48 protein-coding genes, 1 pseudogene and 1 riboswitch are annotated in these 57,247 nt (G+C 51.4%); all 49 genes and pseudogenes read left to right on the top strand.

What is annotated here, in order from left to right; genetic code table 11:
• Positions 1–589: N5-glutamine methyltransferase family protein (locus C173_RS01610; protein WP_235191730.1), on the top strand; the 589-nt coding region annotated here is incomplete at its 5' end.
• Between the two features lie 352 nt (positions 590–941).
• A complete protein-coding gene (locus C173_RS01605; protein WP_036721747.1) occupies positions 942–2,135 on the top strand; it encodes an FtsW/RodA/SpoVE family cell cycle protein in 1,194 nt (397 codons plus the stop codon).
• Between the two features lie 286 nt (positions 2,136–2,421).
• Positions 2,422–3,618, top strand: coding sequence for an FtsW/RodA/SpoVE family cell cycle protein (locus tag C173_RS01600; protein WP_036721745.1), 1,197 nt, complete (start codon positions 2,422–2,424; stop codon positions 3,616–3,618).
• A gap of 106 nt (positions 3,619–3,724) precedes the next feature.
• Positions 3,725–4,516 carry a stage II sporulation protein R gene (gene spoIIR, locus C173_RS01595; RefSeq protein ID WP_036721742.1) on the top strand — a complete coding sequence of 264 codons (792 nt, stop codon included), beginning with the start codon at positions 3,725–3,727 and terminating at the stop codon, positions 4,514–4,516.
• A 564-nt stretch (positions 4,517–5,080) separates the two neighbouring features.
• Positions 5,081–6,358: an L-threonylcarbamoyladenylate synthase gene (locus C173_RS01590; protein WP_036721739.1), complete on the top strand. Its 1,278-nt coding sequence runs from the start codon at positions 5,081–5,083 to the stop codon at positions 6,356–6,358.
• A gap of 78 nt (positions 6,359–6,436) precedes the next feature.
• Positions 6,437–6,586, top strand: a complete 150-nt coding sequence (locus tag C173_RS34105) for a hypothetical protein (RefSeq protein WP_155991186.1) — start codon at positions 6,437–6,439, stop codon at positions 6,584–6,586.
• Between the two features lie 138 nt (positions 6,587–6,724).
• Positions 6,725–7,321, top strand: coding sequence for a manganese efflux pump MntP (locus tag C173_RS01585; RefSeq protein ID WP_235191729.1), 597 nt, complete (start codon positions 6,725–6,727; stop codon positions 7,319–7,321).
• Positions 7,322–7,396: 75 nt separating this feature from the next.
• Positions 7,397–7,984, top strand: coding sequence for a low molecular weight protein arginine phosphatase (locus tag C173_RS01580; RefSeq protein ID WP_036721738.1), 588 nt, complete (start codon positions 7,397–7,399; stop codon positions 7,982–7,984).
• Between the two features lie 49 nt (positions 7,985–8,033).
• Positions 8,034–8,117: riboswitch (ZMP/ZTP riboswitch) on the top strand.
• Between the two features lie 137 nt (positions 8,118–8,254).
• Positions 8,255–8,860, top strand: a complete 606-nt coding sequence (locus tag C173_RS01575) for a TIGR01440 family protein (RefSeq protein ID WP_051477754.1) — start codon at positions 8,255–8,257, stop codon at positions 8,858–8,860.
• Between the two features lie 58 nt (positions 8,861–8,918).
• Entirely contained in the window at positions 8,919–10,166 is a 1,248-nt protein-coding gene (gene glyA, locus C173_RS01570; protein WP_036721737.1) for a serine hydroxymethyltransferase, read from the top strand.
• A gap of 421 nt (positions 10,167–10,587) precedes the next feature.
• Positions 10,588–11,217, top strand: a complete 630-nt coding sequence (upp, locus tag C173_RS01565) for a uracil phosphoribosyltransferase (RefSeq protein ID WP_036721735.1) — start codon at positions 10,588–10,590, stop codon at positions 11,215–11,217.
• Between the two features lie 64 nt (positions 11,218–11,281).
• Positions 11,282–12,457 carry a non-hydrolyzing UDP-N-acetylglucosamine 2-epimerase gene (wecB, locus tag C173_RS01560; protein WP_036721732.1) on the top strand — a complete coding sequence of 392 codons (1,176 nt, stop codon included), beginning with the start codon at positions 11,282–11,284 and terminating at the stop codon, positions 12,455–12,457.
• Positions 12,458–12,621: 164 nt separating this feature from the next.
• Positions 12,622–12,855 carry an ATPase F0F1 gene (locus tag C173_RS01555; protein ID WP_051477752.1) on the top strand — a complete coding sequence of 78 codons (234 nt, stop codon included), beginning with the start codon at positions 12,622–12,624 and terminating at the stop codon, positions 12,853–12,855.
• Positions 12,848–13,225, top strand: a complete 378-nt coding sequence (locus C173_RS01550) for an ATP synthase subunit I (protein ID WP_036721730.1) — start codon at positions 12,848–12,850, stop codon at positions 13,223–13,225. Before C173_RS01555 ends, C173_RS01550 begins: the two co-directional genes overlap by 8 nt.
• A 29-nt stretch (positions 13,226–13,254) precedes the next feature.
• The gene (atpB, locus tag C173_RS01545; RefSeq protein ID WP_036699217.1) at positions 13,255–14,022 is read left to right on the top strand and encodes a F0F1 ATP synthase subunit A; all 768 of its coding nucleotides are present in this window, start codon (positions 13,255–13,257) and stop codon (positions 14,020–14,022) included.
• A 104-nt stretch (positions 14,023–14,126) separates the two neighbouring features.
• Complete coding sequence (gene atpE / locus C173_RS01540; RefSeq protein ID WP_036699216.1) at positions 14,127–14,339, top strand: F0F1 ATP synthase subunit C; 213 nt, start codon at positions 14,127–14,129, stop codon at positions 14,337–14,339.
• A 97-nt stretch (positions 14,340–14,436) separates the two neighbouring features.
• Entirely contained in the window at positions 14,437–14,925 is a 489-nt protein-coding gene (gene atpF / locus C173_RS01535) for a F0F1 ATP synthase subunit B (protein WP_036721727.1), read from the top strand.
• A complete protein-coding gene (locus C173_RS01530) occupies positions 14,922–15,473 on the top strand; it encodes a F0F1 ATP synthase subunit delta (protein WP_036721725.1) in 552 nt (183 codons plus the stop codon). Before atpF ends, C173_RS01530 begins: the two co-directional genes overlap by 4 nt.
• Positions 15,474–15,484: 11 nt before the next feature.
• Positions 15,485–16,996 carry a F0F1 ATP synthase subunit alpha gene (atpA, locus tag C173_RS01525; protein WP_036721723.1) on the top strand — a complete coding sequence of 504 codons (1,512 nt, stop codon included), beginning with the start codon at positions 15,485–15,487 and terminating at the stop codon, positions 16,994–16,996.
• Positions 16,997–17,107: 111 nt separating this feature from the next.
• A complete protein-coding gene (gene atpG, locus C173_RS01520) occupies positions 17,108–17,977 on the top strand; it encodes an ATP synthase F1 subunit gamma (protein WP_036721721.1) in 870 nt (289 codons plus the stop codon).
• A gap of 52 nt (positions 17,978–18,029) precedes the next feature.
• Positions 18,030–19,427 (top strand): F0F1 ATP synthase subunit beta, encoded by a 1,398-nt coding sequence (gene atpD / locus C173_RS01515; protein ID WP_036721719.1) that lies wholly within the window; start codon positions 18,030–18,032, stop codon positions 19,425–19,427.
• A 63-nt stretch (positions 19,428–19,490) separates the two neighbouring features.
• A complete protein-coding gene (locus C173_RS01510; protein WP_036699230.1) occupies positions 19,491–19,907 on the top strand; it encodes a F0F1 ATP synthase subunit epsilon in 417 nt (138 codons plus the stop codon).
• A gap of 271 nt (positions 19,908–20,178) precedes the next feature.
• Entirely contained in the window at positions 20,179–20,436 is a 258-nt protein-coding gene (locus C173_RS01505) for a DUF1146 family protein (protein WP_036721718.1), read from the top strand.
• Between the two features lie 197 nt (positions 20,437–20,633).
• Positions 20,634–22,010, top strand: coding sequence for a UDP-N-acetylglucosamine 1-carboxyvinyltransferase (gene murA, locus C173_RS01500; protein ID WP_036699206.1), 1,377 nt, complete (start codon positions 20,634–20,636; stop codon positions 22,008–22,010).
• A 275-nt stretch (positions 22,011–22,285) separates the two neighbouring features.
• Complete coding sequence (spoIID, locus tag C173_RS01495; RefSeq protein WP_036721713.1) at positions 22,286–23,452, top strand: stage II sporulation protein D; 1,167 nt, start codon at positions 22,286–22,288, stop codon at positions 23,450–23,452.
• A 61-nt stretch (positions 23,453–23,513) separates the two neighbouring features.
• Positions 23,514–24,251, top strand: coding sequence for a M23 family metallopeptidase (locus C173_RS01490; RefSeq protein ID WP_036721710.1), 738 nt, complete (start codon positions 23,514–23,516; stop codon positions 24,249–24,251).
• A gap of 220 nt (positions 24,252–24,471) precedes the next feature.
• A complete protein-coding gene (spoIIID, locus tag C173_RS01485; protein WP_019915029.1) occupies positions 24,472–24,759 on the top strand; it encodes a sporulation transcriptional regulator SpoIIID in 288 nt (95 codons plus the stop codon).
• A 127-nt stretch (positions 24,760–24,886) separates the two neighbouring features.
• Positions 24,887–25,885, top strand: a complete 999-nt coding sequence (gene mreB, locus C173_RS01480; protein WP_036699265.1) for a rod shape-determining protein MreB — start codon at positions 24,887–24,889, stop codon at positions 25,883–25,885.
• A gap of 48 nt (positions 25,886–25,933) precedes the next feature.
• The gene (locus C173_RS01475) at positions 25,934–26,812 is read left to right on the top strand and encodes a flagellar hook-basal body protein (RefSeq protein ID WP_036721708.1); all 879 of its coding nucleotides are present in this window, start codon (positions 25,934–25,936) and stop codon (positions 26,810–26,812) included.
• Between the two features lie 71 nt (positions 26,813–26,883).
• Positions 26,884–27,699: a flagellar hook-basal body protein gene (locus C173_RS01470; RefSeq protein WP_036721706.1), complete on the top strand. Its 816-nt coding sequence runs from the start codon at positions 26,884–26,886 to the stop codon at positions 27,697–27,699.
• Positions 27,700–27,708: 9 nt separating this feature from the next.
• The gene (locus tag C173_RS01465) at positions 27,709–27,948 is read left to right on the top strand and encodes a DNA-directed RNA polymerase subunit beta (protein WP_036699259.1); all 240 of its coding nucleotides are present in this window, start codon (positions 27,709–27,711) and stop codon (positions 27,946–27,948) included.
• A 304-nt stretch (positions 27,949–28,252) separates the two neighbouring features.
• A complete protein-coding gene (fabZ, locus tag C173_RS01460) occupies positions 28,253–28,675 on the top strand; it encodes a 3-hydroxyacyl-ACP dehydratase FabZ (RefSeq protein ID WP_036721704.1) in 423 nt (140 codons plus the stop codon).
• A gap of 47 nt (positions 28,676–28,722) precedes the next feature.
• Positions 28,723–30,441: a phospho-sugar mutase gene (locus tag C173_RS01455; RefSeq protein ID WP_036721701.1), complete on the top strand. Its 1,719-nt coding sequence runs from the start codon at positions 28,723–28,725 to the stop codon at positions 30,439–30,441.
• Between the two features lie 147 nt (positions 30,442–30,588).
• Positions 30,589–32,628: a DUF5693 family protein gene (locus C173_RS01450; RefSeq protein ID WP_036721699.1), complete on the top strand. Its 2,040-nt coding sequence runs from the start codon at positions 30,589–30,591 to the stop codon at positions 32,626–32,628.
• Positions 32,601–33,770: a polysaccharide pyruvyl transferase CsaB gene (gene csaB / locus C173_RS01445; RefSeq protein WP_036721697.1), complete on the top strand. Its 1,170-nt coding sequence runs from the start codon at positions 32,601–32,603 to the stop codon at positions 33,768–33,770. The genes C173_RS01450 and csaB overlap by 28 nt, the downstream gene beginning before the upstream one ends.
• Before the next feature lie 7 nt (positions 33,771–33,777).
• Entirely contained in the window at positions 33,778–34,536 is a 759-nt protein-coding gene (locus C173_RS01440; protein ID WP_036721695.1) for a WecB/TagA/CpsF family glycosyltransferase, read from the top strand.
• 113 nt (positions 34,537–34,649) lie between these two features.
• Positions 34,650–35,777: a glycosyltransferase family 4 protein gene (locus C173_RS01435; RefSeq protein WP_036721693.1), complete on the top strand. Its 1,128-nt coding sequence runs from the start codon at positions 34,650–34,652 to the stop codon at positions 35,775–35,777.
• Positions 35,778–35,974: 197 nt separating this feature from the next.
• The gene (locus tag C173_RS01430; protein WP_036721691.1) at positions 35,975–39,898 is read left to right on the top strand and encodes an S-layer homology domain-containing protein; all 3,924 of its coding nucleotides are present in this window, start codon (positions 35,975–35,977) and stop codon (positions 39,896–39,898) included.
• Between the two features lie 126 nt (positions 39,899–40,024).
• On the top strand, positions 40,025–40,366 hold the full coding sequence (locus tag C173_RS01425; protein ID WP_036721689.1) for a hypothetical protein: 342 nt from the start codon (positions 40,025–40,027) through the stop codon (positions 40,364–40,366).
• 589 nt (positions 40,367–40,955) lie between these two features.
• Entirely contained in the window at positions 40,956–43,844 is a 2,889-nt protein-coding gene (locus tag C173_RS32620; RefSeq protein ID WP_051477751.1) for a DUF4469 domain-containing protein, read from the top strand.
• An 86-nt stretch (positions 43,845–43,930) separates the two neighbouring features.
• Entirely contained in the window at positions 43,931–44,500 is a 570-nt protein-coding gene (locus tag C173_RS01415; protein WP_036721688.1) for a hypothetical protein, read from the top strand.
• A 189-nt stretch (positions 44,501–44,689) separates the two neighbouring features.
• Positions 44,690–44,962, top strand: coding sequence for an alpha/beta-type small acid-soluble spore protein (locus C173_RS01410; protein WP_036721686.1), 273 nt, complete (start codon positions 44,690–44,692; stop codon positions 44,960–44,962).
• Between the two features lie 203 nt (positions 44,963–45,165).
• Complete coding sequence (gene metK / locus C173_RS01405) at positions 45,166–46,368, top strand: methionine adenosyltransferase (protein ID WP_036721685.1); 1,203 nt, start codon at positions 45,166–45,168, stop codon at positions 46,366–46,368.
• A gap of 189 nt (positions 46,369–46,557) precedes the next feature.
• The gene (locus C173_RS01400; protein ID WP_036721682.1) at positions 46,558–50,586 is read left to right on the top strand and encodes an Ig-like domain-containing protein; all 4,029 of its coding nucleotides are present in this window, start codon (positions 46,558–46,560) and stop codon (positions 50,584–50,586) included.
• 256 nt (positions 50,587–50,842) lie between these two features.
• Complete coding sequence (locus tag C173_RS01395) at positions 50,843–53,557, top strand: stalk domain-containing protein (protein ID WP_051477753.1); 2,715 nt, start codon at positions 50,843–50,845, stop codon at positions 53,555–53,557.
• Positions 53,558–53,614: 57 nt separating this feature from the next.
• Positions 53,615–54,772, top strand: coding sequence for a sensor histidine kinase (locus C173_RS01390; protein ID WP_036721752.1), 1,158 nt, complete (start codon positions 53,615–53,617; stop codon positions 54,770–54,772).
• A gap of 4 nt (positions 54,773–54,776) precedes the next feature.
• The gene (locus C173_RS01385; RefSeq protein WP_036699238.1) at positions 54,777–55,499 is read left to right on the top strand and encodes a response regulator; all 723 of its coding nucleotides are present in this window, start codon (positions 54,777–54,779) and stop codon (positions 55,497–55,499) included.
• Positions 55,500–55,750: 251 nt separating this feature from the next.
• Complete coding sequence (locus tag C173_RS01380) at positions 55,751–56,194, top strand: hypothetical protein (protein WP_051477750.1); 444 nt, start codon at positions 55,751–55,753, stop codon at positions 56,192–56,194.
• 93 nt (positions 56,195–56,287) lie between these two features.
• Positions 56,288–57,247: pseudogene (locus C173_RS01375) on the top strand (hypothetical protein); the annotation flags it as partial.

Genomic DNA, 57,247 nt, shown 5'->3' with positions numbered 1-57,247 from the left:
GGATGAAGCAGCCGCCCACAGCGGGGCGGGCCGCAACGCAGCCCGCCGGGTGAGCGGCGCGGGCGTAGCCGGCGCCGCACGGCCGCTGACCGCCGTCGATATCGGCGCCGGCAGCGGAGCCATCTCCGTCACGCTGGCGGCGGAAGCGCCGGCGTGGCGGGTCTGCGCCGGCGATATCTCGCCCGGCGCGCTGGCCGTGGCCCGGCGCAATGCGCAGCGGCACGGCACGGCGGTGGACCTGCGGCTCGGCGATCTGCTCGAGCCGTTCGCGGGGCTGGAGACGGATATCCTCGTCTCCAACCCGCCGTACATCCCCGGCGGCGACATCGCCGGGCTGCAGCGCGAGGTGCGCGACCATGAGCCGCGCACGGCACTGGACGGCGGCGGGGACGGGCTGGACCCGTACCGCCGCATGATGGAGCAGCTGCCGCTGCTCCCGGCTCCGCCGCGCCTGGTCGGCTTCGAGCTCGGCCAGGGGCAGGCCGAGCAGGTGGCCGGACTGCTGCGGGCAGCCGGACATTGGGACGAGATCATCATCATCGATGATCTCGCCGGGATTCCCCGGCATGTGCTCGGGATAGCCCGGTGAGGACGGGGAACGGACTGAGAAGACGCTATTTGCTCAAATAACGCGAAATGACCAACTCTTGTGGACTGAGAAGACCTTATTACCTGTAAACAAGCCTGTTTGAGCAACCAACTGAACGAATAGCGTCCTCTCTGTCCGCATAACTTCCGGGAAGGTGCTTTTGCAGCGAATAAGGTCCGCTCAGTCCGCTGGAGGGGAGGCGGCCCGGCTGTTCGTCTGACAGAGTACCCCAAACGATGGAAATTGTATTTAGGCGGTCCCTTCCTTTACAATAGACGTGACGGAACTTCTGCCTGGGCGGCTGCCGGGAGACAAGAACGGGAAGAACCAGTACTGAGTAAGGAGACAGAATATGCTTCAGAAGATTAAGAAGATTGACGGCGTTATCCTGGTGATTCTTGTGCTGCTGATGGTAGTCAGCATTTTCTCCATATACAGTGTGACCCACGGGCGTGAGAGGCTGGACGGGTCGCATATTAAGATGATCAAATTCTATATCGTGGGCTTTGTTGCCTTTATCGGGCTGACGTTCGTGGATTATCGCCTGCTTGTAAAATATGCGTTATATGTGTACATCACGGGGATTGGCATTCTGATCCTGGTCAGCTTCGTGGGTACAGAGCAGAACGGCGCACAGGGATGGATCAAGTTCGGCAACAGCTTCAGTCTTCAGCCGGCGGAGCTGTTCAAGCTGATTTTGATTCTGTTCCTGGCAGCTGTGCTTGTCCGCAAAAATAAAAATAAGCTGCTGTTCTGGCGTGATGTGGTTCCGCTGGGATTATTCAGTCTCATGCCGTTTGTCATCGTAATCAGCCAGAATGACCTGGGGAATGCGCTCTCGTACATCGTTATTCTGATCGGTCTCCTGTGGATCGGCAATATTAAGTTCACCCATGCGCTAATCGGACTGCTGGTTATAGGCGGCTCTGCGGCTGCCGGAATTATGAGCTATATTCATTATCACGATGAAATTAAGGATTTCCTGGTAGATATCAAACGCTCGCACTGGATCGAGCGCTTCGACCCGTGGCTGGTGCCGGATAAGGCCACGGCCAAGGCAATTTATCATACAAAGAACGCCAAAATGGCCATCGCCTCCGGCGGAATGAGCGGGGAAGGCTATATGACGGGCAGCTCGGTGCAGACCGACCGTGTACCGTACACCTATTCGGACTCCATTTTTGTCCAGATTGCGGAGGAATACGGCTTTGTCGGCTCGGCACTGGTGCTGCTGCTGTACTTTATCCTCATTCACCGTATGATACTAATTGCACTGGAGTGCAAGGATAGGGGCGGGCCGTTCCTGATCGTCGGGGTGGTAGCGATGCTGCTGTATCAGATTTTTGAGAATATCGGGGCTTTCCTGGGCCTGATGCCGCTGACCGGGATTACGCTGCCGTTTATCAGCTTCGGGGGAACCTCACTGCTGATCAATATGGCGAGCATAGGGCTTGTCATGAGCGTGCGTCTGCATGGGCAAGAGGTGGAGGAGGATCTGCCGAGTCCTGCGCTGTATTCTTCCCCGGCTTCCGCCAAGAGAAGTTAACTTATTAAGAATAATAAAGCCCGCGCATTTAGGGAAGCGGGATGCTTCAACCATGCCGGAATTCTTCGTTTACGAAGGGTTCCGGTATTTTTTTGCGAATGGACGGGAAATCCGTTTCCACCTGGGCTGACATACTTAGAAGGAGGGCGTAGTGGGTCAGCTATGCAGAAATAGAAAAATTGAATAAAAGCTCCCAATTGAATTACAATGGAAATTAGTGGGTTGAAGCTTGGGCTGGGTGTAGCGGGCGGATTCCTAATCCGGAGAGGTTGAGGGGTATATCCTTATGTTGCAGAGAATCAAAAGAATAGACGGCAGCATTGTGCTTATTTTGATTGTGCTGATGGGGATCTGTATCTTCTCCATTTATAGCGTGACTCACGGAAGAGACGGTCTGGATGGTATGCATATCACCATGTTGAAATATTACGCGCTGGGTTTTATCGCTTTTATTCTGATCACCCTGTTCGATTACCGCCTGCTGGTGCGGTATGGGCTCTACATTTACATCGCCGGGATCGGGATTCTGCTGTCGGTCAGCTTTTTCGGCAAGGTGAAGAATGGCGCCCAGGGCTGGATCGGTATTGGAGATTTAAGCATTCAGCCGGCGGAGCTGTTTAAGCTGATTCTGATTATTTTTCTGACCACCATGCTTGTCCGCAAAAATAAAACCCGGCTCCAGTTCTGGCGCGATGTCGTGCCGCTGGGTCTGATTGCATTCATGCCGTGCGCGCTGGTCATCGTCCAGAATGACCTGGGCAATGCACTCAGTTATATCGTAATCCTGCTTGGCTTGCTATGGATCGGGCGTATCAAATTCTCGCATGCGCTGATCGGTCTAGTTGTCGCGGGCGGAGCGATTCTGGGCTTCATCCTGTGCTATATCAACTATCACGAACAGACGGTTGATTTCATTGAGAAAACGCTGGGCCGGGATCACTTCGTCAGCCGGTTTGATCCTTGGCTCGTGCCTGAGCTGGCGAGCAGCACGGCGAGCTATCAGACGAAAAATGCCCAGACGGCGATTGGCTCCGGGGGCCTTAAGGGAGAAGGCTATTTGCAGGGCAGCTCCGTACAGAGCAACCGTGTGCCATATCTGTATTCGGAATCGATTTTTGTGCAGATTGGGGAAGAATTCGGCTTCCTGGGCGCAGCGGCGCTGCTGATGCTCTTTTTTATCCTGATCCACAGGTTAATCCTGATTGCCTTAGAATGCAGGGACCGTGGCGGGCCGCTCCTGATTGTCGGGATCGTGGCGATGCTGCTATATCAGATTCTGGAGAATATCGGTGCGATGACCGGACTGATGCCGCTGACCGGCATTACCCTGCCGTTCATCAGCTACGGCGGAACCTCGCTGCTGATTAATATGGCCTGTATGGGGATTGCGATGAGCGTAAGGCTCTACGGGCAGGATGTGGAGGATGATCTCCCGCTGCCGCAGCCGGAGGCGAAGGGCAAATCCCTTTTATCCAAAAACTAGGCTGCCGCCTCTCTAGTTTATTAATCATAGATTAATAGGTTTGCAGTCTCTCATTCCTGGACATACTGGGAACATAAGAGGTTCAGAGGGAGAGGGGCTGCGGAAGATGGAGGATTATAAGCTGGAGCGAGGGGATTCCCTGCGGATTACCTTTAAGTATACTGCCATTTTAATTTGTTTTTTTATGATTCTGATGATGGCCTGGGAAGGGCAAAAAAGCGATGCCGCCGTAGCAGAGGTATCCATCCCGCAGGAGTCAATCCGCTTGCGTATTCTGGCGAATTCGGACGGCACCGGGGATCAGCTGGTCAAGCGCCAGATTCGTGACCGGATCGTGGAGCAGATTAATCAGTGGGTGGCCGGGCTGGAAGATCCGCAGAGTCTGGAGCAGGCCCGTGCCCTGATCCGTGATCATCTGCCGGAGCTGAATGAGCTGGTGGGCAGAGAACTGGCGCAGCGCGGGATTGAATACGGCTATCAGGTGGAGCTGGGCACGGTTCCTTTTCCGACCAAAATGTATGGCGGACGGGTCTACCCAGCCGGAGAATACGAGGCCGTCCGGGTCACGCTTGGAGCAGGCAAAGGGCAGAACTGGTGGTGTGTGCTGTTTCCGCCGCTCTGCTTCATCGATGCGGGAACCGGGGATGCTGCGGCTGCAGAACCGGCTGCTGCGAAGGCGGGGGCCAAGGATGCGGCTAAGGTCTCAGCCAAGGCTTCGGAAGACGGTGCGAAGGTGAAGGCGGCGGATGGAACAGCGCAAGGGGCAGTATCCAGTCTCTCGGATTCTGCTAACAAGGCAGAAAGTTCAGGTGATGCTGCTGAGACACCGAAGGTGAAGTTCTTCGTGTGGGAGCTGCTGAAGAATATCTGGAGCTGGATCTGCGGGCTGTTCGCCTGAATGTGCTGGGAAGGATAGTGTAGACGCAGATTGGATTCTACAGTTTTTGCGCCGGATATGGTACGATGATTGCAGAACTTGAGCAGAGGCGGCTCCATCTGAGGGGGCCGTTTTTGAGTGTAGAGGAAACTATAGTTTCCTCCTGTTGTGGACAAGGTGTCTAAAACCGAGCACAATCGGCTGGTACAGGCATATGCGCCAAATGTATGCGAAAAACAGCATACATTGTGCTCACACGCAGGCGCATGGGCCGAATGTATGTGGAAAACAGCATACATTGTGCTGACGCGCAGCGCATGGGCCAAATGTATGTGAAAAACAGCATACATTGTGCTCACACGCAGGCGCATGGGCCAAATGTATGTGGAAAACAGCATACATTGTGCTGACGCGCAGGTAATCCCATTCATCCGGTCGGATGATTTTGTTCAAAGATAAGAATCTATATGCTTCGCGCTATAATTATCCTTATCTTTCTCGCTGAAACGGTACCGTCCTTAAAAAGGACGGCAAAAGCCGTTTTCACTTGCGTAATAATTCAATTTAGAAAGCTAGTGATGATAGATGACAGAAGATCAGCATTCACCGTTCGCGGCCCAGCGCCGCAGCGGTCATATAGAATCCACCCTGTACTGGAGCCTTGCATCCGGCAAGGAGGGAACGGATGGCGGAACGGAGAGTTCTGACGGTTTGCCGGTGAGCACGAGTGACCTGGGCATGATCTCGGAAGCGGCAACGCTGCTGCGGAGCGGGGAGACAGTGGCCTTTCCGACGGAGACGGTGTACGGGCTGGGCGCAGATGCGCGGAACACCGCAGCGGTAGAAGCGGTATTCGCAGCCAAAGGCCGTCCCTCCGATAACCCGCTGATCGTGCATATTGCCCGGCGGGAGGATCTCGGTCACCTGGTGACGGAGGTGCATCCGGTGGCCGAGGCACTGATCGATGCGTTCTGGCCCGGCCCGCTGACGCTGGTGCTGCCGGTCTGTCCAGGCGTCCTCTCGCCGCTGGTGACGGCGGGCCTGGATACGGTTGGCGTGCGCATGCCGGATCATCCGGTGGCGCTTGCGCTGCTGCGCGCGGCGGATTGTCCGGTTGCTGCGCCTAGCGCCAACCGCTCCGGGCGGCCGAGTCCGACGCTGGCCGCCCATGTGCTGGAAGACCTCGCCGGATATATCGGCGGGGTTCTGGACGGCGGCGCGGCCGGGGTCGGCCTGGAGTCGACCGTGGTGCAGGTGCAGCCGGACGGGACGGTAGCCGTGCTCCGTCCCGGGGGCATCACCGCCGAGCAGCTCGCGGCGGTGACCGGCACTGAAGCGGCCGCAGCGGAGCCGGCCGCCGGGGCGGACACGCCTGCCGGTGCATCCGGCGGCGGGTCCGTGCCTGTGCCGCCGGCAGCCGTGCCCGGCGGCGGCGAAGCCGGCGCTGCTGCGCAGGCGGCCGCAGGCAACAGCCCGGCGCCGCGCGCGCCGGGCATGAAGTACACGCACTATGCCCCGCGCGGCGCGCTTGGCATCGTACGCGGCTCCTCCGCGCAGCGCGTGGCGGAGACCGCCGCAGGCCTGCTGCAGGCGGCGCAGCGGGCGGGCGAGATCACGGGCCTGCTCCTCTTCGAGGAGCATAGGGCCCTGTATCCCGCCGACCCGGCCGCCTGCGTAGTGTCTCTCGGCTCGCTGTCCTCGCCGGAGGAGGCCGCCCGCTTCCTGTATGCCGCATTGCGGCGCTTCGATGAAGCGGGGGCCACGTACATTCTGGCCGAGGCCTGCCCGGTCACGGGCCTCGGCGCAGCCATCATGAACCGGCTGATGAAGGCCGCTGGAGAATCAGTGATCGACGCCGGGTAGTCAGTTGCTGTTAGGATGGTATGGACCATGTCCTCCTTCTAAGACTGGAACTTATAAGATTAACGTGGAGGTGCTGATATGAGTGGAAAGGATCAGGAAGCCGGTCAGGACAAACTCAGAGAGCTTGAACGTCAACTGAAGGAACGCGATCGGCAGCTGGCCGAGATGGAGGAAGAGTTGGCCATCCTCAAAAAGGCAAAGGAATACTTCGATAAATTTGGAAAATGAATGTTCGGATACACCTGATATTACGCAACCTGGGTCCCTTCGCCCCCGCCCTGCCATCCACCCCACAGTCATGAATACCATCTTGTCCGCATATCGTTGTTGTACAAGAACTTACGGACTCAGGGTGGAGGGTTATTCATGGGCTGGGACGGAATGTATGGGGGCTGGGGCGGAATACATGGGGGCTGGGGCCAGATAGTAACAGTGGCCATTATGGCAGTTGCGCTGGGGATGGATGCGTTCTCGCTTGGCGTGGGCATCGGGATGAGGGGTATCCGTCTGCTGCATGTGCTGCAGCTTAGCCTGCTGATTGCTTTTTTTCATGTGCTGATGCCGCTGCTGGGCTTGTTCACGGGCAGCTATGTCGGGCATTTGCTGGGACAGGTTACCACCTATGCTGCCGGAGGCCTGCTTGTTCTGCTGGGCGGACATATGGTGTTCAACTCCTTCCGTCAGGACGACGGCGGCAGCAGCCGGCAGATGGATCACCGGACAGTGTGGGGCATGCTGCTGATCTCGCTCAGTGTAAGTGTGGATTCGTTCTCGGTCGGGGTTTCGCTTGGGATGTTTGTGAATAGTATTATTCTAACCGTGCTGGCCTTCGGTGCCTGTGGCGGTGTTATGTCCATTACAGGGCTGCTGCTGGGCAGGCGGGTGAGCCGGGGCCTCGGAGAGTACGGGGAAGCGCTGGGCGGAGCCATTCTCCTGGCGTTTGGCTTGATGTTCATCTTTTGATACAATAACGGCAATACCCATAATTTTTATGCTTGCTTAATACCGAAATTATAATGTTTACCGGAGGTGGAAAGGTTGCTGCATATTTTATTTGTCTGCACAGGTAATACCTGCCGTAGTCCCATGGCCGAAGGGCTTCTGCGGAAGCTTGCGAAGGAGCGGGGCATTCATGTGGAGGTGCGGTCTGCCGGAGTTTCTGCTGTCCCGGGTACTTCCATATCCAGACATGCTGCGGGCATTCTGCAGGATGAAGGGATTCAGGACCGCATCGTATCCTCACAGCTGAACGGGGAGGCAGTGGCTTGGGCCGATCTGATCCTTACCCTGACAGGAGCGCATAAGCGGCACTTGCTGCAATATTTTCCTGACGCTGTTACCAAGACCCATACCCTTAAGGAGTATGTCCAGACGCAGGAATCCGTGAACGCCGATATCCGGGAGCTGGACAGCTTGTATGCAGATGCGGAGCTGAATCTGGCCCTGGGCACCGAGCCGGATGCTGCGGCTATGCAGCGTATGATTGAGATCCGCCAGCGTATCCCCAGCTTCGATATCAGTGATCCGTTCGGCGGCTCGCGTGAAGATTACGAGCTGGCGGCTGCCGAGATCCGTACGGCGCTGTACAGTCTGCTCGATAAGCTTGAATCGCTGAGACGGCTTTGAAGTGGTTGATTTTTTGCTGACTATCCCTTAAGATGTAATAAATATGATCCGGTTCCGGTGTAACTGGCGACAAGTGTGGATGAAACCACGATGGAGCACCTGGAATAAACGGCCGGTCGCCTGGGCAAAAGAGCACATCCGCAGTTCAACCTGCGGACTGCTCTTTTTTGTTTAAAAGTTGCATCTCCATGGAAATCAGAAACGGTTGAAGGGGGCGGTAAGATGGAGGAAGTCCTGAAGCAGAAGTCAGGGGATGACCGCTTATCCGGTATGGCGGCTGCAGAGCAGCAGCTAACGGGCGGCGGGGAGTTTTCTTTGGCCGCAGCCACTGCTGCGGTAACGCGTGAACTTGCAGTAGCGGGCCAGCTCGGTCCGGGGAAGATCCTGGTCGTCGGAGCCAGCACAAGCGAAGTGGCAGGGAAGCGGATTGGGACAGGCGGTGCGCTGGAGGTTGCGCGGCAGCTGCTGGAGGGGATTACGCAGATTGCGGATGAATTTGGTTTTCACCCGGTCTATCAATGCTGCGAGCATTTGAACCGTTCGCTGGTGATGGAACGCGCTCTGCTGGAATCCCTTCGCCTTAGAGAGGTGTCGGCTGTGCCCATTCCAGGAGCCGGAGGCTCCATGGCTGCTGCGGCCTACCAGTCCATGACAGATCCGGTACTGGCAGAGACGATTGAAGCTCATGCCGGTATAGATATCGGGGAGACCCTGATTGGCATGCATCTGCGCCGGATTGCCGTACCTTACCGGCCTAGCCTGCGGTATATCGGGGCTGCCCGGGTAAATGCCGCATGGAGCAGACCGCCGCTGATCGGCGGGGAACGGGCCGTGTACCGCACGCCTGAGACTAGCGGTTCCGTGAATTGTGACTGAAGTGAGAGGTTTTAACTAATACCACATAAATCAGAGTTACAGGGAGGAAATTAGAAACATGGAACAATTGCGTAAAAGTGACCCGGCAGTACTGGAAGCGATGGGCCTCGAACTGAGCCGCCAGCGTGCGAACATTGAACTTATTGCCTCAGAGAATATTGTAAGTGAAGCCGTCATGGAGGCCATGGGCTCCGTGCTTACCAACAAATACGCCGAAGGTTATCCCGGCAAGCGTTACTACGGCGGCTGTGAAGATGTGGATATCGTAGAGAACCTGGCCCGTGACCGTGCCAAGGAGCTGTTCGGTGCAGAGCATGCCAACGTGCAGCCGCATTCCGGCGCACAAGCTAACATGGCTGTATATCTTGCTGCCCTTAGCCCTGGCGATACCGTACTGGGTATGAATCTGGCGCATGGCGGCCATTTGACCCACGGCAGCCCGGTGAATGCCTCCGGAATTCTGTATAACTTCGTGGCTTATGGCGTACAAGAGGATTCCTTCCTGATTGATTATGATGAAGTGCGCAAAGCTGCCTTCAAGCATCGTCCCAAAATGATCGTTGCCGGTGCGAGCGCGTATCCGCGTACGATTGATTTTGCCGCACTCGGTTCGATTGCGAATGATGTGGGCGCTTTGTTCATGGTCGATATGGCTCATATTGCCGGTCTGGTAGCTGCCGGTCTTCACCCGAGTCCGGTTCCTCATGCCCACTTCGTGACTACAACTACGCACAAAACCCTGCGCGGTCCGCGCGGCGGGATGATTCTGTGCAGACAGCCATGGGCTGCCGCGATTGATAAAGCAGTCTTCCCTGGTTCCCAGGGCGGACCTTTGATGCATGTGATTGCGTCCAAAGCCGTATCGTTCGGTGAGGCGCTGCAGCCTTCATTCAAGACTTATGCCGAGAACGTAGTTAAGAATGCCAAGGTACTGGCAGAGACCCTTGTTGGCGAAGGTATTAATATTGTATCCGGCGGAACCGATAACCATCTGATCCTGCTGGATACCCGCAACCTGAACATTACCGGCAAGGTCGCTGAGAAGGTGCTGGATTCCATCGGAATTACAGTCAACAAGAACGCGATTCCGTTTGACCCGACGAGCCCATTCGTAACCAGCGGTATCCGCATCGGCACACCGGCTGTTACTTCACGCGGTATGGATGAGCAGGCTATGGTTACAATCGGCCGGATTATTGCTGCTGTCCTGAAGAATCCGCAGGATGAAGCTAACTTGACTCAGGCGGCCCGTGAGGTAGCCAAGCTGACTGAACAATATCCAATTTACCCTGGATTGCAGTACTAATCAGAGTCCTCTAATAATCGCCTTTGCGTACCCGGTTCCGCCGGAAGTACGCAAAGGCTTTTTATTTGCTGCGTTGCTGTTACATAATGTTCACAAATACCTGCCGGGAAAACGTTTGAATTATACTGAAAGTTACATGAAAGTTCATGGAACTTTCATTAAAAGTAGTGAAAGAACTGTGAATAGTATTAAAAGCGCTCAATCGTACAAACTAAGCTTTGTTTTATATCCAAAGAGGTGGATATATTGACTTAAGCTTCCATGGGCTGGGAGTCTGCAGGAAGCCGGAGGACTCGCGGATCCGTCTATCTGTAGGTGAAAAGCAGTCTTGGTGATGATATAATAGATAGGATTTAGCCACCTGAGAAGCCGAGTGCTTACTTTGGCTATAAATAAGACTTACAATTACCGGAGGGACAACATGGGAAAATTGGTGATTTGCGATCATCCATTGATTCAGCACAAATTGACATTCATTCGCGATGTGCGGACCAACACAAAAGACTTCAGGGAGCATGTCGATGAAGTAGCCACACTTATGGCTTATGAGATTACACGTGATATCCCGCTGGAGACCATTACGGTGCAGACGCCAGTGCAGGAAACGCAGAGCAAGGTGATTTCGGGAAGAATGCTCGGGCTGATTCCGATTCTGCGCGCCGGTCTTGGCATGCTGGAAGGTGTTCTTAAGCTGCTTCCTGCGGCGAAGGTAGGTCATGTAGGTCTGTTCCGTGATCCGGACACCCTGCAGCCGGTGGAGTACTACATTAAGCTTCCTACGGATGTCCAGGAACGTGAGCTGATCGTAATCGATCCTATGCTGGCTACAGGCGGCTCTGCCATTGCGGCGATTACCTCGCTTAAGAACCGCGGCTGCACTCAGATCAAGATGATGAACCTGATTGCTGCCCCGGAAGGTGTTGCGGCTGTACAAGCTGCTCATCCGGATGTGGATATCTATGTTGCAGCGCTTGACGATCATTTGAATGATCACGGATATATCGTTCCGGGCCTCGGAGATGCCGGGGACAGACTGTACGGAACCAAGTAAGAAGCACAGATAATGATAGAACGAACACAATAGACTGCAGCTTTCAGAAAAGAGGGAAGGGCTTATGTCCAAAATTAAAGTAATGACGATTTTCGGAGTGCGCCCCGAAGCAATCAAGATGGCGCCTCTGGTTCTGGAACTGAACAGACACCCTGAGCAGATTGAGTCCATTGTCTGTGTAACTGCGCAGCACCGGGAGCTGCTGGATCAGGTGCTTGAGGTGTTCAAGATTACCCCGGATTATGATCTGGACGTAATGAAGGACCGCCAGACGCTTAATGAGATCACGATCCGGGTGCTCGAAGGCCTGGAGCCGGTGCTCCGCGAAGTGAAGCCGGACCTCGTGCTTGTACATGGCGATACCCTGACCACCTTCCTGGCCAGCTATGCGTCTTTCCTGCAGCAGATTCAGGTTGGGCATGTGGAAGCAGGTCTTCGGACATGGAACAAGCTTTCGCCTTATCCGGAAGAAATGAACCGTCAGCTGACAGGCGTGCTTGCTGATCTGCATTTTGCTCCGACCCATTGGTCAGCGGGCAACCTGAGACACGAGAACAAAAAAGAATCAAGTATTTATATCACAGGCAATACCGTAACCGATGTGTTTCAATATACCGTACAGCCGGACTACCGGCATCCGGTCCTTGATTTTGCTTCAGGAAAAAGACTTATTTTGATGACGGCGCACCGCAGAGAATCTCAAGGCGAACCGCACCGTCATATTTTCCGTGCAGTCAAAAGAATCGCTGATGAATTTGAAGATGTAGCCATTGTGTATCCCGTGCACCCGAGTCCGGCAGTCAAGGAACCGGCGCATGAGATCCTCGGCGGACACCCTAGAATCAAGCTGATTGATCCGCTGGATGTCGTTGACCTGCATAACTTTTATCCGCATACCCACCTGATATTGACCGATTCCGGCGGCCTGCAGGAGGAAGCTCCCTCCTTTGGAGTTCCTGTGCTTGTGCTGCGTGATACAACCGAGCGCCCGGAAGGGATCGAGGCCGGAACACTGGAGCTTGTGGGAACGGACGAGGAGAAGGTGTATCAACGGACACATGCTCTTTTGACCGATCAGAACCTGTATCAGTCGATGAGCCGGGCCGCCAACCCGTATGGAGACGGCAAAGCCTCCGAGAGAATTGTCAATGCGATTTTGCACCATTTCGGAGCCGCTGAAGAACGTCCAGAAGAATTTCACACAATGTTCACAAATGATAAAACAGGGCAAGACAACTAATATACTAACGTTAATAAAAGCAGCATACAGTTAAACTGTACGGTTTATATGGTTTTGGTGTATTTTGCTGTGATTATTTTCATATTTTCATGCGATTTTGGGCAATTTTCTGTGAATTGACAAAGAGTCTGGATATTCAGTAAAATTAGTTGGGATTGTAGCCTATGAAGGAACCAAAGAATGAGCCTGGACTGGGGCGCACGGCTCTAGTACTCGGGGGTGCGGGCAGCTTGCTCGCCGCTTACATTGTAATAGGCTTTTTTGTGGCAAAGTGGCTGCGCAATCTGATGGACGGACCTGCCTTTTGGCTGGCTATCGGAACAATTGCCGGGTTGATTCTCGGAGTTGTGAATGTTGCTTTGCTAATCAAAAATTTTTTGGGGGAGCAAAATGGATAATATGACTCCCGTAATCAATATCGTCACCAGGGTGACAGTAATCATTATGGCAGGATTGGTAATGGGGTGGGCTCTCCATCATGAGACCCGTGCAGTTACTCTGGGAATGACACTCGGCTTACTGGCAGGACTGGTTAACTTCCGTTATCTTGCCCTGAAGGTCAGAAGAGTGACAGAAGCAGTGGCGAAGCAAGGGAAGAGCTCCTTCAGCCTTGGTTTTGCTACAAGAATCAGTTTTGGAATTCTGGTGACCATGTTCTCAGTCAAATACGAACATTTCTCGCTGGAGGCAACGATTATCGGCCTGTTCATCCCCCAGCTTCTGGCTATTCCCGTGGGGATATATCTAGGAATCAAGAATAAGCTGTAGCCATATTAAAGAGAAAGGGGGATGATACTATGCACGAAATGCCTTTAATCTATGTTGGCGGAATACCGATTGACCTGTCTGCTGTGCTAATGCTGGTAATCAGCTCGGTGATAGTGTTCGTACTGGTCATGCTCTCCGTCCGCAACCTGTCGGTTGAGAATCCGTCCAAGCTCCAGAATTTCATGGAATGGGTGGTTGAATTTGTACAGGGACTGATCAGCAGCGCCATGGATCTGAAGAAGGGAAAGCCTTACATATCACTGGGATTGACGCTGATACTGTTTATCTTCGTCTCCAATCTCCTTGGTCTGCCGTTTTCCGTTATTACAGAGGCCGATGGTCCGGTTACAGTCTTCGGACATGTTATCGAAGCAACTAAGAACCTGGCCGATGGCGCGCATGCTGAGATTCTGTGGTACAAATCGCCGACTGCAGACATCAACGTAACCGCAGGACTTGCGATCGTTGTGTTTGTACTCATGAACTACTTAGGCATCAAGCTGAACGGCAAGCATTATTTCAAACATTATATTGAGCCGTTTCCAATTTTCTTGCCGCTGAACATCATTGAGAACCTGGCGAAGCCAGTGGCGCTTGCCATTCGTCTATTCGCTAATATCTTTGCCGGCGAGGTTCTGATTACCGTCATTCTGAAGCTGGGACTGTTCAGTATTCCGTTCCTGGCCATCTGGCAGGGCTTCAGTATCTTTGTCGGGGCGCTTCAGGCCTTTATCTTTACGATTCTGACGATGGTCTACATCGCACAGATGACGATCCACGAGGAAGAAGCGCATTAATAAGCTGCCGTGAGGATAGCGGCAGGTGCCGGAAACCTTCGCGGGAGATTTTATATTATTAACACATTACAAAAAGAACCGAAATTAAAGGAGGATATTTACAAATGGAATTTTTAGCAGCAGCAATCGCGGTTGGTTTGGGCGCACTCGGCGCAGGTCTGGGTAACGGTATGATCGTCAGCAAGACGGTGGAATCTATCGCCCGTCAGCCGGAAGCACGTAACGCACTGCAGACAACAATGTTTATCGGTGTAGGTATCGTGGAAGTTATTCCTTTGGCCGCTACAGTTATCGCGTTCCTGATCATGTTTACTTAATAAACCGTTTTTACGGTTTGGCGGGGAGGGCAAGTGCCATCCGCGCCTTACTTTTGTATATGTCCGCAAGCCGCGGTAACGGAAGGGAGTGACCTCAGTGGATATCATTTGGACAAATATAGTATTTTCTATTGCTGCTTTCGTAATTCTATACTTCCTGCTCAGCAAATTTGCCTTCAGCAAGCTGTTCGGAATTATGGAGAAGCGCCGCGAAATGGTGCTGCAGCAAATGGATGAAGCAGCCAAGACCAGAGAGCAGGCGGTCGCTTATGTAGAAGAGCAGAAGCAAGCCCTGCAGCAGGCACGCCAAGAGGCACAGGCTATCATTCAGCAGTCCCAGGCTACCAGCAACAACCAGGTTGACAAAATTCTTGAGCAGGCTCACGTGGAAGCAAGCCGTCTGAAAGACGAAGCGGTACGTGACATTGAGAACGAGAAGAACAAGGCGGTAGAAGCGCTGCGAAGCGAGCTGGGTACAGCCTCGGTCCGCATTGCCTCGAAGCTGCTTGAGAAGGAAGTTGCAGCTGACGGCGAACAGGAACAGCTTGTTGATCAATACCTCAAAGAGGTAGGAGGCCGATCATGAGCCGCGACACGGTAGTTGCCGGGCGCTATGCCAAAGCCTTGTACAGTGTAGCGGTGGATGAAGGCATTACGCTTCAAGTGGAGGAACAGCTGAAGTTAGTCGTTGAAGTGCTTGATAACGATGCAGAGGTGAAACGGTTTATCCTGGCACCCCGCATCTCGCAATCCGACAAGCTGAATGTGCTGCGCGGAACACTTCAAGGTAAAGTCTCGGAAGCCGTAATGAACACTGTTGAGTTATTGGTAAAGCGGGGCAGAACCGATATTTTCGCAGAGCTGCTGGCTAAGTATATCAAGATTGAAGGGGATGCCCTTGGCATTGGCTACGCTACTGTCTATTCCGCTTATTCCCTGAACCAGGCAGAACAGGACAGTGTTGCGGCTGAATTCAGCCAGCTTACTGGCCGTAAGATTCGTGTAACCAATGTGGTCGATACAAGCCTGCTCGGCGGACTGAAGGTCGTCATCGGCGATACGCTGTATGACGGAAGTCTGGCCGGTAAGCTTACGCGTCTTGAGAAATCCTTTAATGATAAGCAAAGAAGATAGGGGTGAGGATATTGGGCATCAGACCTGAAGAGATCAGCACTTTGATCAAAAGTCAAATTGAGCAATATAAAGCCGATATCGAAGTGGCCGAAATTGGCACCGTCATTCAAGTCGGCGACGGTATCGCCCGTGTCTACGGTCTGGAAAACGCAATGGCAGGGGAACTGCTGGAGTTCTCCAACGGGGTAGTAGGCATGGCGCTTAACCTGGAAGAAAGCAACGTCGGTGTTGTTATTCTGGGTGAATACAAAGAGATCCGCGAAGGCGATCAGGTTAAACGTACCGGTCAGATCATGCAGGTTCCGGTTGGCGAAGCCATGCTGGGCCGCGTAGTGAATGCACTGGGCCAGCCGCTTGACGGCAAGGGACCGATCGCTACTACAGAATTCCGTCCGGTTGAACATAACGCACCGGGGGTTATCGACCGCAAGTCGGTACACGAACCGATGCAGACGGGTCTAAAAGCAATCGATGCCATGGTGCCAATCGGCCGCGGACAACGCGAGCTGATCATTGGTGACCGTCAGACAGGTAAGACTGCGATTGCAATTGATGCGATTATCAACCAGAAGGGCAACGGGATGAAGTGTATCTATGTTGCTATCGGACAAAAACAATCTACTGTAGCACAGGTAGTAGAAACCCTGCGCCGTCATGGCGCGCTGGATTACACTATCGTTGTAACCGCGTCGGCTTCCGAGCCTTCTCCGCTGCTCTATATTGCTCCGTACGCAGGCTGCGCTATGGGCGAATACTTCATGTACAAGGGTGAGCATGTGCTTGTCATTTATGATGACCTGTCCAAGCAGGCTTCGGCTTACCGCGAATTGTCCCTGCTGCTCCGCCGTCCACCGGGCCGTGAAGCCTTCCCTGGTGACGTATTCTATCTGCACTCCCGTCTGCTGGAACGTGCTGCCAAGCTTAGCGATGCGCTTGGTGGTGGTTCATTAACCGCGCTGCCATTCATCGAAACACAGGCTTCTGACGTATCGGCTTACATTCCAACGAACGTAATTTCGATCACAGACGGCCAAATCTTCCTTGAATCGGACTTGTTCAACTCCGGTCAGCGTCCGGCGATCAACGTAGGTATCTCCGTATCCCGTGTAGGGGGCTCCGCACAGATCAAAGCCATGAAGAAGGTCGCCGGTTCCCTGCGTCTGGATCTGGCTCAATACCGTGAGCTTCAAGCCTTCTCCCAGTTCGGCTCCGATCTGGACAAATCAACGCAGGCCCGTCTGAACCGCGGCGCGCGTATGATGGAGATTCTGAAGCAGGGTGTGAACCAGCCGCTTAGCGTTGAACATCAAGTGCTTAGTCTGTACACCGCTGTCAAAGGACATCTGGATGATATTCCTGTCAAGGACGTTAAGCGTTTCGAGAAGGAATTCCTGGCCTTTATCGACAGCAGTGCAACTGAAATCCTGAAATCCATCGCGGATACCAAGGATCTGACAGCAGACAACGAAGCAGCGCTCAAGGATGCCATCGAGAAATTCAAAAGAGGCTTTGCTACAAGCTAATATATAGAGTTTACCGTTTATGCTTACGAAGTTAGCTTTGGTACGCCAAAGCTCAGCTTATGCTTACGAAGTTAGCTTTGATCTACGTCAAAGCTCTAAGGTGGTGAAATCATGGCAAGAAGCATGCGCGATATTAAACGTCAAATTAAGAGCGTTCAGAACACCAGACAGATCACCAAAGCGATGGAGATGGTCGCTGCATCCAAGCTGCGCAAGGCGCAGGAGAAGGCGGAAGCAGCCCGTCCGTATTCAGAGAAGCTGAAAGAGGTCGTCTCGAGTATTGCTGCCGGTACGCAGGATCTCCAGCACCCGATGCTGATCAGCCGGCCTGTCAAAAAAACAGGTTATCTGATCATCACCTCGGACAGAGGTCTTGCCGGCGGCTACAATGCGAATATTCTGCGTAAAGTAACGATGCTGATCGCAGAACGCCATAAGTCCAAGGATGAGTATGCGCTGTTTGTGATCGGGCGCAAAGGCCGTGACTTTTTGCGGCGCCGTGAATATCCCATTGTAGAAGAAATCACCGAGCTGTCCGATACCCCGAAATTTGCCGACATCAAGTCGATTGCCTATTCGGCGGTTAACCAGTTCGAAACAGGCGTCTATGATGAGATCTACATTTGCTACAACCGGTTCGTTAATGCGATCAGCCAGGTTCCGACTGTAGACAGACTTCTGCCTATGGAAGGCGTTGGGGAAGGCGGGCATCACGGAGCATCTGCTGCGTATGAATACGAGCCTTCACCTGCAGGCGTGCTGGAGGTTCTGCTTCCGAAATATGCCGAAACTTTAATCTATGGTGCTCTTCTGAACGGCAAGGCCAGCGAGCTGGGAGCCAAGATGACAGCGATGGGCAGTGCAACGAAGAACGCGTCAAAAATGATCGGAGAACTTAGGCTTACGTACAACCGTGCCCGTCAGGCGGCCATTACGCAAGAAATTACCGAGATCGTGGCTGGTGCGAACGCGCAGTCTTAATATGAGTGGGCTTAAGGTCCATATGTAACAGCTTTCGAGGAGGGAAATGAAGATGAACAAAGGACGCGTTGTGAGCATTATGGGTCCGGTTGTCGATATTGAATTTGAACGCGGCCAGTTGCCCGAGATATTCAACGCCATCAAAATAGTTGCGAGCCTCAGCGATGGCCGCAGCATGGATCTGACTCTTGAAGTTTCCAATCATCTTGGAGATAACCTGGTGCGCTGTATCGCCATGTCCTCTACAGATGGACTGGTTCGCGGGATTGACGCTATTGACCAGGGAGCGCCAATCTCGGTTCCTGTGGGTGAAGCAACACTTGGCCGCGTATTTAACGTACTTGGTAATCCAATCGATAACGGTGCTGAAGTGGTGGCGGCTAGAAACCCGATCCACCGTCTGGCTCCTACCTTTGATGAATTGTCAACTCAGGCAGAGGTTCTGGAGACCGGAATTAAAGTTATCGACTTGCTGGCACCCTATGCCAAGGGTGGTAAAATCGGCCTGTTCGGCGGTGCCGGCGTAGGTAAAACAGTAACCATCCAGGAATTGATCAACAACATCGCACAGGAACACGGCGGGATCTCCGTATTCGCCGGCGTTGGCGAGCGGACACGTGAGGGGAATGACCTCTATCACGAAATGACCGATTCCGGCGTAATCAAGAAAACGGCCATGGTCTTCGGACAAATGAATGAGCCTCCTGGCGCGCGTCTGCGTGTAGCACTGACCGGTCTGACTATGGCGGAATATTTCCGTGATGTGGAAGGCCGCGATACGCTGCTCTTTATCGATAACATCTTCCGCTTCACCCAGGCGGGTTCCGAAGTATCGGCCCTGCTCGGCCGGATGCCATCTGCGGTAGGTTACCAGCCTACGCTGGCTACAGAAATGGGTCAGCTGCAGGAACGGATTACGTCCACGAAGAAAGGCTCTGTTACATCCATCCAGGCGATCTACGTGCCTGCGGATGACTATACTGACCCTGCACCGGCTACGGCATTTGCCCACTTGGATGCAACGACCAACCTGGAGCGTAAAATCTCCGAAAAAGGGATTTTCCCTGCGGTTGACCCGCTGGCTTCCAGCTCGCGGATGCTGGCACCGGAAATCGTCGGCGAAGAGCACTATAACGTGGCACAAGGCGTTAAGCAGCTGCTGCAGCGTTATACCGAGCTTCAGGATATCATTGCCATCCTCGGTATGGATGAGCTGAGTGAAGAGGATAAGGTCATTGTGGCCCGCGCCCGTAAGGTTGAGCGCTTCCTGTCCCAGCCTTTCCACGTAGCAGAGCAGTTCACCGGCTTCAAGGGCAAATATGTGCCGATCAAAGAAACCGTACGCAGCTTCAAGGAAATCCTGGAAGGTAAGCATGATGATCTTCCGGAAGTAGCGTTCCTGTTCGTAGGCACGATTGAAGAAGCCGTGGAAAAAGCGAAAACGTTGTAACCCTAAGCATGCTTATGCTGGGGGATCGGGCTTTATTCTGTAAAGCTTTGAGGAGGAATGGAAGTGAATACCTTTTTGCTCGAAATAGTTACTCCGGAGCATCTGGTCTACTCCAAGCAAGTGAACAGTCTGACGGTACGCGGCGTGAATGGTGAACTGGGGATTCTCCCGGGACATATTCCGCTCGTCACCCCGCTTCAGGTTGCTCCGCTTAGCGTTAAGGCGGACGGCGTTACAGTCTCCATCGCTGTGCATGGCGGTTTCGTTGAAGTGCACAAAGATAAGGTAACGGTGCTGGCTGAAAGTGCTGAGCTGCCCCGGGATATTGATGTGGAGCGCGCTGAAGCGGCTAAGGAGCGGGCTGAGCGCCGCCTTAAGCTGCAAAGCAAGCAGGATGAGATCGATCACCGCCGTGCGGAGCTGGCATTGCAGCGTGCTGTAACGCGGATCAAAGTTTCGACCGGCAAAGGACAACAGTAGCAGATAAGCGGTCAAGCCCTGGGCTTGACTGCTTTTTTTAGAATTTATATGTTTTGGGGCCCCCGCAAAGTACCTGAGTCATCATCGAAGCTAAAGCCCACTTTGTGGGGTAATTTAGCTAGCGCAAATCTAGCAGATTATGAACATATCGTCATCAGATCTGCATATAAAGACCCAATTGTTTAAAATTTCGTAAAAGTACTGGATTCTTTTCCCCTGCACAAGTATGATATAAGAGTCGATTTCCGAGTACCTAACACAGGGGGCTAATATGAACACACGCTTATCCGCTGAGTTGTCGGGTGCGATCGGCACCAGCAATATGATTTCGATGATTATCTCTTTGATCTGCGTTGCATTATCCTGGTGGTCACTTCAGAACCTTAAGCTGGATTTGGTCATAAGATATCCCAAGAGCCCTCAGGGCAGACTGCTGCACCTGCTCTTGGCGATTGTTCTGGGTCACTTCGTGGCCGGGTTCCTGCTTGATTACCTGGGCTGGAGCGGACTTATCGCACGGATGTTTTAACGGCAGCGGCTTTGGTTATATCTGTATAGGCCAACATAGTGAAAAAAGTGTCGAATAATAAGGTTTTATTATGTCAACACTGAAGTTAAGCAAGGAATCTGCACCTAAGACGCAATGGCGGAATATTCAATATCTTAACAGACGAATTTTAACCTCAAAATTAATTTCAGAAATAATGGACGCGGAGGGAAACCGAAATGAGCAAATTTATCGTCCGCGGTGGCAACAGATTGACCGGGAGCGTGAAAGTCAGCGGCGCAAAAAATTCCGTACTACCGATCATAGCCGCCTCTCTATTGGCAGAAGAAGGAGTCAGCGTCATTGTGGACGCACCTCCGTTAGACGATGTAATGACGATTAACAAGGTATTGGAATCTCTGGGTGCAGGTATTACATACCAGAACGATGTGATTGAAGTAGATGCCACTAATATTACTTCCTGTGAAGCACCATATGAATGGGTACGCAAAATGAGGGCTTCTTTCCTGGTTATGGGCCCACTCCTGTCCCGTATGGGGCATACTCGTATTTCTCTGCCTGGCGGTTGTGCCATTGGAACTAGGCCGATTGACCAGCATTTGAAGGGTTTTGAAGCGCTTGGGGCCGAGATTAGTCTGGGCCAGGGCTATATTGATGCGAAAAGTAACGGGAGACTTCGCGGCGCCAAGATTTACCTGGATGTGGCCAGCGTAGGTGCGACCGAAAATATAATGATGGCTGCCGCGCTTGCCGAAGGCACCACAGTGATTGAGAACGCCGCAAAAGAGCCGGAGATTGTTGACCTTGCCAATTACCTGAACGGGATGGGCGGCATTGTACGCGGAGCCGGTACCGGAGTGATCCGGATTGAAGGCGTTGAGCGTATGCACGGCGTAAGACATCATGTCATTCCTGACCGGATCGAAGCTGGAACCTACATGGCGGCAGCGGCGATTACGGGCGGTGATGTGTATGTTGAGGGAGCTATTGCCGACCATCTGGGTCCGGTGATTGCCAAGATGGAGGAAATGGGCGTTACGATTATCCCGGATGAGAACGGAGTCCGTGTCATCAGCGACAAGCCGCTGAAGGCTGTCGATCTCAAGACATTACCTTACCCGGGATTCCCGACAGATATGCAGTCACAGATGATGGCGCTGCTGCTCCGCTCGGAAGGAACCAGCGTAGTGACAGAGACTGTCTTCGAGAACCGGTTCATGCATGTGGATGAATTCCACAACATGAACGCGGAGATCAAGATTGAGGGCCGTTCTGCAATCGTGACCGGCAATGCCAGTCTGGTCGGCGCTAAGGTATGTGCTACGGACCTGCGTGCAGGAGCTGCGCTTATTTTGGCAGGACTTGTGGCGGAAGGCACTACAGAAGTTAGCGGAACGCATCACATTGACCGCGGATATGTGCACCTGGCTGAGAAGCTGTCAGGACTTGGTGCGGACATATGGCGGATTTCCATGGAAGAGTCGGCTGTTCCTGCTGCGAAGGAAGAAGCGCTTAAGCCTGAACCGGCCAGAAGCGAATCCTCCAAAGCCGAAGAGATCAGACCCCGTTTCCAGATTCAGCCGTCTTGGGTATAATAGTTATTCTTAAAAATATGAGGACCAGCCGCTTAGCGGCTGGTCCTTTTTTGAAATATAAGAGTTTATATGTTGCACACGATAAATTATCCTTCTATTTCTCGCTGAAACGGTACCGTCCTTTAAAAGGACGGCAAAGCCGTTTCCACTTGGGAAATTTACCTTATATGTTCCGGGGGATTCCGCAACTCTCTTTCTCTCAAAATCCCGTTCTAGCAGGTGCCGCAAATTCATATCTATAAGAATCACCGGTGCTTACGGAAGGAGCCATAGAGATGAAAGAGTTAATCAACCTGCGGCGCATTCTGAAGCGTCCGCGCAGCGTAGCGCGCGTGCGGCGGCGCGGCGCACACCCGCTGCGGCGGCTGGCCCCCGCCGCCTGGCTGGCAGCGCCCCTGCTGGCGGCGCTGCTGCTGCCGCTGGCTGTTGTCCCGCAGCGCGGGGGACAACGGCCGCCGGCGCCCCCGGCCGTGCCGCAGGCCACGGCCGCTCCGGCGCCGCCGGCAACGGCTGCCGCAGAGGCGCCGCAGCCGGAGGTCTCCGTCTATTTGTCGCGGAGCGGACAAATTGAGACCCTGCCGCTGGAGGAATACGTCAGCGGCGTACTGGCGGCCGAGATGCCGGCCGAATTTGAGCTCGAAGCGCTCAAGGCGCAGGCCGTAGCGGCCCGCACGTTCATTGCCCGCCGTCTGGTCGCCGGCGACCACAGCGGGGTACCCGTTCCCGAAGCGGATGTGAGCGATACGGTAAGCCATCAGGCTTACGTATCCCAGGCCGTGCTGGAACGGGACTGGGCGTCCGGCAGCAAGCGCGCCGGCCTGGCGAAGATCCGCCGCGCGGTCTTGGAGACGCGCGGGACCATCATGACCTATCAGGGGCAGCCGATCACGGCTTCCTTCTTCGCCTCCAGCGGAGGGTATACCGAGAACTCCGAGGAGTACTGGAATGCTGCGGTTCCCTACCTGCGCAGTGTAGCCAGCCCGTGGGAGCTGCAGATCACCCCGAACCTGGCGGTAAGCTACACCTTCAGCAATTCGGAGCTGCGCAGCAAGCTGGGCCTTGGAACCAAGGACCTTCCGGCAGCAGCCAGTCTGGGAGCTTCGGGCAAGGCAGTGCCGGTCTCCGCTCAATCCTCCACCAGCTTGCCAGCGGAGGTGTTGTCGCTGACAGCCGGCCACCGGATCAAACAGATCTCTATCGGTGGGAAGGTGTTTACCGGGCGGAAAGTGAGAGAGAAGCTGGGGCTGCGCTCGAGCCAGTTCACCTGGAAGCGCCAAGCGGGGAAGGTGCAGATCACCACGTATGGTAACGGCCACGGTGTCGGCATGAGCCAGTGGGGGGCGAACGGAATGGCGAAAGAGGGCAAGACCGCGACCCAGATTCTCAAACACTACTACAGCGGGGTCTCTTTTACCGGAATCTCAACTCTCCTGAAAAAATAATCTGCAAGATACGTATAAAAGCGAAGCGCCCGGTAACACTGGTTACTGAGGTGATAACCATATGAATGAACAAGACAAAATCAAATCAACCCATGATGAATCTCTCAAAAACAAGCAGGGAGATTCAGGCGCCAAGCCTTCTTCATGGAGCAGACTGTTATCCAAACGGTGGGTATTCCCGGCAGTCTACACGGCGGCAGCGGCACTTATACTAACCTTGGTGTGGGTCTATCAGGATGCCGGCCAGAAGCCGCTGAATCCCGACAACGCCGCGGTAGTATCCCAAGGTGAGGCCGGCAGCAAAACCGGAGCCGCAAACGGTGATCCCGAAGCCCTGGAAGTTGTCGCATCAGCCGAAAGCCTGGTCTGGCCTGTAGCAAGCCCGAGTGAAGTGGAAGTGGTCAAACCGTACTACGATGAGAACGGCACGGAAGAGAATCATATTGCGGCGATGGTGCAGTACAACAATACCTTTGTCACCAACACCGGAATTGATATTGCCCGTGAGGACAACAAGACGTTTGATGTGAAGGCGGCGCTCAGCGGTGAAGTCACCAGAGTGGAAGATGTTGCTGTACTGGGTAAGGTAATCGAGATTACCTCCCCCGGCGATTTGAAGACGGTCTATCAGAGTCTGGGTGAAACCAAAGTGAAGCAGGGCGACGAAGTGAAGCAGGGCGATACGCTGGCTACAGCGGGACGCAATGAGATGGAGAAGGGTCTTGGCAACCATCTGCACTTTGAAGTGCATGAGGACGGCAAGATTGTGAATCCTTCGGATCTGCTTCCGCAGCGCTAAGCCGAATGATCAGCAGGGGGCGGAAGCCTCCTGTTTTTTTCTACCTGAAATGGACAGTCCGGCAGGTTCTATTCTGGAAATGGGGCCGTGAAATGCAGTGAATTGGGTTGTCCGACAAATAAAATGAGCCTTCCTGAGCTTGTCATGTCCTGAAAGCGCGAATATATAGGCCCGCCCCTCATATAATGTACCAAACTATTCACAGTTGGGAGGCGGGAGCGTGCACGATTACATCAAGGAACGTACCATTAAAATCGGACGCTGCATCGTGGAAACCAGGCACACGGTCCGGACCATAGCCAAGGAATTTGGCGTTTCAAAAAGCACGGTGCACAAAGATTTAACCGAACGGCTGCCGGAAATTAATCCGGATCTGGCTGATCAGGTGAAGCACATTCTCGAATATCACAAGTCCATCCGTCATCTTCGGGGGGGAGAAGCCACAAAAATTAAATATAAGAAAACGACAGGTAAGAAGCGTGAGGTTGCCGTAGCCTCAAAGCCATAAGATTTTCGGATTTTCGCGCCATAATTCAGGTTTAGTCCATTGTACTCACCCCCTAAAGTATGGTATTTTTAAATTTGGTACAATCTTCTTTTCTCATTTAAAATAACACTTTGGGGGCTCTTTCATTATGCTTAGCAAGGATATCGGAATCGATCTCGGCACAGCCAACGTGCTCATTCATGTCAAGGGAAGGGGAGTCGTTCTGGATGAACCTTCCGTGGTCACACTTGAAAGTGATACGAAGCGGGTCCTTGCGGTTGGTGAACAGGCACGCCGGATGGTCGGGCGGACACCTGGAAATATAACGACGATTCGTCCGCTCCGTGACGGTGTAATCGCCGACTTTGCCATTACGGAAATGATGCTCAAATACTTTATTGACAGCGTTGGCGGCCGGACCTGGTATTCACGGCCCCGTATTTTGATTTGTGCTCCCACCAATATTACATCTGTGGAAACGAAGTCCATCCGTGAGGCGGCAGAGCGCAGCGGGGCCAAAGAGGTCTTCATGGAGGAAGAGCCCAAAGCTGCAGCCATTGGCGCAGGAATGGACATTTATCAGCCTAGCGGAAATATGGTCGTCGATATTGGCGGCGGAACGACGGATGTAGCCGTATTGTCTATGGGCGACGTCGTTACCGCCTCTTCCATTAAGATCGCAGGGGACAAGTTCGACGATGCCATTTTAAGATATATTAAACAGAAATATAAGCTACTGATCGGTGAACGCACGGCGGAGGATATCAAAGTGACCATCGGCTCGGTACGTCCGGGCGGTATGAAGGCAGAGATGGACATCCGCGGGCGTGATATGGTGAGCGGATTGCCTCAGACTCTTACCATTTCATCCGGCGAGGTGAAGGAAGCGCTGTGGGACCCGGTTTCGTCGATTGTGGCTGCGGCCAAGTCGGTGCTGGAGCGTACGCCTCCTGAGCTGTCGGCAGATATTATTGACCGTGGAGTGGTGTTGACCGGTGGAGGCGCCCTGCTTAACGGACTGGACGAGCTGCTCTCCGAACAGCTGCATGTTCCGGTCTGGGTGGCTGAAGATCCGATGCACTGCGTCGTCAAGGGCACGGGAATTATGCTGGATCATTTGGACAAGGTGGTTAAGAAAAAGTTCTAGCCTGCCGATAATAAGGGAAACAGCAGATTCCAGGAAGGGACTGACCTCATGCTCAGAGGATTATATACAGCCGCAGCAGGAATGGTGACGCAGCAGCGCAGACATGATACGGCGACGCAGAACTTGGTCAATTTAAATACTACGGGGTACAAGCAGGTCGACAGTGTCAGCCACGCTTTTCCCGAGGTGCTGGTCACCGCGATGAACGGGGGCGCTGCTAAGACTGTCGGACGGATCAATACCGGGGTTTTTGCCGAGCAGTCCGTCTCCCAATACCTGCAGGGCGACCTTATTGAGAGCGGCAAAAGCGTAGACTTTGCGCTGTCTACCGATCTGCAGGTCCCAGACCCGGAGAATCCGGGTACCAATCTTGCTTTTGACGGCTCGGGGAAATATATCAGTCCGGATGGCGAGGTTACTTACCGGCCCCAGGCATTCTTTACGGTTCAAGATAATGAAGGCAATAATTTATATACACGTAACGGAAGCTTTACCGTGTCTCCCACAGGGGAGGTACACAGCTTAGGAGGATTCAAGGTTCTCGATAGTAACGGCAATCCGCTGCAATTGAATGGACCGCAGGATACCCTAAAAGTGGACGGGCAAGGTAATTTGATTGATAATAGGACCGGGCAGCCTTCAGGCACCCGGATCGGAATCAGCGTCGTCACAAGACCGCAGGAGCTGGTGCGTGACGGCAACGGGGTTTTTCATGCTGATGATGCCGAGGCCGCAGACATCCGCTTTTCTAATGGAACGGATATTCTGCAGGTACGCCAGGGCTACCTTGAGAACTCTAATGTGGATGCCACTCAGGTCACTGTGGATATGAACGCCGCTTACCGCGCGTATGAAGCGAATCAGAAAGTGATCCAGTTCTACGACAGCAGCCTGCAGAAGGCCGTGAATGAAGTCGGCCGGGTATAGCCGGGCTGCATGGACCATTACTCATGGTGTAAGCCAGTTTCTTCTTATCAAGCTAGTAGGAGGTTAGACCTGTGAACAACTCGACAATCGGTGCTTCTGTCTCAATGGCCAGTCTGCAGCAGCGGCTGGATATTATAGCGGATAACATTGCCAATATGAATACCAATGGTTATAAGAGCAAGCAAGGCTCGTTCGAGGATGTGCTTACCCGTGTACAGCAGCAATCCAAGGATTATAACCAGCCTGGGCGCAGCATGCCGCTGGGCTTCAATATCGGCTTTGGTGTGCGTGTGCCTACAGTGTCAAGTAATTGGGAGGAAGGCACGCTCCAGGAGACAGGGAAGCCTACGGACTTGGCGCTTCAAGGCAATGGATTGTTCGGCGTTCAGGTGAACGGTGAAACGGCATATACCCGCCAGGGGAATTTCCACTTCACCCCGGATACGGCCAATAAGGATAAGATGATTCTTGTGGACAATACCGGCAATCCTGTGCTGGGTGCTAACGGTACTCCGCTCAGCGTAGGGGCTAATGTAAGTGCTGCTATTGATGAGCGCGGGCAGGTGTGGACCAAGACGGATGAGAAACAGCCGCCTGTCCTGGCAGGCAGCTTAATGATTGTTGAGCCGCTCAGCAAGAGTGCTTTGCAAGCTGTAGATGGTAACTTCTATGTATTGGCTGAGGGCGTAACAGCGCAGCAGGCATTCAAGGCTGCTACAGAGCCTTCGACAGTGGGCGTTCGCTCAGGCTATCTGGAATCCTCTAATGTCGATCTGAGCCGGGAAATGACGGAGATGATGCAGATTCAGCGTACGTATCAGCTTGCTGCCCGGGCGCTGTCCTCCAGTGACCAGATGCTGGGCCTGGCTAATAACATGCGCGCGTGAGGTGAAGGAATGAGTCGTGAGAAGGTTAAGACTGCACAGAAAGCAGAAGAGGAGCAGCAGCAGCCGGTGAAGCGGCGCAGGATTAGGGCCTGGACCATTATCCAGTGGTTCCTGATTCCATTGCTGCTGGTTGCCGCACTTGGCGGCGGGCTGGTCGTAGGGTATGTGATCCTCGGCAAAAAGGAACTAAGTGATGTGCTCCTGTGGAGCACGTGGAAGCATGTATATGATCTGGTGTTCGCACCTTAAAGTGTTATGGCATACCGATATCGGAGGCTCCCTTGTTGTGCAGGGGAGTTTTCTTTTTTATACTGAAAAATGTATAATGATGGCGTGCCCTAAGAGCGCCAAAAAGGGCCCTCTCCGCCATGCTGCCGCGTGCGGTGGAGAAAGCCCCTTATCTTAACCTCCACTGCTGCAGGTGGTGAAGGATAATTATAGTTTTTGCCGAAGCTGTCCATATTTATGCAGAGACGGCGGAGAATAAAACAAAAGTGCTGCTGTAGGCGGAGGTTCATAGACGCGGTTACAACCGAAGGGAGCTTTAATAATCATGATGAATACCAATCAAATTCAAGAAATCATCCCCCACCGGCCCCCATTTCTGCTGGTGGACAAAATTACAGAAATAGAAATGGGCAAACGGGCAGTCGGCATCAAAAATGTAACGGTAAATGAGCCTTTTTTTGCCGGACACTTCCCTGGCTTCCCGGTGATGCCGGGTGTGCTGATTACGGAAGCCTTGGCTCAGGTGGGCGCTGTGGCTATTCTTGGCGTAGAAGCTAACCGGGGCAAAATCGGTTTTCTGGCCGGGCTTGACGGCTTCCGCTTCCGCGGACAGGTTGTTCCCGGCGATACCCTTGTGCTTGAGGTAGAGATTACCCGGCTTAAAGGCAGTATCGGTAAAGGACAAGCCACTGCCAAGGTGGACGGCAAGACGGTAGCGTCCGGGGAGATTATGTTCGCACTCAGCTAGTTCCTGTTATAAACTTATATATTATAGATGGAGAAGGAGAGATTGACATGACTGGATTAAGCCCGAAGGCGCAGGAGACCCTGACACGCTGGCTGCAGGACCCTTCTGTCGACGAGAACACCAAAGAAGAGCTGAAGGCCCTTGCCGGTGAACCTAAGGAACTGGAAGAGCGATTCTATAGAGATCTTGAATTTGGTACAGGCGGTTTGCGCGGAGTCATCGGAGCAGGCAGTAACCGGATGAACCGTTATACAGTCGGCCGGGCTACTCAGGGCTTCGCTGATTACATTCTGGGACAGCATACGGGAGAAGGCAGACCCTCGGTGGTTATCGCCCACGATTCCCGGCGCTTCTCGCCGGAATTCACGCTGGAGGCTGCGCTTGTACTCGCCGGCAACGGAATTGAGACCCACCTGTTCTCTTCCCTGCGTTCTACGCCGCAGTTATCCTTTACCGTCCGTCATTTGAAGGCGTCTGGAGGCATTGTAATCACTGCCAGCCACAATCCCCCTGAATATAACGGATACAAGGTCTACAATGCCCAGGGCGGACAGCTGGTGCCGCATGAAGCGGAGAAGGTTATTGCTAATATTTTGAATGTGGACTCCTTCAACGGAGTGAAGCGCATGTCTCAGGAGGCTGCAGAGAGTGCAGGCCTGCTGCGCTGGCTGGGGGCCGAAGCGGACGAGGCATTTACGGATACGGTTGCTGCGGTAAGTGTCAGCCGTGAAGAGATTGCCTCTTCGCTGGGCCGTGACTTCTCCATTGTCTATACACCGCTGCACGGGACAGGCAATCTTCCGGTCCGCCGTGTACTGGAGAAGATCGGCTTCACTCAGGTACATGTAGTTCCTGAACAGGAACAGCCGGATTCCGAATTCTCTACCGTGAAATCTCCGAATCCGGAGGAACGTGAAGCCTTCACCCTGGCGATGAAGCTGGGCGAAGAGCTGAATGCGGATCTGCTGATCGGTACAGATCCGGATGCTGACCGTATGGGTGCCGTGGTTCGTGACAACGAAGGCGAATTTGTAGTGCTGTCCGGGAATCAGTCCGGCGCGCTCATGATTCATTATTTCCTGAGCCGTTTACAGGAACAAGGGAAGCTGCCGGCTAACGGCGCTGTAGTCAAGACCATTGTAACCAGTGAGATGGGCGCTGCTGTAGCCAGCCATTATGGCGCTACGGTATTCAACACCCTGACCGGATTCAAATATATCGGGGAGAAGATGAACCAGTTCGAGCAGTCGGGCGAGTATACGTATCTGTTCGGATATGAAGAAAGCTACGGCTATCTGGCCGGCAACTATGCCCGTGACAAGGATGCAGTCCTTGCTGCAATGCTGATCGCTGAAGCGGGTGCCTATTACAAGGCCCAGGGCAAGACCCTGTACGATGTGCTGCAAGAGCTGTATGCACAGTTCGGATACTTCCTGGAGAGCCTGGAATCCCGCACGCTGAAGGGCAAGGACGGAGTGGCCCAGATTCAGGGGATCATGAATGACTGGCGGACCAGCCCGCCGCACGAAATCGCCGGGGCATCCGTAACGCAGGTGCTGGACTACTCCATGGGACTGGACGGTCTGCCTAAGGAAAACGTGCTGAAATATCTGCTGTCGGACGGCTCGTGGTTCTGCCTGCGCCCTTCCGGCACGGAACCGAAGATCAAAGTGTATTTTGCCGTGGTGGGTGAATCCCTGGACAACGCCAAGCACAAGGTTGCGGAATTGACCAGTCAGGTTATGGCACGGGTAGACGGGAAATAATAAGCAATAGATAACTTCCCTGCGGAAACGGAGCTGCTCCAGATGGACAGACCTCCGTTTCCGCTTAAATTTGCCGGTGGCAAGAGGGTCGGGTCGGCAGCTGTGATGTAAGGCAATCAGCTTTAAAGTGAAAGAGGAGGTACTTTGGTGCAGCAGAAATGGCAACGCTGGAATATAGCATCACGCAAGTGGTTATGGATCATTATGGTGATAGGACTGATCGGTGCACTTCCGGTCGTATACGACCGTCTACAGACAGAGAAGTCTTCCAAATCGGTTGAGTTTGTCTTTGATTACCGCGATCTGGTTGAGGTTGCGAGCTACCGGGAGAACCCGCAGGATTATATCAACGAGCAGTTAGACCGGCTGAAGGCAGCCGGTGTTCAGAGTATGGCTATCTATGAAAATACATTGGAGGATTTCCGCAAGGCGCGCCGCCTGATGATCTGGGGAGCGTCTGATATCGCCAATCTTACCGATACTGTGATTCCGGAGAATGAGAACTATACATATGTCCTCTTTACCAGTGCGAAGAACAGTGAAATGCTCTCACCGGTTATCCGCGATGCCTTCAGCAGACTGGACATCCGGACGGAAGAATGGAACTACCGCGGCCAGCAGGGGCTGATCATCCAGACGCCGTTGGAGGATGCAACGCTCAAGCCGCTGCAGCCGGACCCGATTACACTGGAAATGCTGCACGGGAAGGGCTTCAACATTGTGCCCCGGCTTGTAGACTCTCTGGCATACAATCAGGATGCCGTGAAGAAGCTGCTGGACCGTTACGCCGAGCTTGGCGTCAAGCGGATTCTTTTTGAAGGAGAGTCTGTCAAAGGGTACTCCGATGATGCGGATACGGGCAGTCTGACCGTCTTCGCCGATCTCCTGAAGCAGCACGGGATGGGAATTGCGGCAATCGAGAATATTAAGGTTCAACAGAAGGGCTTCTCCAAGCTGGCCTATATGCTGGATTACAACGTGGCGCGCCTGTATTCACTCAGTGAGGCGGATTCCAGCCTGAAGACTGAAGTGATCGCAGACCGGTTCGCGCTGGGCACCAAAGACCGCAATATCCGTATGATCTATCTGAATACGATTCCTTCCAGAGACACTAAGAAGGCTGCTATCACAGATACGCTGGATAACCTGATTGAGAGTCTCAGCGGACCTGAGGGTGCGGTAGCCAAGATTGAGGCGAACGGCTTCAAGATTGGACAAGCTACAGCCTTTGATGTGAGCGATTCCTCCTTCCAGCGTTACTTCAAGCTGATTGCGGTAATCGGGGCGGTGGCTATGGTTGCGCTGCTGTTCTCCTACTTCATCCCTTGGCTTACTCTGCCTGTATGGGTGCTTGGACTGGTTGGAAGTGCAGGACTGCTGGTTCTGAAGCCGGCATTATTTGAACAGGCGCTTGCGCTTGCCGTAGCCATAAGTGCTCCTACCCTGGCTATAGTGCTGGCTATCCGCAAAATTAATGAGATGGGCCCTCCTTTACGCGCCAATCCGTTAACCTTTGCCGTAATGAGCCCGCGCCGCCGTCTGACCCATAGTCTCGTCCTGTATGTCAAAACCGCTTTAATCACCTTCAGTGCGGTGCCTTTCGTCATTGCGCTGCTGAATAATATTACCTATGCCCTGGTATTGGAACAGTTCCGCGGGGTAAGTCTGCTGCATTTGGCCCCGATCGGGCTTACTGCACTGTATGTGCTTTTGTACCGTGGAGAGTTTGCCTTTAACAAGACAGGTAAGCTGCTGCGGACGCCGATTACACTCGCTATGGTCATTGCCGCCGGTGTGATCGGTATCGTGGGGATGTATTATTTGAGCCGGACCGGGAATGCCGGAAGTGTAAGTGCACCGGAGAAAATCCTTCGGGTCTTCCTGGAGAATACCGTCGGGGTAAGACCGCGTAACAAGGAATTCCTGCTGGCGCATCCGCTCTTTATCCTCGGCGCATTCTTGGCCTATAAATACCGGAGTGCAGCCTTCATCATGATTATTGCTGTTATTGGGCAGTTGTCTATGGTGGATACCTTTGCTCATATTCATTCACCTGTGCTGATCTCGCTGATCCGCGGACTCCTGGGTCTTGGACTCGGCCTGATCATCGGTATTATCGCTGTTGGGGTATGGCAGATTGCGGAAGGATGTTGGAAACGATGGTCACCACTCCTCAAAAAATTGTAATCTCCGGCTTCTACGGCTTCCGCAACAGCGGAGACGAAGCCGTTCTGCAGTCGATTCTGAATGCTCTGCGCAAGCAGTCCCAGGCCGCCGGAATAACGCTTGCACCTGTGGTCTTATCCATTGATCCGGAGTGGACGGCTGCCACGTACGGGGTGGAATCTGTACACCGGATGAAGCTGGGAGAGGTCCGCAGAGCAATATCAGAAAGTGCGGGCCTGATCAGCGGCGGCGGCAGCCTGCTTCAGGATGTTACAAGCAGCAAGACCATTCCGTATTACCTTGGTATTATCAAGCTGGCCCAGTGGATGGGGAAGCCGGTATTTATCTATTCCCAGGGAATCGGCCCGGTGAACCGCAAGCTGTTTCATCCGCTGATCAAATCGATTTTCCGGAAATGTGCCTATATCTCCGTGCGGGATGAACAGTCCCGCCTGCTGCTTCAGTCTATGGGGCTTATTATTGATAAGGTAGAGGTAGTACCTGACCCGGTTATGGGTCTGGAGTTGCCTAAGGATATGAAGCCGGAACAACATACAGGAGCAGATCCGGTAGCTGGGCATACACATAGCTCCGGGCTGCAAGTTGTGCCCGCTACTGTAGGTGTCTCTGTCCGCTTCTGGGAGCAGTCCCGTAAGGAGCTGGACGCGTTGGCTGAAGGCCTGGTGAAGGCTTCTGCGGAGCAACCGCTCCATGTACGCTTTCTGCCCTTCCATCATTCTGCAGACAATGAGGCTTCCCGCTATGTAATGCAGAAGCTGGGCCGGAATATAGAAGACAATGGGGGATCGGTAACGATCCGTGAGGATGCACTTCATCCGCTGCAGATGCTGCGGGAGGTAAGCCAGTGCCAGGCGCTTATAGGTATGCGGCTGCACAGCCTTATCTATGCTGCGGGACAGCGTGTTCCGCTGATGGGCGTCTCTTATGATCCGAAGATTGATCATTTTCTTGGGCGGGTGGATTGTCAGCCGGTAGGCAAGACAGATACACTGGAGGCAGACAAGGTGGCTGCCGGGCTTCTGGAGCTGCTGAGCTCAGGGGAGCGATGGAAGCAGGAGCGGGAGCCGCTGATTGCCGCGCTCACCCAAGAGGCAGAGGCACCGGCCCGGCGAATTGTCCAATATTTCGGCCGTAAAGGATGAGTGACAAGTGAAAGCAGATAGCGCATTACCGACAGTACCCATTTTTGGCATACGAGTATCCAAGGCGGATATGAAGACCACCGTTTCCTATCTGACAGAGGCGGTTCATAAGCGTGAGCCTCATCAGGTAATTACTGCCAATCCGATTATGGTCATGGCGGCGCTGGAGAATCCATCTTATATGGAAATTATGAAATCAGCAGAGCTGGTTGTCCCTGACGGAACCGGAGTGGTGTGGGCCGCGAATTATTGTCAGGAGCCTGTAGCTGAGCGTGTAGCGGGCTTTGATCTTTTACATGAATTATTGCACCAAGGCGAAAGCTATAACTGGAGAGTATATTTGCTCGGTTCAACCCCTGAGGTGATTCGCGAGACGGCTTCCCGGTTACAAACAAGATATCCCGGTATTGTCATCGCAGGATATCATGACGGGTATTTTGGTCCGGCAGAGGATGAACAAATTGTGGGCGGAATCCTTGAAGCGAAGCCTGACTTGCTCTTTGTTGCCAGAGGAGCGGACAGCCAGGAGCCATGGATCGCCAAATACAAAGCCCGGCTGCAGATCCCGGTGATGATGGGTGTCGGCGGGAGCTTTGATGTGATCTCCGGCAAGAGCCGCCGTGCCCCTGTGGCCTTCCAGAAATTAAGGGCAGAATGGTTATACCGGCTGCTCAAGGAACCTACACGTTACAAAAGAATGCTTGCGCTGCCGAAATTCGCAGTAAAAGTGGTACGAGAGAAAGATAAAGTGACAAAAGACCAGTAAAATGAGGAAATTTACTGAAAAAATCCGTGGTATCGCCTAAAAACAGTATTGGAATTTGTTTTTGGTTCAGCGTATAATTCAATGCGGTAGAGAAATGGAGGTCGACTTTTCACATGTTAATCATATACATCGCCGGATTCGTTGTGTGCATGGGGCTTGCACTGCTTTTGACGCCGTTCGTGAAGAAATTCGCCATTAAGATCGGTGCGACAGATGTGCCAAATGCCCGGAAAGTGCATACGAAGATCATGCCCCGCCTTGGCGGACTCGGCATATTTCTGGCGTTTGTGTTAGGCCTGCTTGCCGTATTACCGATTATTCCGTATGACTTCACTCCCCGGGAGGCTAATTTCATTAAAGCGCTGCTATGCGGCGGAGGCCTGATTGTGTTGATCGGCGGTCTGGATGACCGTTTTGAGCTATCAGCCAAAGTGAAGCTGCTGGGCCAGATTGCTGCTGCCTGTATTGTAGTTTTCGGGTTTGGCATCACGGTAGATTTCGTAAATATTCCTTTTCATAATAGCTATTCTTCCTTAGAGAGCTGGATTGCCATCCCTCTGACGATCTTCTGGATTGTCGGCGTCACGAACGCCGTGAACCTGATCGATGGGCTGGACGGGCTTGCAGCAGGCGTATCCGGTATTGCCATTGCTACGATTGCTGTCATGGCTTTCCTGATGGGGAACACCATGGTTGCCCTGCTCTGTCTGCTGCTTCTGGGCAGCATACTGGGATTCCTGTTCTTCAACTTCCATCCCGCCAAAATCTTCATGGGAGATACGGGCTCGCTGTTCCTGGGCTTCTGCCTGGCACTGCTTGCACTCCTCGGCTTCAAACAGATTGCGGTGGTTTCATTCATCACACCACTCCTGATTATCGGAGTTCCGTTATCGGATACGTTCTTCGCCATCGTCCGGCGCAAGCTGCAGAAGAAGCCGATCTTCGCTCCGGACAAAGGCCATCTCCATCACTGTCTGCGCGAGCTCGGCTTCAGCCACCGCCAGACGGTACTGATCATCTACGGCATTGCCGCATTCTTCGGTATCCTGGCAGTCATCCAGACCTCTGCTTCGCTCTACGAAGCCAACTGGGTTACCTTCGTAGTCATCTGCGTCATGCTCTTCTTCCTGCAGATCGGCGCAGAGATCACCGGCGTCATCAGCAAGACCAAGCGCCCGGTGATTGATTTGTTTTTGAGAATGCGGATGAAGGTTGGGCAAGAGCGGGGCAGTAAGTTATAATTTCTTTTGAATCTGAATACGATTCACAAATTGTTTCATTAAATATCGGTGCGTATCCTTCCATAAGGGTACGCTCTTTTTTTTGTCTTATTGCAGATCTGGATGCCGCTTACAGAAAAGTTGGGCGGAGTCCTTCATATTATGGGCTGCTGGACCGATAAAATAATTATCATCAACAAAAGGGAGAGGTTAATGACATGCAGCGCATGAAAAAAACATTTATCTGGACACTTCTGTTCGCTTTATTGGTATCCTTAGTCCCGCCGGGACTTATGAATATTGCGGCGGCTGCAGATAAGCCGACCAGTTACTTTACACCGGATAATCAAAAGCTTCGGAATACGGTTGATCTGACTTTACTTCCATCATCTTCAGTGCCGTCATTGCAAATTGCCAGAGATAATGTATTGCAGGTGACAGATGCAAGCCTGACAGTTACAGGTACCTTTACAAAGGTAACCAGTTCTACACTCGGAGCAAATGTACAATTATTAAATTGGGATCAGCAGAACAACAAATGGCTGGAAGATCCTACACACGTAACACCGGGAGTGGTCCAACTGGATGTTGACAGCCCCGATAACCGTTTCAGTGCCAATCTGACCTTGTATCCTGGTATGAACCGGATTACATTGACCGGATCGCAAGGCAGCAATGACCGCTCAGAAGCATTTTACGTTCTCTTCGATAAGGTTCCTTATGTGGAGAAGCTTCAGGTTCTTGGAGGATCAGAGAAGCTGAATCTAAATGAAGGCGCACAGTTAGTCGTAGCCAACAAGGAAATCACACTTGAAGGTAAAGCGCAGAATGCCACCAAGGTTACGGTTTCCCTTAATGATGGCACTGCTTCAAGCACATCATTATTGCAGGATGGCACTTTCTTTTCCCAGCGTATGGAGCTTAAGCCTGGGGTGAACAGCCTTAAGCTGGTTGTACAGAATGGTTCTGACACACTCAGCTTTCAATATTCAATTTTCTATTATGATGAGAAGAACCCAATAGTCGCTATGTACTTAGGAGATAGTACCGGTCAAGGGCAGGACCTCTTGTACGGTGATCAGCCAGTGATGACAGAGGATAAAGATACTGCCAGCCTATTTGTCCAGATGATGGTTCCAGACAATGCCGGAGTGCCTTTCAGCGGTTCGGCAGTTGTGAAGCTGGATAGTGCAGTACCCGCTATTGAATATGGGGAAGGATTAACCCTTGGAAGTGGTGGTACTGTAGAGTTAAAAGTAGGCAATGGTGAAATTTTGGTGCCATCTCCAATTAAGGATTCGCCTGCTTATCGGCTGGTAACATTTAAAATCCCTTTGACCTTAACAAAGGATAATGCAACACCTGCCAACCGTTTAGAAAAGCAGACGCACAATCTTTCAGTAGCGTATGGAACCAAGACCGTTAACCGGTCCATTGATTTTCAGTATATGAAGAATAACATTGTAATTACAGATATGAAGTATCTGCCTGGATATAACGGAACAACAGGGACAGTACCTGCCGGAGTAGCGCTGAATGGGGCTAAGGTGGATTCTGGAGAATTCTATATCTTGGTTAAAACCAATACAGCTATGACAACCACTCCTGTAAAGCTGCTTGCAAGCTATTTGCCTTTGTCCACCAGAGTTTTAGCGCCGGAATGGATAAAGGCGGTATCGCCAACAGAACATATCTTTAAAATTACGGATTTCCAGAACGGGAATCAGACCGTCCGGTTCAAGATAGATGGCTCATCCTCAAACAAGGATGTTAATATTTCTTTTGCCTCGAAGAGCTACATTTATGTATCCAACCTTACGGATGGGCAGACTTATGTAATTAACTCCAGCGAGAGCAAAGTATTGAACGTAAAGGGACAATATATCGACTTTAATCTGGGTAGCAGCTACTTCCTGGCTGAAATGTATGTGAATGGGTTGAAAATAAAACCTACAGGAACAGAGAAGTGGCCAAATCCAAGTGATGGTGCTTTTTCTGTAGATTTAAAAATTGATGCAAGTGCAGGCCCTATTGTATTCGGGGAGAACAAAATTGTCCTGACAGGAACAGGGGTAGATGAAAAAGGACAGGTTCGTGAGGTCCGCAAGGAACTGCGTGTCTATATTCTTGATGAGAATGTATCAACCATCAGCAAATTCCAGCCGGCCTTAGGCACAGGAAGACCTACATTCCCGGACGCTAATTTTGGACCAACGGATGTACTGCTCACGAAGCTGTTCAATTTGACACCTGATTTTATTTATAATGATACAAAGTATACAACTAGTCTGAAAACCTATGATTTGGTGCTGCGAGGCAGCGGGGCAGTGAAGCTGAATCTGAACATGGGTACCAAAAATATATTGTCGCTTGATATTCCGGCTAACGCCAGTGCTGCTAATACAGCAAGCCCGGTGTTTGCGGATCAACGTTATACTACCAGCTTTGCCGGCAGTCAGAAGGATTTCGTAATGCGGATTCAGGATCTCACCAATGATACACCGGGAACCTACATCTATACGCTGGAACTGATCAACAGCACGGGTGCCAAGACTAGTCAGAAACTGGAGCTGATCCGGGAGGTCAGTGCTTACCGCATTCTGTCTCCTCAGCCCTCTGTAGGGACTCAGTATGTTGTGAACAAGAACTTTGTTCATTTTGATATTGAGGCTGAGGGAGCTACAAGTGTAGTTATTGACAAAGAGCAGGCCGTTAAGCGAACGGATCTGGGACCGGGCAGGTTCGTTCTGGATTACGTAGGCTTGAAGCCAGATAAGGCAAACAGCATCAAAATTCAAATTGTCAGAGGAAGCAGTACAAGTACAGATACTATCTCAATATTCTATACGGGCACTGTAGCAGTTGATTCGCAATACATGGCGCCTAAGGTAGCGGACAAATACAGTGTATTTAATAAGAAGCTAGAATTGACCTTCCCGAAAGGGACTGTAATGCAAAGTACAGATACACGCAATCTGAAGAAGTTCTATCCTGATACCAAACTTCGCTTCGGTATTGCTGAACCGACAACAGGTGTGGTCGAACGCCGTAACGATTATGGCAATGTCATCGGCTTCCCGGTAACATTTGAAGAGAGCGGAATTCCTAACTGGACCATTCCCGATGAATTCTCACTTCGTTTCAGTTCTCCATATGAGAGCAGTAACTTCGTAAGAATATCCGATGTGTACTGGATTAGCGGAGGCTTGGGCGAATTGGGTACAGTATCGACTGGAGGGTACATTCCTGCAACGAATGGCCTGGCTCCATATTCTGTAGATGGTTTGTTCGGTGATCCGCAGACTCCGGCAGAACGCAAGATCACACCGTCCAAGCGGGGGAAACTAACCCTGGCCTTTGACTCCAATGTCGTTGACGATGCGGGGACCGTTGTAACTGTATTCCAATATAACTCCAACCGTGAATGGGTGAATATTGGTGGTACTGTGGATACCAACAAGCATACAATCAGTGTTCCGTTTGATGAATTTGGTTATTACAAGGTTATGAAAATGAGCCGTGGCTATAACGATATTACGAATCACCAATGGGCCCGGAACATTCTTAATGCCCTGTATTCCAAGGGGATCATGAATAATCTTCGTTTTGAACAGTTTGGCACAGACGATCAGACAACAAGAGGAGAGTTCGCGACCCTGCTTGTTAAGGGCTTGAATCTGCCGCTTAACTACGATAGTAATAAGACCTATTCAGATTTGGTTCCAGGGGCCAGTTCAGTAACCTGGGATTATGAACATATTGAGACAGCATCCAGAGCCGGAATTGTGACTGGACTTACCGATGGGGTATTTGGTCCAGATCAACCGATTACGCGTGAGCAAGCAGCTGTGATGATTGCCAGAGCACTCAAGCTGAAGCTGCCGGTTAATGATCAGAAATTAAAGGATGCAGTAGCCAAGTCCTTCCTGGATTCCGGTAAGATAGAGTCCTATGCATTAGCCGCAGTTCAGGCCGTGTCAAAGGCTAAAATTATGAATGGGGCTGAAGTGACCACTACGGGACAAAAGAAGGCTTCGTACAACTTTAATCCTAAAGCCAATATGACAAGAGCTGAGGCTGGTAAAATAGCTGTGGAGCTTTTGAAGAAAAGCACTACAATTTTCCCTAAAACCCTGAGCTAGGCAGTAACAGTCCCAGAGTAAAAACCTTATTCAGGTTAAATTACCATTCGGACATCTTTGTAATCTGCTCCCATTTGCGTTACAATGTCAAAGAAACCATTTTTACGTGAAAGGTGAAAGCCATCGATGAAACCGATTTTATCAAAAGCACAATTGGATTACACGAAAGCAAAGAATATGTTTGAGAATAGAGCAAAGGTTATGGAAAAGGAAATTGCAGCGAAGCGGGCTCTGCAAGAGATCACTCAGGAGGTAATGGAAGAGCTTGTCCAAGCAACTGGCTTCCATGATGCTTATAATGAACTTGTTATTGCTGAGAATGCTTTGATCGATTGGTCCCATAGCACCATCAAGCATGAGAAGACCTACCGTGAGAACCGCGCGGCGATTGATGCCATGTATGAGAATGTAAATGCAAGCCCTGAGAAGCGCCAGGAGTTAATACAGCTATCGATGAAGATTCGTTAGCCCTGGATATACTGAATTGAAGGTAAGGCTGCTGAGTTGATCTCAGTAGCCTTTCTTTATGTCAATCATTATCCGGGAACGTGTTAACCCTGCTGCAATGTGGGTATATACTTATTAGCTCGAATGTTGGTCAACAAAAAAATCACATTTAGTATGCAATATTTGTTTATGAACTTAGCAAATATTGTTTAATGACGTTTGGAATGCCTCTATGCTATACTGATTCCCGTAGCCACCCAACATTAACAATAGTTAGTAGAACATACATATTGTATCTTCTAGAGTATCGGGGCAGGGATACAGCAGGGCAGAAAAAGTTTTTTTAACCAAAGCGCAACTTTTTTGAAACTATTGCGTTTAAGGTGTAGAGTCACTTGCACAAGGCAATTGCGGAATGCCCTCAAGGCATTGTTCATTGCTAAATGGAAAAATTAGCTTTACGTGACTAGAGGCACATTGTATAATACTTAGGTAGAATTAGGAATCTAGTATTACTATGCCTTGAAGCTGTTTACAAGTTTCTGTGATACCCGTCACAGACATTATTTATACTTAATCTGCTCAACTCGGGAAAGGGGGTGCTCGACAAATGAGTGATATGAGCTACACAACTAAAGAAAAATCCCAGTTTATGAATGTCCAAGGAGGAGAAAAAAAGGTTATGAAGAAAATTTTATCCGTAGCATTATCTACAGCAATGGCATTCTCGATGTTTGCCTCTGTAGCATTTGGTGAAACAGCAAAGGTAACTTCACAACAAGCATTTGATGCTTTAGCAGCAAAGGGTGTTGTTAATGGGTTCCCTGATGGTAAGGCTCATCTTGATAAAGATCTGACTCGCGGAGAATTCGCTAAGATCGTTACTAAATTGTTCGGTCTTACTGAAGTAACTGGCAAGTTGTCTTACAACGATAAAGGTTACAACGCTAAAAACTGGGCTGTTCCTTACATCGAAGCAGTTACTGCAGCAGGATTGATGCAGGGTCAAGATACTGTTAAAGGTATCTTCAACTACAACGGTAAAGTAACAGTTGAAGAAGTAGCTAAAGTATTGGCTATCGCTCTTAAGCTGGAACAACCAACTACAACTGATAACAGTGCATCTGTATGGGCTAAGGGCTATGCGCAAGCAGTTATCAACGCTGGTCTGGTAGAGAAAACTGCCAACTTCAAAGCTAACGCTCTTCGTTCTTTGGTAGTTGAAACAGCTTACTATGCTGACCAAATCGGTAAAGTTCCTACATTGACTGTAGCTTCTGCTGAAGCAGTAAGCCCAACCAAAGTAGTTGTAACTTTCTCTGACAAAACTACTGCAAACGTTGAATTGACAACTGCTCTGGTAGCAGGTGTTGAACAAACAATCAACTTCAAACACCTTGAAAAGGACTATACTGCAAAAGTAACTCTGCAGGCTCCTAAGGTTGTTTCTGTAACAACTCCAAACTCGAAGCAAGTAGTTGTTAAGTTCAATCGCACAATTGACACTGATACTGTAGCTGAATCCAGCAGACTGCTTGATGAAGTTATCAAGATCACTAAGGTTGGCACTAAGGACAATGATGCAGTTAACGCTAATGTGACATTCAATGCCGATAATACTGAGGCTGTAATCACCTTGGCTAACGTTCCAACTATCAAGTTCCTTAAGGGTAACTACAACATCGAAATTAGTGGTGATATTCGCACAACTTCTGCAGAATCCATTCCAGCTTTCCTTCAGACTGTGAATGTTGCTGACACAGTAGCTCCGACTATTGTATCTACAACTGCTGCTGCGAAAACAAACACTAAAGATGTTTATGTTAAATTTAGCGAGCCAGTAAAAACTACGGGTATCGTAGCTTACGTTAACGGTGTATCTGCTCAAGCTACTGCTACTACTGCTACTTATGATGAATTCAAACTGACTGGCGGATCACTGGATAGTGGTAAAACTTATGATGTTTCTCTGCAGAATGTATCTGACTATGCAGGAAATACCATTACACCGAATCCTACAAAAACTACAGTTACAGTTACCTCCGATGTTGCAGCTCCTGTCATTAAGAGCGTAACTCCGGTAAGTGACAGATTTATCGAAGTTGAATTCGATAAAACAGTAGACCGTGCATCTCTGGTAGGTAACGTTCGTTTGCTGAACTCTTCTGGTGAAAGCCAAGGTACTTTCTCTGTTCTAACTTCTGAGAATGGCAAGAAGTTCACTCTGCAATCGCCTAGAATTTCATTCCCATCCAGCAACACTTTCACCGGTTCAGTTGTGTTCGGTGCTAATGTTAAGGACACACTGGGCAACATCCTGGGAACGGCTTCTAACCAAGCCATCACATTCACTAAGGACACAGTGGCTCCAACAGTGACTAATGTAACTTACTCGACAACTACAGCGAACAAAGGTATTGCCTTGAGATTCACTAAGGATGTTGACTATGTTGGTAAGGGTACTGTATACCTGATCAGTGAATCAACTGGTGAATCCATTATTGTTCCAACTACCGGATTCAAGAAAAACAACGAAAAAACTATCGTCCTTCCAGTTCCAGCTTCTGTAGCTGCTGGTAAGTACACTCTGCGTGTACCGGCTGGTTTGGTGAAAGATAAATCTTACAGTGGCAACGAAAATACTGCACAAGTATTGGATGTTACTCTGGGAGCTTCTTCCACTGATGATAAGGGACCAGAATTGTTCCTGCCAACTGCTGGCGCAACACCGATCAAATTCATTGACAGTGTGAAAGTTAGCGGAGACAGCGTTACTAATACTGTATATGGCGAAGCAACCATTACAGTTGATCTGAAGGATCCAAGTGGTCTGAATAGTGCGACTTTGATTGATCCAAACAGCTATACACTGGACGGTAAAGCACTTCCAGCTGGATCATTCCCATCTGTAACTACTCTTGATTCTAATGGTAATACAATTGGATCTACGAAGAATCCTGTATATGCTCGCGTAACTATTAAGATTCCTAGTAGTGCAATTGAGACCACTAAAACTGATTACGAGTTCATCGTAAGCGGAGTTACTGACACTGTTGGTAACGGCATTGATGGTACACAAGCTAAAGCTAAGGGTAAGCTGACTAGCAGAATTAAACCGACCCTTAACACTGCAGCAGTATCTGGAGGAAGCTCCACTGAACTGATCCTTGGATTCTCTAAAGATGTAGTTGGTCTTACCAAAGAGAACCTCACAAGTAACCTGCAGTTCTTTATCAACAATGATGTTGTTGATAACCAGGCTGTTAAGAAAGAACATATCGTTTCGGTTACTGAAATCAAGTACGGTTCTGACAAGGGTAAATGGTCTGTTAAGTTCTCGAAACAAATCATTGATTCTAAAGCAGGTGCCCTTGAGGAGCTTGACCTTAACGCTAATGAAGTTAACAGAATTATTGTTAAAGTCGTTAAAGGCGCTACGTTCACTGATGGTGACGGAAACGTTATTAAAGACGACACTAACGAAATTTACGCTAAGTAATCTCCGATTACCGAAGCAAAGAATAGCCTCTTCGGAGGCTATTCTTTTTTTATAGCCATTTATCCCACTATGAGGAGGAATTACTTTTGAAGACGGCTTGGAAAGTTACGATGTCCGCAGTGCTGCTGGCAGGTGGCCTGTGGGCAGGCTCCATGCTCAACTTAACGGCTGAAGGCGCCGGTGTTGGATCACAGCCAGGAACGGCTGAGGACCCGGTGGTTACTAAGAGCTATGTGGACCAACAGATTCAGAAGGCTTTGCAGGGTGGAACAATTAGTCCACCTACTCAGACTCCGGCTGCTACTGCAACTAATGCACCGGCTGCAACCACAGCTCCAACCAAAGCGCCGGCTTCCGGTTCGGGTGACACAGGCAATACGGGCAATGCCAGCGAAATCGTTGATGTGAAACCTGGACAAACCCTGATTGCCGGGGCGGGTGCTGAATTTATTGTTCGCGCCGGCAAAGCGGTTATTTATTCCCAAGATGCTAATGGAGTAGCTGATTTGACGGATGGTGTCGATTTGGCGAATGGTGTAGCTGCGCCTATGAATCATCTATTATCTTTCCCCCGGGATGGCCGTGGAATTGCTGTACAGGACGGTCAAACGATGAAAATCGTTGTTATGGTCCGTGGAGCATATACTCTGAAATAGCTGCAATCTTTTTTTAAGAACACTTCAATCGACATTTTTCTTTCTATATAAAGAATGCCCTATTTTGGACCTCCATATACACCGGAACTCATTCCCACAGTTGACAAACATTAAGCCGACTCAGGCCTTTGCGATTCGTACACAATACCACCTGTAATCTTAAAAAAAATTCGCAGGAGGTGCTGTAACATGGCACGTACAAATCGCAGTGTGGTACCAGAAAGCCGGGCAATGCTGAAACAAATGCAATATGAAATTGCTTCTGAATTCGGATTATATGGAGCTTCGTACGGCGGAGGGATGGATACGGAGTTTGCTTCTGAGCTGGGGACGATTGGCGGAGCAAGTGTTTCTGGAGGTACTCCATATCTGGGACATCTAAGCTCCAGAGATAATGGATCTGTTGGCGGGGAAATCACAAAGAGGTTGATCAAACAGGCAGAGCAGTCTCTTTTCGCATAACTGGCTTCAATTGACAGCCACCGGTAAATAAGATAATATGACCTTTGAGGAAGGCCGTAGACCTTTTCCATCCGGAAAAGGTTCATTTTTTGAATAAAACAGGCATTGGCCATTATTATTCTACTACTTATATTTGGCCTGTTATCTACTAGGGAGCCCCCTTGAATACAGTGTCAGATCAACAATATGGGAGGTTGTTGTATATGTCGATCAAAGGGCGTCATCTGTTTACTTCTGAGTCCGTAACGGAGGGACACCCCGATAAAATCTGTGATCAGATATCCGACGCGGTACTAGATGCATTTCTTGCTAACGATCCTAATGCCCGTGTAGCTTGTGAGGTAGCTGTAGCAACAGGTCTTGTGCTTGTCATCGGGGAAATTAGCACTAAATCTGAATATGTGGATATTCCGGCAATCGTACGTAATACTATTAAGGAAATTGGCTATACCCGCGCGAAGTTTGGCTTTGATTATAATACTTGTGCGGTTCTTAGCTCGTTGAACGAGCAATCGGCAGACATTGCCCAGGGTGTAAACGCTGCTCTTGAGCATCGGGACCCTGCGTCATTAGCTGAAGAGACTGCTAACATTGGTGCCGGTGACCAAGGTCTGATGTTCGGGTTCGCTACGAATGAGACACCTGAGCTTATGCCGCTTCCGATTGCCCTGTCTCACCGGATTGCCCGGCGTCTGGCGGAAGTCCGTAAAGATGGAACTTTGAAATATCTGCGTCCGGATGGCAAAACCCAGGTTACGATTGAGTACCAGGGCGACAAGCCGGTGCGTGTGGATACTATTGTTGTGTCTACCCAGCATGCAGAAGAAATTACCCTTGAACAAATTCAGGCAGACATCAAAGAGCATGTTATTCTTCCGGTTGTTCCGGCTGAGCTATTGGATGAAGCCACTAAATACTTCATTAATCCTACTGGCCGCTTTGTTATTGGTGGTCCTCAAGGAGATGCCGGTCTGACTGGACGCAAAATCATTGTGGATACATATGGCGGTTATGCCCGTCACGGCGGCGGAGCCTTCTCCGGTAAAGATCCGACCAAAGTGGACCGTTCTGCAGCCTATGCGGCTCGTTATGTAGCGAAGAATCTGGTCGCTGCCGGCCTTGCTGACAAGTGCGAGATTCAATTGGCGTATGCTATCGGTGTTGCTACCCCTGTATCGATCAATGTGGATACATATGGAACGGGCAAGATCAGTGAGGAGAAGCTGGTTCAACTGATCAGCGATAACTTTGATCTTCGTCCGGCGGGAATCATTTCGATGCTGGATCTGCGTAAGCCTATCTATAGACAGACAGCTGCTTATGGACATTTTGGCCGCACAGATGTGGACCTTCCGTGGGAACGCCTGGATAAGGCGGATTTGTTAAAGGCCCAGTCTGGAATCTAAGAAATTAAGAATAAACATGCCCATACAGAAGCCCTCATGAAGAGGGTGATGTGTGGGCATTTTTTTGTGAAAAGAGCAAGCCGATGTGGCCTTAGCCTTCATCTTCTAAACTTTGGAAGCCCTTTAGCCGAAATATAACAGTATACAAATACAAGAAGTGCTGGAAGGGCTGAAAGGGGTTTTTTAAGAATGAGAAAGAAATTAAGAATAGGAACGGCAATTATCATTGCAGGCAATCTGCTGCTTGGTCTGGGCAGTCCGGCTATCGGTATACATACATCAGCGGTATACGCCGCTTCGGAATTCGGAATCAACATGTCTCCTGCGAACGGGTCTGCTTTTGTAAATGTCGGGGCTTCGCTGGGGCTTGGCTTTGACCGCCAGGTGATCCCGCAAGCCGGGAAAATCACCATTACAGATGTAAATACTGAAACGGTATTTACGGAAATTGCAGTCGGGAGTGCAGGACTAATCGGAAACTCGTCAAGCTACGAGATCAAGCTAGGCGCCAGCCTTAAATTTGCTCCCTACAAAACATATAGCGTAAGTGTGCCTAAGGGGCTGTTTAAGGATAGTGCAGGCAATGAATCTGCGGCAACAAGCTGGAAGTTCACGACAGCCCCGGAGGTAAATCCGGCGATTACAGCAAGCAGCATGTCTCCTGCCATCAATTCCAGAGTAGAGGCAGGTAGCTTAACGGAGCTGAGTATTCGCTTATCTGGAGTCCTTACAGCCGGAGGAGGCAGCGTCAGGCTGCTCTCGTCAGCGGATAACGCGGTTATACAAGAATTTGCGATCAGAGATGGAGAACCTGGGGTAGCATTCCAGAGTGCAGATTCCTCGACAACGGTGACGTTGACACTGGCTAATAAGCTTCCGTCCGGCGGGAATTATTATGTCCTTATCGATGCGTATGCATTCAAGGATGCTAATAATACAACCTATCAGGGGATAGCGAGCGGCAGCGGCTGGAGCTTCTCCACGATCGGCACGGGTACTATCTCTGCTTCTACGGCTCCGGCCAATGCATCTTTTGGCGCATCGGTTAGTGGAGCCCTTAGGCTGTACTTCGACCGCCCGATGAGTCCGGCTTCTGGAGTGATCTCGGTCTCTCCAGGTGCAGGGGACCCTAGAACAAGATGGCTGAATGTCAATTCAACGAATGTTACCGGTGGGGGAAGCTCGACAATAACACTGTTGCCAGCCTCCACAGCCTCGCCGCTGTTGAGCGGTACACTATATACAGTGACTATACCGCAGGGGGCTTTTTATGATCAGGATGGTCATCTCTTTCCGGCCTCAGGTCCGTACTCCTGGACGTTCACGACGGCATCACTGACAAGTCTGTCTGTAACCGCGTTAACACCAGCGGACCGCAGTGAGTCAGTAGATATCTCCAAAACGATTGCGGTTAATTTCAACCGGGATGTTATCAATAATAGCACCGTCACGAACGGGGTTGTTCTGTACAAAAGTAATGGTTCTAAAGTGGCGGCGACAGTTCAACAAGGTGCCTCTGCCAAAGAATTCATTATTAAGCCGTCCGCAACACTGGAATCAGATACGATCTATTATATTGATATTGCCAAAGGAGCTTTCACAGATGCCGCAGACCCCAGTGTGCAGTATGAGGGATTAAGCGGTACCAAGTCTTGGAGCTTCCGCACTGTAGCCATAGATAAGACTCCACCATCGCTGACGAGCGCAGTGCTGGAGAACAACCGGACGATCCGCCTGAGGTATAATGAGACGCTTAATGCTTCAGTGGCTCTGCTTGCTTCCAGCTTCGGGGTAACCGTCAATGAGGAAATCCGGAATATTGAGAGTGCCTATATTCAAGGCGACAGTGTATTTGTAGTGATTAGTACAGGCATCGCTGTAGGCCAGAATGTAAAAATCAGCTATACCGGCGGCGTGCGGACGATTCAGGATACGAGCGGGAATGCTGCGCCTACCTTTTCTGGACAGCAGATCACTAATACTATAGAATCGGCGCTCCCTACGCCCAAAGAAGGCAGAATTACTGGCAGAACAGTGACACTGACCTTCAATGATACGCTCAAAACGGTCTCTCCTTATGCGTATGATCAGTTTATGGTAACAACTGACGGGTATTCGCTTGGGGTGAATTCTATCAGCTCCAGCGGCAACACCCTTTATTTAACAGTGGGTTCCGAGGTGGGCAATTCGGAGTCGGTCCGGGTATCCTACTACGCCGGTTCGTATCCGCTGGTTAGCTCTCTAGGGCAGAATATTGCAAACTTCGCTGAGTTTAATATCCGCAATAGTAAGGATAATGTGCCGCCGGTGTTCCAGAATGCGACAGGAGCGGGCAATAAGATCCTTTTGAATTATAACGAAGGTCTGTCTACGATTAATTTACCGATGAATAGCCAGTTCTCTGTACTGGTTGGCGGCAAACCAAACTATGTTACCAATGTATCGGTAAGTGGATCGCAGGCTACATTGACCCTTCAGACTGCTTTGCCAGTTAACGGAACAGTGACGGTATCCTATGTTCCAGGTACTCTTGGACTTAGTGATCTGAATGGTAATCGTGCAGCCTATGTTGATCTTCAGCCAGTGTCTGTAACTTCAGCCACGATAGTATCCGAGATCAGCATAGCTACAGTGAAAGGCAATGAACTTAATGTTACCTTTACCAAGAGCATGCAGTCATCTTCGAAATTGTATGCTAACCAGTTTGGGATTAAGGCTGATGGAAGCAGTATTGATGTTCAGGATTTCAGCTTGTCCGGGACTCTTTTAAAACTGAATCTCTCGCAAGCAGTGACTGCCGGGCAGAAGGTAGAGCTCTCTTACCTGTCTGGTGCGGGGATGATTACAGACACGAATGGGAACTCACTCCCTTCCTTCAGTTCATTATCTGTTCAGAATCTGACTACCGCTGTAGCCGGAAATGGAAGTCGCCCTTCTTACCTCGGAACCCTGCCTGCCAGTGAATTTGGCAAGGAGTATCCGTTACTGAAGAGTGATTCGGCTCTTGGGGTTACAGATCTTTCGGTCTACAAACAAATGGTTAAAAGATATGATCTGAATGCAGAGCGTATGGCTGCCAGTTATGAATATCTGAAGCTTGCAGGTGGGGATGAGTTGGTATTCGAGGTTCCTTCTACAGAGAAGTCAGCCTATGTTACCGTTCCCCTAAAAGCTCTATCGGATGCAGCCGCAAGCAACAAGAATGCAAAACTGATTATCCGGTACGGAGATCATATGTATGGTGTAAAACTAAGCGATATTGATGTGAATTCGCTAATTGCTGGTTTGGGAACAGATATCAATAAGGTCTCACTTGTGCTGCGTATGGAAAGTGTTCCTGGCGGGACGTTCTATTCGTTCGAACAAAAAATCGGAACCCAGGCCATGCGTAACGTTACCGGTCTTATGGATTTACGTCTTACCGGTTCAATTAAAGATAACTATTCCAATGCCAAGGAATTAAATGTAAAAGGGCAATACACTGTTCGCAATGCTGCTGTATTGAACTCCGCCCAAACGATGGCCGCCGGTGTAGATTCGACATACAATGATGCTATTTATTTGCCGGCCCAAATTGCTACAGTGGGCAGTAATAGCGTTGTTAGTGCACGCACGAATGGTAACCAGGTAGTGGGGGTGTTCATTTCCTTGCGTACCTTTGGAGATATGACCTCCCATTGGAGTAAGACTGCTGTAGCAGAGTTAGCCGCCAAAAATATCATCGATAGCAGCTATGGAACTGCGTTTAAGCCTGATCAGCCGATCACCCGTTCTGAGTTCGCTGTGATGCTCAGCCGGGGCTTAGGTTTACAGGCAGTACGCGGTGGAGCTTCCCAGTTCAAGGATGTACGTCCTTTTACACAAACAAGTGACTTCATAGAAGCCGCAGCCAAAGCCGGCATCATCACCGGCAATACGGATGGGACCTTCCGCGCGGAGGATAAAATTACCCGTGAACAGATGGCGATTATGATGGTGAGAGCACTGGAGTACACGGGGCAGCCTGTAACGTTGAGTGCATCGGTAATGGATACGCTTAGCCCGTTCAAGGACCGGGCGAGGATTCTAAGCCAGAGTATCGAATTTGTAGCCAAGGCAGTCAAGGCGGGGATTATTCAGGGAGTCAGCACCACGCAATTCCAGCCGCAGGGTAATGCTACCCGAGGGCAGGCTGCGGTCATGCTGCAGCGGATGCTGAAGACAGCAGGCTATTTGTAAGAGCAAGGGAATTGTATAGTTAAGCAGAGCATCCGGTCTATGGGCCGGGTGCTTTTTTAGCATACCTGGACAGCTCCAGCGTGACCCCGCTCATCCGGTAAAACCTGCTAGTTCTCTCCAATTTTCGCAACTTTTCGAGCTGAATTCAGTCTATTAAAGGTATAGTCTATTACTATGAACTGATATCCAGGTCTTGATAGCGAGGTAGAAGAGTACAAATAGATGGGAGAGTTACACTGAAATGAATGAGCTTTTCATGGGGAAAAAGAGTACTGAGTCAACACGGGGAAGTCAATGGTCGCCTGCTAAAAAATGGATTGCTGCATCCCTGGCGGGTGTAATCTGGATCATGCCGGTTGTCGGGAGTGAAGGTGCAGGATGGCTGGGTGCAGGCACTGCGCCGGTAGCACAAGCAGCAGCGTCCTTCTCGGCGACAAAACTGAGTGAAGAGGTTATCACTTCCGGTGCGATGATGATGAAATATAAGTTTACCACGGTGCGTTCAGGTAAGAGTGCCACAGGACTGGCCAGCGTCATTCGTGTCGATCTGAATAATCCTTATGTCTCTCTGGATGTCATGACCGGCAAAGGCGGGAATCTGACGACACGGCAGAGCACGGGGGGCATGGCGGCGGAAACAGGAGCCGTCGCGGCGGTGAATGGGGATTACTTCAATACCGGCGGAGAAGGTGCTCCGATTGGCGGTCAGGTATCGGGCGGTGTGCTGGTGTCCACTCCTTCACAGCTAAACGGAATGTATGCTTTTGCAGTAACCAAGGACCGTAAACCTATCATTGATGAATATACGTTTGAGGGGATGCTGACCGCAGAGGATGGCTCCCAGTTCCCGCTGTCCGGCATCAACAAAGGGGCCTACAATCCCGAAGGCGGCAGCTCGACTTACAGTCATGCTAATGCCGCTTATATCTACACGGATGCGTGGACAGCGCTGGAGCGGCCTAAGGGCAGCTCTACTACACCGACAGAGGTGCTGGTAGAGAATGATATCATTACCCAGATCTCGCTGGATTCGGCTCTGCCGGTCAAGGTGCCCAAGGGAGCCTATATTCTCCGTACACACGGGCTGGCTGCCGAGTTCGTCAAGGCACATCTGGTTGTAGGACAAAAGATAAACAGTACCTATCTGCTCCGTTCCAAAACCACCCAGCAGGAGCTCGATCCTTCTACGCTGCAGATGATGATCGGGGGGCATACGATTCTGGTCAATAACGGCAAGGCGTCGTCGTTCTCCCGTTCTACAAGCAGCATTGGCGGGTACCGGGCGCGTACAGCGCTGGGCTATTCCCAGGATGGCAGGTACGTATATGTCATTGCAGCTGAGAAGAACAGCAATAGTGCGGGTCTGTCGCTGACAGAGCTGCAATCCTTCATGACGAATATCGGGGTGTGGAAAGGAATTAATCTGGACGGAGGGGGCTCTACAACGATGGTAGACCGCCCGCTGGCTGAAACCTCGACTACGCTTACCTTCAATACCGAATACGGCAAGGAGCAGCGCACAATCGTTAACGGCGTGGGAGTATATACTTCTGCTCCGCAAGGTGAAGTGAAAGGAATCAAGATCAGCGGCAGCTCGGTACTGTTAATCGGGCAAAAGGCCACATACTCCCTGAAGGGCTATGATACGTACTACAATCCGGTGGATGTAGCGGCGGCTAATCCGGCCTGGACCGCAAGCGGCGGGAGTGTGACTGTGAATGCGGGCGAAGCCACGGCCGTCAAGCCGGGAACCGTCAAGCTGAAGGCGACCAGCGGAACAGCGAGTGCGGAGACCGAGGTCACCGTTCTGGGCGGAGAAGACCTGTCCAGCCTGATTGCAGGTACAGCAACTGCACCGCTGCAAGCAGGAGCCACTGTATCGGTTCCGGTTAGCGCGGTGTCGAAGAGCGGGGGAACGATAGCTGTTCCGGCAACCGCACTGAAGTGGGAGTTTATCGGCTTCAAAGGAAGTGTGGGGGACGGCAAGCTTAAAGTGGAGTCAGTCGATCCCGGCGTAACTACCGGATATGCGATTGCCCGCTATGACGGCTTCAGCACGGCGGTTGTCTTGTCTACTGCAGCTGCTACGGCGTGGGAGGATTTCGAGAATGCCAATTATCCGTTCGCGTTCACAACCAATGCGGCAGGGGTTACTGGAACAGCAGCAGTAGTTGCGGGCAGCGCAGAGCGTGCAGGCTCGAAGGTCTTATCGCTTAGCTACGATATGAGTGCAGGCACCGGTAAAATGTACGCATACGCCCAGTTCAACGGTACAAAGGGCAAGGATATTCCGGCGGCGGCAACCTCCATGTCAGTCGATGTGATGGGGGACATGAGCCTGAACTGGATGCGTGCCGAGCTGACAGATGCCAGCGGAAAGACGGCCTATATTGATTTGGCGAAAGTTATCGACTGGAACGGCTGGAAGACGCTTAATATCGATCTGTCCGGCTCAGGGATTAAATTTCCAGCTTCCCTTAAGAGACTTTACGTGGTAAATGTAGAAGAAGGCCAGGATGAACGGGCCAAGACAGGGACAGTGGCATTTGATAATATTTCCTTCGTGATGCCATCGCTCTCCAGTGAGGCGGGACTGCCCAAAGGGACGGCGGCGATGAGCATTGGAGGCAAGGCGATGACGGTTAACGGCACCAAGCGGCCGATTGATGTTGCGCCGATCGTGAAGGACGGCAGTACGTATGTGCCGATAAAATATGTTCTGGACGCGTTCGGCGGCAATGCGGTCTGGGATGCGAAGACTAAGAAGATTATGGTCCTACGGGGCTCTAAGGCGCTGGATCTGACCGTGAATAAGAAGGAGTTCGTATTGAACGGGAAGCGGCAGAGTGCTGAAGTAGCACCGATGATTCTGAATGCCAGGACTTTAGTACCGCTTCGACTCGTGACAGAACAGCTCGGACTCACTGTAAAATGGGAACAGAACACTAAGACCGTAACTATCGAATCGTGATATGTTAATATAAAGGAAAGCCTTTAATACGATTCGATAGAAATGGGGCAAGCATCCGTGGAATTTCAAGCCGATGCGATAGATCGGGTGATTAAAAACACCATCGACGTGATGGAGAGCAGCAAGTATCAGATATTCGAAATATTGCAGGTGGCACGCGATGAGCTTGCTGCACTCAACAAAGAATTGCAGCGGGTCATGGAAGAAACGGATGAAACATTGCAAAAGGTAGACAAGCTGGAGCAGCAGTACCACCGCTCCCGGATCCGGCTGACAGAGGTCAGCCGGGATTTTGTCCGCTATACGGAGAAGGATATCCGGATTGCCTATGAGAAGGCGACGGAGCTGCAGCTGGAGCTGATGATGACCAGGGAGAGGGAGGCTTATCTGCGGAGCAGACGCGATGAATTGCAAATGCGGGTTCGCAGTGTCGAAAATTCTGTAGAACGTGCCGAATCGATTGGTTCGCAAATGAGCGTTGTCCTGGAATATCTGTCCGGAGAACTAGGTCAAGTGACGCGAATTGTCGAATCTGCGAAGAACCGCCAGATGATTGGACTCAAAATAATCCTGGCTCAGGAAGAGGAACGGAAAAGAATTGCCCGGGAAATTCATGACGGTCCTGCTCAAATGCTGGCGAATCTAGTCCTAAGGACGGAAATTGTAGAAAGAATGCTGGTAAAGCAGGAATTTGGGCTGGTACAAGCCGAAGTAATAGACTTAAAGGGGCAGGTAAGATACAGCCTGGAAGAAATGCGCAAGGTGATTTTTAACCTGCGTCCGATGGCGCTTGATGATTTGGGGCTGATTCCGACTCTGCGGAAGTATGTGCATGATTATGAGGAGAAGACGAAGATCCGCACCTCTTTTGAAACCAGGGGGAAGGAGCACCGTTTGTCCTCGGCAATGGAAGCGGCGGTATACCGGCTGGTGCAGGAGGCTCTGTCCAATGCGGCGAAGCATGCTTATCCGAGCTACGTACTGGTAGAGATTACTTATCAGGCTCAATTGATCAAGATTGTCGTGAAAGACAATGGCTTAGGCTTCAATGTGAAAAAAATCAGTGAACAAGCCAACCGGGAAAGCTTCGGTCTGGTGGGTATGCGCGAACGCGTGGAATTGCTGGAGGGAAGAATGGAAATACAATCAGCCGAGAACCAGGGCACAACAATCGTAATTCACATTCCGACGAATGTGGAAAAGGGAAAGGAGTAATGTGATGGAGAACCAAAACTCTGGCAAAGCGCCCATTAAAGTTCTTTTGGCCGATGATCATCAATTGTTTCGTGAAGGGCTTAAACGTATTTTGAATATGGAGGATGACATCGAGGTCATTGGCGAATGCGGGGACGGCATCCAGGTGCTTGAATTCTGCAACGGCAATAAGCCGGATATCGTGCTGATGGATATCAATATGCCGATTGAGAACGGCGTGGAGGCTACGCAAAAGCTCCGTGAAATGTTCCCGGATGTCAAAGTGATTATCCTCTCGATTCATGATGATGAAAGCTATGTGTTTGAGACACTGCGCAAGGGGGCGAACGGGTATCTGCTGAAGGATATGGAGGCCGAGTCGCTGATTAATGCGATCCGCTCTGTATGCGAGGGACATGCTTTTATCCATCCGAAGGTGACCGGCAAGCTGATTAATCAGCTACGGCGCATGACGTACCTTAACGAGACTGGTGCTATGGCCGAGACGGCCGTGAAGGAAGCCGGTGTCAAATTCGTTGCAGGCGATAACAATCCGCTGACCCGCCGCGAGGCAGAGGTGCTGCGGTTGATGGCGGAGGGCAAGAGTAACAAGATGATTGGGGAATATCTGTTTATCAGTGAGAAGACGGTCAAAAACCATGTCAGCAGTATTCTGCAAAAGATGGAAGTGGACGACCGTACGCAGGCTGTAATTAATTCGATCAAATACGGCTGGGTAACTTTATAGCTTCCCTCATAAACTTTTAACTGAGCGTTTTGGAGAATCCTAATGATCCTTATAAACGGTACATAACTTGTATGCAGCTGAGAGCTGCAGCCATAGTATTGTTTCAGTCCGCACTCTATTCGAATTTTGCAAAATGCTAACTTAAATATGTACCCTAAGTTGAACTGGCGGGTGGGCTCCCGCGCTAATGGGCTGTCACCGTCCTTTTATCCCCGGCATATAGTGTGGGTATAAGAGGGAGGTGCATCTTCATGATCGCCCAGTTAATCTGGATTATCTCTATTTATGCATCCGCAGCAGCCCTTGTTCAACTCCTGCATCATCGGGAAGAGACCCGGGCAGCAGCACGGACTGGTAAGCGGCTTCACTATATTCTGATTACCCGTAATCATGAGGCCGTGGTGGAGTGGTATCTCAGGGTTTTTGCAGTGTATGCTTGCTGGATCGGCAGGCCCCTGCAGATCACCTTGGTGGATGACGGTTCAGAAGACAGGACCATGGCGGTAGCCTCACGGATGGCTTATCATAACTCTTCTATTGAATTTGCACCTGCGGTGCCGTTCTTCGGCCTCGCGGACAGGGCAGAACTCCGGCAGGGGGTTACGGTAGACCTGCGGGTGCAGGAGCCGCTGCTGCCGCTGCGGATAATGCGATTGCCGGGAAGCGGGAGATCCCCATCCAAGCCCGGCGAATGACAGCTAAATATGTAAGTCACGGGTGAAGCACACTCTCCAGGAATGGGGCGGTGTGCTTTTTGGCGTGCTTTAAAAGATAAGGAGGCGTTGGGATTGAAGGTGGCTGTGTATGTGGTGGCGCAGGGCGGAGAGTGGCAGGCCCGGATTTCATTGAATCTGGCGGTGGATGAATTATGGTGGGCGGGTGAGGCGGAGGGGGTTGTGGGTTGGGAAAACAGGGTTGTACTGCTATCAAGGTCGCTGCCGTTGGGCTGGGCGGTGAAGCTGGCAGCAGCCTGGAAGTTCACGAACCAGATGCAGCGCTGGGATGAGGCAGCCTGGAGGAAGTATGCAGCAGTCCTCTTGAAGGCGGAGATCCGGGCGGAGCGGGCTGCTGGAGAGAAAGGGGGCACAGGGTGGCCTTTTGAGGAGGCTGAGTTGTTTAGGCTGCCGGAGGACAGGGGATGGAGCGGGGATGGGGAATTCAAGGGGATCTGGGGGCATGAGCGTAGGGAGGGCTGGAACGGTAAGCAGATGGTTGGAGAGGGATGTGAATGGGGGGATGAGCCGAGGAGCGAGTGGGCGAGTAGGATTAACAGTGGTGGGGCGGAGGAGAGGGGGAATGAATGGGGGAGTACGAGGGAGAGTTGGCTAGAGGATGAACGGGTTATCGAGCGGGGAAGTAGGAGGGAGAACTGGCGAGGGAACGAACAGGTGAGCTTACGGAGGAATGAGCTGAAGGTACTTGCAGCGGGAGCTGACCGGCTGGTTGCGGCGCTGGACGGGCGTTCTCTGCTTCAGGGTGAAGCGGAGGCGCTGGTGGCCGAGCAGCTCCCGGAGCTGGCGGAGAATTGGCGGGCTGCGGCGCAGCTCGCCTATCTCCAGGGACGCCTGCGGCTTACGGCCGCCGTCCTCGGCCCTGCGGGCGCCGCGCGGCTGGGCCTGCGCCGCCGCGAAGTGCCGCGCTGCCTGCGCTGCGGCAGCGTGCCCACGGGCCGCACGGCCTGCGCCGCGTGCGGCCTTGCCGGCTGCGCCTATTGCGAGGCCTGCCTCGCACTGGGGCGCAGCCGGGCT

The sequence above is a fragment of the Paenibacillus sp. FSL R7-277 genome (genome assembly GCF_000517965.1).
In the GTDB taxonomy this organism is placed as follows: domain Bacteria; phylum Bacillota; class Bacilli; order Paenibacillales; family Paenibacillaceae; genus Paenibacillus_AQ; species Paenibacillus_AQ silagei.
This window is presented reverse-complemented; position numbering and strand designations above follow the sequence as displayed.

What these genes read in the sequence shown, in the direction of transcription:
- C173_RS01605 (WP_036721747.1), top strand. Translation starts at nt 942, where the DNA reads ATGCTTCAGAAGATTAAGAAGATTGACGGCGTTATCCTGGTGATTCTT.
- C173_RS01600 (WP_036721745.1), top strand. Translation starts at nt 2,422, where the DNA reads ATGTTGCAGAGAATCAAAAGAATAGACGGCAGCATTGTGCTTATTTTG.
- spoIIR (WP_036721742.1), top strand. Translation starts at nt 3,725, where the DNA reads ATGGAGGATTATAAGCTGGAGCGAGGGGATTCCCTGCGGATTACCTTT.
- C173_RS01590 (WP_036721739.1), top strand. Translation starts at nt 5,081, where the DNA reads ATGACAGAAGATCAGCATTCACCGTTCGCGGCCCAGCGCCGCAGCGGT.
- C173_RS34105 (WP_155991186.1), top strand. Translation starts at nt 6,437, where the DNA reads ATGAGTGGAAAGGATCAGGAAGCCGGTCAGGACAAACTCAGAGAGCTT.
- C173_RS01585 (WP_235191729.1), top strand. Translation starts at nt 6,725, where the DNA reads ATGGGCTGGGACGGAATGTATGGGGGCTGGGGCGGAATACATGGGGGC.
- C173_RS01575 (WP_051477754.1), top strand. Translation starts at nt 8,255, where the DNA reads ATGGCGGCTGCAGAGCAGCAGCTAACGGGCGGCGGGGAGTTTTCTTTG.
- glyA (WP_036721737.1), top strand. Translation starts at nt 8,919, where the DNA reads ATGGAACAATTGCGTAAAAGTGACCCGGCAGTACTGGAAGCGATGGGC.
- upp (WP_036721735.1), top strand. Translation starts at nt 10,588, where the DNA reads ATGGGAAAATTGGTGATTTGCGATCATCCATTGATTCAGCACAAATTG.
- wecB (WP_036721732.1), top strand. Translation starts at nt 11,282, where the DNA reads ATGTCCAAAATTAAAGTAATGACGATTTTCGGAGTGCGCCCCGAAGCA.
- C173_RS01555 (WP_051477752.1), top strand. Translation starts at nt 12,622, where the DNA reads ATGAAGGAACCAAAGAATGAGCCTGGACTGGGGCGCACGGCTCTAGTA.
- C173_RS01550 (WP_036721730.1), top strand. Translation starts at nt 12,848, where the DNA reads ATGGATAATATGACTCCCGTAATCAATATCGTCACCAGGGTGACAGTA.
- atpB (WP_036699217.1), top strand. Translation starts at nt 13,255, where the DNA reads ATGCACGAAATGCCTTTAATCTATGTTGGCGGAATACCGATTGACCTG.
- atpE (WP_036699216.1), top strand. Translation starts at nt 14,127, where the DNA reads ATGGAATTTTTAGCAGCAGCAATCGCGGTTGGTTTGGGCGCACTCGGC.
- C173_RS01530 (WP_036721725.1), top strand. Translation starts at nt 14,922, where the DNA reads ATGAGCCGCGACACGGTAGTTGCCGGGCGCTATGCCAAAGCCTTGTAC.
- atpG (WP_036721721.1), top strand. Translation starts at nt 17,108, where the DNA reads ATGGCAAGAAGCATGCGCGATATTAAACGTCAAATTAAGAGCGTTCAG.
- atpD (WP_036721719.1), top strand. Translation starts at nt 18,030, where the DNA reads ATGAACAAAGGACGCGTTGTGAGCATTATGGGTCCGGTTGTCGATATT.
- C173_RS01505 (WP_036721718.1), top strand. Translation starts at nt 20,179, where the DNA reads ATGAACACACGCTTATCCGCTGAGTTGTCGGGTGCGATCGGCACCAGC.
- murA (WP_036699206.1), top strand. Translation starts at nt 20,634, where the DNA reads ATGAGCAAATTTATCGTCCGCGGTGGCAACAGATTGACCGGGAGCGTG.
- spoIID (WP_036721713.1), top strand. Translation starts at nt 22,286, where the DNA reads ATGAAAGAGTTAATCAACCTGCGGCGCATTCTGAAGCGTCCGCGCAGC.
- C173_RS01490 (WP_036721710.1), top strand. Translation starts at nt 23,514, where the DNA reads ATGAATGAACAAGACAAAATCAAATCAACCCATGATGAATCTCTCAAA.
- mreB (WP_036699265.1), top strand. Translation starts at nt 24,887, where the DNA reads ATGCTTAGCAAGGATATCGGAATCGATCTCGGCACAGCCAACGTGCTC.
- C173_RS01475 (WP_036721708.1), top strand. Translation starts at nt 25,934, where the DNA reads ATGCTCAGAGGATTATATACAGCCGCAGCAGGAATGGTGACGCAGCAG.
- C173_RS01465 (WP_036699259.1), top strand. Translation starts at nt 27,709, where the DNA reads ATGAGTCGTGAGAAGGTTAAGACTGCACAGAAAGCAGAAGAGGAGCAG.
- fabZ (WP_036721704.1), top strand. Translation starts at nt 28,253, where the DNA reads ATGATGAATACCAATCAAATTCAAGAAATCATCCCCCACCGGCCCCCA.
- C173_RS01455 (WP_036721701.1), top strand. Translation starts at nt 28,723, where the DNA reads ATGACTGGATTAAGCCCGAAGGCGCAGGAGACCCTGACACGCTGGCTG.
- csaB (WP_036721697.1), top strand. Translation starts at nt 32,601, where the DNA reads ATGGTCACCACTCCTCAAAAAATTGTAATCTCCGGCTTCTACGGCTTC.
- C173_RS01435 (WP_036721693.1), top strand. Translation starts at nt 34,650, where the DNA reads ATGTTAATCATATACATCGCCGGATTCGTTGTGTGCATGGGGCTTGCA.
- C173_RS01430 (WP_036721691.1), top strand. Translation starts at nt 35,975, where the DNA reads ATGCAGCGCATGAAAAAAACATTTATCTGGACACTTCTGTTCGCTTTA.
- C173_RS01425 (WP_036721689.1), top strand. Translation starts at nt 40,025, where the DNA reads ATGAAACCGATTTTATCAAAAGCACAATTGGATTACACGAAAGCAAAG.
- C173_RS32620 (WP_051477751.1), top strand. Translation starts at nt 40,956, where the DNA reads ATGAGTGATATGAGCTACACAACTAAAGAAAAATCCCAGTTTATGAAT.
- C173_RS01410 (WP_036721686.1), top strand. Translation starts at nt 44,690, where the DNA reads ATGGCACGTACAAATCGCAGTGTGGTACCAGAAAGCCGGGCAATGCTG.
- metK (WP_036721685.1), top strand. Translation starts at nt 45,166, where the DNA reads ATGTCGATCAAAGGGCGTCATCTGTTTACTTCTGAGTCCGTAACGGAG.
- C173_RS01400 (WP_036721682.1), top strand. Translation starts at nt 46,558, where the DNA reads ATGAGAAAGAAATTAAGAATAGGAACGGCAATTATCATTGCAGGCAAT.
- C173_RS01395 (WP_051477753.1), top strand. Translation starts at nt 50,843, where the DNA reads ATGGGGAAAAAGAGTACTGAGTCAACACGGGGAAGTCAATGGTCGCCT.
- C173_RS01385 (WP_036699238.1), top strand. Translation starts at nt 54,777, where the DNA reads ATGGAGAACCAAAACTCTGGCAAAGCGCCCATTAAAGTTCTTTTGGCC.
- C173_RS01380 (WP_051477750.1), top strand. Translation starts at nt 55,751, where the DNA reads ATGATCGCCCAGTTAATCTGGATTATCTCTATTTATGCATCCGCAGCA.